Source organism: Sideroxyarcus sp. TK5, assembly GCF_054601595.1.
Genome location: NZ_BAAHSJ010000003.1, coordinates 341,357 through 397,329, shown reverse-complemented (window position 1 = coordinate 397,329; position 55,973 = coordinate 341,357). Strand labels below are relative to the sequence as shown.

57 protein-coding genes (2 of these 57 running past the window's edge) are annotated in these 55,973 nt (G+C 60.5%); 33 read left to right on the top strand and 24 right to left on the bottom strand.

Annotated features, from left to right (window positions below):
- The 8 genes in view from hisD to ACYPYQ_RS07760 are tightly spaced (at most 51 nt apart) and all read right to left on the bottom strand, a layout consistent with a single transcriptional unit that may run on beyond the window.
- Positions 1–63, bottom strand: partial view of a histidinol dehydrogenase gene (gene hisD / locus ACYPYQ_RS07795; protein ID WP_459722400.1) — the 5' portion only. 1,236 nt of this gene lie to the left of the window's left edge; the window shows 63 of its 1,299 coding nt (coding positions 1–63); the start codon lies at positions 61–63; the stop codon falls past the left edge of the window.
- Complete coding sequence (gene hisG / locus ACYPYQ_RS07790) at positions 60–695, bottom strand: ATP phosphoribosyltransferase (RefSeq protein ID WP_459722397.1); 636 nt, start codon at positions 693–695, stop codon at positions 60–62. The genes hisD and hisG overlap by 4 nt, the downstream gene beginning before the upstream one ends.
- A gap of 51 nt (positions 696–746) precedes the next feature.
- On the bottom strand, positions 747–1,997 hold the full coding sequence (gene murA / locus ACYPYQ_RS07785) for a UDP-N-acetylglucosamine 1-carboxyvinyltransferase (protein ID WP_459722394.1): 1,251 nt from the start codon (positions 1,995–1,997) through the stop codon (positions 747–749).
- 6 nt (positions 1,998–2,003) lie between these two features.
- Positions 2,004–2,294, bottom strand: a complete 291-nt coding sequence (locus ACYPYQ_RS07780) for an STAS domain-containing protein (RefSeq protein ID WP_459722391.1) — start codon at positions 2,292–2,294, stop codon at positions 2,004–2,006.
- Between the two features lie 3 nt (positions 2,295–2,297).
- Positions 2,298–2,909 carry an MlaC/ttg2D family ABC transporter substrate-binding protein gene (locus ACYPYQ_RS07775; protein WP_459722388.1) on the bottom strand — a complete coding sequence of 204 codons (612 nt, stop codon included), beginning with the start codon at positions 2,907–2,909 and terminating at the stop codon, positions 2,298–2,300.
- 24 nt (positions 2,910–2,933) lie between these two features.
- Positions 2,934–3,395, bottom strand: coding sequence for an outer membrane lipid asymmetry maintenance protein MlaD (gene mlaD / locus ACYPYQ_RS07770; RefSeq protein ID WP_459722384.1), 462 nt, complete (start codon positions 3,393–3,395; stop codon positions 2,934–2,936).
- 2 nt (positions 3,396–3,397) lie between these two features.
- A complete protein-coding gene (gene mlaE / locus ACYPYQ_RS07765) occupies positions 3,398–4,186 on the bottom strand; it encodes a lipid asymmetry maintenance ABC transporter permease subunit MlaE (protein WP_459722381.1) in 789 nt (262 codons plus the stop codon).
- Complete coding sequence (locus tag ACYPYQ_RS07760) at positions 4,186–4,992, bottom strand: ABC transporter ATP-binding protein (protein WP_459722379.1); 807 nt, start codon at positions 4,990–4,992, stop codon at positions 4,186–4,188. The genes mlaE and ACYPYQ_RS07760 overlap by 1 nt, the downstream gene beginning before the upstream one ends.
- A gap of 160 nt (positions 4,993–5,152) precedes the next feature.
- Here ACYPYQ_RS07760 and ACYPYQ_RS07755 point away from each other — a divergent pair, with 160 nt between their 5' ends.
- The 11 genes from ACYPYQ_RS07755 to ACYPYQ_RS07705 all read left to right on the top strand — a co-directional run bounded on the left by ACYPYQ_RS07755 (position 5,153) and on the right by ACYPYQ_RS07705 (position 18,799).
- Positions 5,153–6,580 carry a sigma-54-dependent transcriptional regulator gene (locus tag ACYPYQ_RS07755; protein WP_459722376.1) on the top strand — a complete coding sequence of 476 codons (1,428 nt, stop codon included), beginning with the start codon at positions 5,153–5,155 and terminating at the stop codon, positions 6,578–6,580.
- Positions 6,581–6,589: 9 nt separating this feature from the next.
- The gene (locus ACYPYQ_RS07750; RefSeq protein ID WP_459722373.1) at positions 6,590–8,047 is read left to right on the top strand and encodes an ExeA family protein; all 1,458 of its coding nucleotides are present in this window, start codon (positions 6,590–6,592) and stop codon (positions 8,045–8,047) included.
- Positions 8,048–8,222: 175 nt separating this feature from the next.
- Positions 8,223–9,872, top strand: a complete 1,650-nt coding sequence (mshL, locus tag ACYPYQ_RS07745; protein WP_459722370.1) for a pilus (MSHA type) biogenesis protein MshL — start codon at positions 8,223–8,225, stop codon at positions 9,870–9,872.
- Entirely contained in the window at positions 9,869–10,969 is a 1,101-nt protein-coding gene (locus tag ACYPYQ_RS07740) for a tetratricopeptide repeat protein (RefSeq protein ID WP_459722367.1), read from the top strand. Before mshL ends, ACYPYQ_RS07740 begins: the two co-directional genes overlap by 4 nt.
- An 8-nt stretch (positions 10,970–10,977) precedes the next feature.
- Positions 10,978–12,684, top strand: coding sequence for a GspE/PulE family protein (locus ACYPYQ_RS07735; RefSeq protein WP_459722363.1), 1,707 nt, complete (start codon positions 10,978–10,980; stop codon positions 12,682–12,684).
- A gap of 6 nt (positions 12,685–12,690) precedes the next feature.
- Positions 12,691–13,893, top strand: coding sequence for a type II secretion system F family protein (locus ACYPYQ_RS07730; RefSeq protein WP_459722360.1), 1,203 nt, complete (start codon positions 12,691–12,693; stop codon positions 13,891–13,893).
- A gap of 2 nt (positions 13,894–13,895) precedes the next feature.
- The gene (locus ACYPYQ_RS07725; RefSeq protein WP_459722356.1) at positions 13,896–15,371 is read left to right on the top strand and encodes a hypothetical protein; all 1,476 of its coding nucleotides are present in this window, start codon (positions 13,896–13,898) and stop codon (positions 15,369–15,371) included.
- Positions 15,368–15,967, top strand: a complete 600-nt coding sequence (locus ACYPYQ_RS07720) for a hypothetical protein (RefSeq protein ID WP_459722353.1) — start codon at positions 15,368–15,370, stop codon at positions 15,965–15,967. Before ACYPYQ_RS07725 ends, ACYPYQ_RS07720 begins: the two co-directional genes overlap by 4 nt.
- Positions 15,964–16,323 carry a hypothetical protein gene (locus ACYPYQ_RS07715; RefSeq protein ID WP_459722351.1) on the top strand — a complete coding sequence of 120 codons (360 nt, stop codon included), beginning with the start codon at positions 15,964–15,966 and terminating at the stop codon, positions 16,321–16,323. Before ACYPYQ_RS07720 ends, ACYPYQ_RS07715 begins: the two co-directional genes overlap by 4 nt.
- Positions 16,324–16,334: 11 nt before the next feature.
- Positions 16,335–18,044, top strand: coding sequence for a hypothetical protein (locus ACYPYQ_RS07710; protein WP_459722347.1), 1,710 nt, complete (start codon positions 16,335–16,337; stop codon positions 18,042–18,044).
- Complete coding sequence (locus tag ACYPYQ_RS07705; protein ID WP_459722345.1) at positions 18,041–18,799, top strand: type II secretion system protein; 759 nt, start codon at positions 18,041–18,043, stop codon at positions 18,797–18,799. The genes ACYPYQ_RS07710 and ACYPYQ_RS07705 overlap by 4 nt, the downstream gene beginning before the upstream one ends.
- Here ACYPYQ_RS07705 and cysS read toward each other — a convergent pair.
- The 3 genes from cysS to ACYPYQ_RS07690 form a co-directional block, all read right to left on the bottom strand.
- Positions 18,796–20,175: a cysteine--tRNA ligase gene (gene cysS / locus ACYPYQ_RS07700; protein ID WP_459722342.1), complete on the bottom strand. Its 1,380-nt coding sequence runs from the start codon at positions 20,173–20,175 to the stop codon at positions 18,796–18,798. The genes ACYPYQ_RS07705 and cysS overlap by 4 nt on opposite strands.
- Positions 20,176–20,323: 148 nt before the next feature.
- Positions 20,324–20,614, bottom strand: a complete 291-nt coding sequence (locus tag ACYPYQ_RS07695) for a GIY-YIG nuclease family protein (protein ID WP_459722340.1) — start codon at positions 20,612–20,614, stop codon at positions 20,324–20,326.
- A gap of 135 nt (positions 20,615–20,749) precedes the next feature.
- Complete coding sequence (locus ACYPYQ_RS07690; RefSeq protein WP_459722337.1) at positions 20,750–22,426, bottom strand: glutamine--tRNA ligase/YqeY domain fusion protein; 1,677 nt, start codon at positions 22,424–22,426, stop codon at positions 20,750–20,752.
- A 175-nt stretch (positions 22,427–22,601) separates the two neighbouring features.
- On the opposite strand from ACYPYQ_RS07690, the gene ACYPYQ_RS07685 reads away from it, so the two are divergent.
- The 4 genes from ACYPYQ_RS07685 to ACYPYQ_RS07670 all read left to right on the top strand — a co-directional run bounded on the left by ACYPYQ_RS07685 (position 22,602) and on the right by ACYPYQ_RS07670 (position 26,233).
- Complete coding sequence (locus ACYPYQ_RS07685) at positions 22,602–23,693, top strand: L,D-transpeptidase Cds6 family protein (protein WP_459722334.1); 1,092 nt, start codon at positions 22,602–22,604, stop codon at positions 23,691–23,693.
- A gap of 96 nt (positions 23,694–23,789) precedes the next feature.
- Positions 23,790–24,863, top strand: coding sequence for a L,D-transpeptidase family protein (locus ACYPYQ_RS07680; RefSeq protein WP_459722331.1), 1,074 nt, complete (start codon positions 23,790–23,792; stop codon positions 24,861–24,863).
- Between the two features lie 95 nt (positions 24,864–24,958).
- Positions 24,959–25,447 (top strand): peptidylprolyl isomerase, encoded by a 489-nt coding sequence (locus ACYPYQ_RS07675; protein WP_459722328.1) that lies wholly within the window; start codon positions 24,959–24,961, stop codon positions 25,445–25,447.
- A 60-nt stretch (positions 25,448–25,507) separates the two neighbouring features.
- Positions 25,508–26,233, top strand: coding sequence for a UDP-2,3-diacylglucosamine diphosphatase (locus ACYPYQ_RS07670; RefSeq protein WP_459722325.1), 726 nt, complete (start codon positions 25,508–25,510; stop codon positions 26,231–26,233).
- Positions 26,234–26,394: 161 nt separating this feature from the next.
- Here the strand turns inward: ACYPYQ_RS07670 and ACYPYQ_RS07665 are convergent, their stop codons facing one another.
- Together ACYPYQ_RS07665 and ACYPYQ_RS07660 are read right to left on the bottom strand one after the other, a co-directional pair.
- Positions 26,395–27,633 carry a hypothetical protein gene (locus tag ACYPYQ_RS07665; protein ID WP_459722323.1) on the bottom strand — a complete coding sequence of 413 codons (1,239 nt, stop codon included), beginning with the start codon at positions 27,631–27,633 and terminating at the stop codon, positions 26,395–26,397.
- 153 nt (positions 27,634–27,786) lie between these two features.
- Positions 27,787–29,469 carry a sensor histidine kinase gene (locus ACYPYQ_RS07660; RefSeq protein WP_459722320.1) on the bottom strand — a complete coding sequence of 561 codons (1,683 nt, stop codon included), beginning with the start codon at positions 29,467–29,469 and terminating at the stop codon, positions 27,787–27,789.
- Positions 29,470–29,718: 249 nt separating this feature from the next.
- Here ACYPYQ_RS07660 and ACYPYQ_RS07655 point away from each other — a divergent pair, with 249 nt between their 5' ends.
- The gene (locus ACYPYQ_RS07655; RefSeq protein ID WP_459722317.1) at positions 29,719–30,357 is read left to right on the top strand and encodes a prepilin-type N-terminal cleavage/methylation domain-containing protein; all 639 of its coding nucleotides are present in this window, start codon (positions 29,719–29,721) and stop codon (positions 30,355–30,357) included.
- 224 nt (positions 30,358–30,581) lie between these two features.
- Positions 30,582–31,214: a type II secretion system protein gene (locus tag ACYPYQ_RS07650; protein ID WP_459722314.1), complete on the top strand. Its 633-nt coding sequence runs from the start codon at positions 30,582–30,584 to the stop codon at positions 31,212–31,214.
- A gap of 18 nt (positions 31,215–31,232) precedes the next feature.
- Here the strand turns inward: ACYPYQ_RS07650 and ACYPYQ_RS07645 are convergent, their stop codons facing one another.
- Positions 31,233–33,203 (bottom strand): monovalent cation:proton antiporter-2 (CPA2) family protein, encoded by a 1,971-nt coding sequence (locus ACYPYQ_RS07645; RefSeq protein WP_459722312.1) that lies wholly within the window; start codon positions 33,201–33,203, stop codon positions 31,233–31,235.
- Positions 33,204–33,300: 97 nt separating this feature from the next.
- On the opposite strand from ACYPYQ_RS07645, the gene ACYPYQ_RS07640 reads away from it, so the two are divergent.
- From ACYPYQ_RS07640 to ACYPYQ_RS07580, 13 genes are read left to right on the top strand one after another with little or no spacing between them, the layout of a single operon-like run.
- A complete protein-coding gene (locus ACYPYQ_RS07640) occupies positions 33,301–34,287 on the top strand; it encodes a KpsF/GutQ family sugar-phosphate isomerase (RefSeq protein WP_459722308.1) in 987 nt (328 codons plus the stop codon).
- Positions 34,287–34,811: a KdsC family phosphatase gene (locus ACYPYQ_RS07635; RefSeq protein ID WP_459722305.1), complete on the top strand. Its 525-nt coding sequence runs from the start codon at positions 34,287–34,289 to the stop codon at positions 34,809–34,811. Before ACYPYQ_RS07640 ends, ACYPYQ_RS07635 begins: the two co-directional genes overlap by 1 nt.
- Positions 34,808–35,392, top strand: coding sequence for an LPS export ABC transporter periplasmic protein LptC (lptC, locus tag ACYPYQ_RS07630; protein ID WP_459722302.1), 585 nt, complete (start codon positions 34,808–34,810; stop codon positions 35,390–35,392). Before ACYPYQ_RS07635 ends, lptC begins: the two co-directional genes overlap by 4 nt.
- Positions 35,376–35,969, top strand: coding sequence for a lipopolysaccharide transport periplasmic protein LptA (lptA, locus tag ACYPYQ_RS07625; RefSeq protein WP_459722299.1), 594 nt, complete (start codon positions 35,376–35,378; stop codon positions 35,967–35,969). Before lptC ends, lptA begins: the two co-directional genes overlap by 17 nt.
- Before the next feature lies 1 nt (position 35,970).
- Positions 35,971–36,693 carry an LPS export ABC transporter ATP-binding protein gene (gene lptB / locus ACYPYQ_RS07620; protein WP_459722297.1) on the top strand — a complete coding sequence of 241 codons (723 nt, stop codon included), beginning with the start codon at positions 35,971–35,973 and terminating at the stop codon, positions 36,691–36,693.
- 29 nt (positions 36,694–36,722) lie between these two features.
- Positions 36,723–38,147, top strand: coding sequence for an RNA polymerase factor sigma-54 (locus tag ACYPYQ_RS07615; protein ID WP_459722294.1), 1,425 nt, complete (start codon positions 36,723–36,725; stop codon positions 38,145–38,147).
- A 17-nt stretch (positions 38,148–38,164) separates the two neighbouring features.
- Positions 38,165–38,488: a ribosome hibernation-promoting factor, HPF/YfiA family gene (gene hpf, locus ACYPYQ_RS07610; protein ID WP_459722290.1), complete on the top strand. Its 324-nt coding sequence runs from the start codon at positions 38,165–38,167 to the stop codon at positions 38,486–38,488.
- A gap of 51 nt (positions 38,489–38,539) precedes the next feature.
- Positions 38,540–38,995 (top strand): PTS IIA-like nitrogen regulatory protein PtsN, encoded by a 456-nt coding sequence (gene ptsN / locus ACYPYQ_RS07605; protein ID WP_459722287.1) that lies wholly within the window; start codon positions 38,540–38,542, stop codon positions 38,993–38,995.
- Between the two features lie 6 nt (positions 38,996–39,001).
- On the top strand, positions 39,002–39,934 hold the full coding sequence (hprK, locus tag ACYPYQ_RS07600) for an HPr(Ser) kinase/phosphatase (RefSeq protein ID WP_459722284.1): 933 nt from the start codon (positions 39,002–39,004) through the stop codon (positions 39,932–39,934).
- A 3-nt stretch (positions 39,935–39,937) separates the two neighbouring features.
- Positions 39,938–40,774 carry an RNase adapter RapZ gene (gene rapZ, locus ACYPYQ_RS07595; protein WP_459722282.1) on the top strand — a complete coding sequence of 279 codons (837 nt, stop codon included), beginning with the start codon at positions 39,938–39,940 and terminating at the stop codon, positions 40,772–40,774.
- A complete protein-coding gene (locus tag ACYPYQ_RS07590; protein WP_459722279.1) occupies positions 40,761–41,156 on the top strand; it encodes a NusG domain II-containing protein in 396 nt (131 codons plus the stop codon). Before rapZ ends, ACYPYQ_RS07590 begins: the two co-directional genes overlap by 14 nt.
- Positions 41,137–41,676 carry a Gx transporter family protein gene (locus tag ACYPYQ_RS07585; RefSeq protein ID WP_459722276.1) on the top strand — a complete coding sequence of 180 codons (540 nt, stop codon included), beginning with the start codon at positions 41,137–41,139 and terminating at the stop codon, positions 41,674–41,676. Before ACYPYQ_RS07590 ends, ACYPYQ_RS07585 begins: the two co-directional genes overlap by 20 nt.
- Positions 41,673–42,272 (top strand): flavin prenyltransferase UbiX, encoded by a 600-nt coding sequence (locus tag ACYPYQ_RS07580; RefSeq protein WP_459722273.1) that lies wholly within the window; start codon positions 41,673–41,675, stop codon positions 42,270–42,272. The genes ACYPYQ_RS07585 and ACYPYQ_RS07580 overlap by 4 nt, the downstream gene beginning before the upstream one ends.
- A gap of 18 nt (positions 42,273–42,290) precedes the next feature.
- Here the strand turns inward: ACYPYQ_RS07580 and ACYPYQ_RS07575 are convergent, their stop codons facing one another.
- The gene (locus ACYPYQ_RS07575; protein WP_459722269.1) at positions 42,291–43,148 is read right to left on the bottom strand and encodes an SDR family oxidoreductase; all 858 of its coding nucleotides are present in this window, start codon (positions 43,146–43,148) and stop codon (positions 42,291–42,293) included.
- 52 nt (positions 43,149–43,200) lie between these two features.
- On the opposite strand from ACYPYQ_RS07575, the gene ACYPYQ_RS07570 reads away from it, so the two are divergent.
- Positions 43,201–44,220, top strand: a complete 1,020-nt coding sequence (locus ACYPYQ_RS07570; protein ID WP_459722267.1) for a CDP-6-deoxy-delta-3,4-glucoseen reductase — start codon at positions 43,201–43,203, stop codon at positions 44,218–44,220.
- Here the strand turns inward: ACYPYQ_RS07570 and ACYPYQ_RS07565 are convergent.
- From ACYPYQ_RS07565 to hemC, 4 genes are read right to left on the bottom strand one after another with little or no spacing between them, the layout of a single operon-like run.
- Entirely contained in the window at positions 44,180–45,373 is a 1,194-nt protein-coding gene (locus tag ACYPYQ_RS07565) for a heme biosynthesis HemY N-terminal domain-containing protein (RefSeq protein ID WP_459722264.1), read from the bottom strand. The two genes, ACYPYQ_RS07570 and ACYPYQ_RS07565, sit on opposite strands and share 41 nt — an antisense overlap.
- On the bottom strand, positions 45,370–46,455 hold the full coding sequence (locus ACYPYQ_RS07560; protein WP_459722262.1) for a uroporphyrinogen-III C-methyltransferase: 1,086 nt from the start codon (positions 46,453–46,455) through the stop codon (positions 45,370–45,372). The genes ACYPYQ_RS07565 and ACYPYQ_RS07560 overlap by 4 nt, the downstream gene beginning before the upstream one ends.
- A gap of 7 nt (positions 46,456–46,462) precedes the next feature.
- Positions 46,463–47,221, bottom strand: coding sequence for a uroporphyrinogen-III synthase (locus ACYPYQ_RS07555; RefSeq protein WP_459722259.1), 759 nt, complete (start codon positions 47,219–47,221; stop codon positions 46,463–46,465).
- Positions 47,214–48,158 carry a hydroxymethylbilane synthase gene (hemC, locus tag ACYPYQ_RS07550; RefSeq protein WP_459722256.1) on the bottom strand — a complete coding sequence of 315 codons (945 nt, stop codon included), beginning with the start codon at positions 48,156–48,158 and terminating at the stop codon, positions 47,214–47,216. Before hemC ends, ACYPYQ_RS07555 begins: the two co-directional genes overlap by 8 nt.
- 83 nt (positions 48,159–48,241) lie before the next feature.
- On the opposite strand from hemC, the gene ppc reads away from it, so the two are divergent.
- Positions 48,242–51,013 carry a phosphoenolpyruvate carboxylase gene (gene ppc, locus ACYPYQ_RS07545; protein ID WP_459722253.1) on the top strand — a complete coding sequence of 924 codons (2,772 nt, stop codon included), beginning with the start codon at positions 48,242–48,244 and terminating at the stop codon, positions 51,011–51,013.
- Positions 51,014–51,067: 54 nt separating this feature from the next.
- Here ppc and ACYPYQ_RS07540 read toward each other — a convergent pair whose 3' ends face one another.
- The 5 genes from ACYPYQ_RS07540 to ACYPYQ_RS07520 all read right to left on the bottom strand — a co-directional run bounded on the left by ACYPYQ_RS07540 (position 51,068) and on the right by ACYPYQ_RS07520 (position 54,995).
- Positions 51,068–51,700, bottom strand: a complete 633-nt coding sequence (locus ACYPYQ_RS07540) for a hypothetical protein (protein WP_459722250.1) — start codon at positions 51,698–51,700, stop codon at positions 51,068–51,070.
- Positions 51,701–51,807: 107 nt separating this feature from the next.
- Positions 51,808–52,428, bottom strand: coding sequence for a hypothetical protein (locus ACYPYQ_RS07535; RefSeq protein WP_459722248.1), 621 nt, complete (start codon positions 52,426–52,428; stop codon positions 51,808–51,810).
- Between the two features lie 11 nt (positions 52,429–52,439).
- On the bottom strand, positions 52,440–53,222 hold the full coding sequence (locus tag ACYPYQ_RS07530; protein WP_459722245.1) for a nucleotide-binding protein: 783 nt from the start codon (positions 53,220–53,222) through the stop codon (positions 52,440–52,442).
- A gap of 1 nt (position 53,223) precedes the next feature.
- The gene (locus tag ACYPYQ_RS07525) at positions 53,224–54,006 is read right to left on the bottom strand and encodes a LytR/AlgR family response regulator transcription factor (RefSeq protein WP_459722243.1); all 783 of its coding nucleotides are present in this window, start codon (positions 54,004–54,006) and stop codon (positions 53,224–53,226) included.
- Positions 54,003–54,995, bottom strand: coding sequence for a sensor histidine kinase (locus ACYPYQ_RS07520; RefSeq protein ID WP_459722239.1), 993 nt, complete (start codon positions 54,993–54,995; stop codon positions 54,003–54,005). Before ACYPYQ_RS07520 ends, ACYPYQ_RS07525 begins: the two co-directional genes overlap by 4 nt.
- A 160-nt stretch (positions 54,996–55,155) precedes the next feature.
- Here ACYPYQ_RS07520 and argH point away from each other — a divergent pair, with 160 nt between their 5' ends.
- Positions 55,156–55,973, top strand: partial view of an argininosuccinate lyase gene (gene argH, locus ACYPYQ_RS07515; protein ID WP_459722236.1) — the 5' portion only. 571 nt of this gene lie beyond the right edge of the window; 818 of the gene's 1,389 nt are visible here — the first part of the coding sequence; the start codon lies at positions 55,156–55,158; its stop codon lies off the right edge, out of view.

The following is a 55,973-nucleotide window of genomic DNA, read 5'->3' as shown; positions in this document are numbered from 1 at the left end:
GAGCAGCGCCTTCAGGCGCGCGTCAAAATCGGCTTGCTGGGTCGAGAGTCGTGTGATGTTCATTTGATCGCTCCGGCAAAAGCATCCAGCATGGGCTGTATGGTCGCGCGCTTGAGTTTCAGCGAGGCCTGGTTCACCACCAGGCGCGAAGAGATGTGCACGATCTCTTCCACCGCGACGAGGTTGTTGGCTTTCAGGGTCGCGCCGCTGCTGACCAGGTCGACGATGGCGTCGGACAGGCCGACAAGCGGCGCCAGCTCCATCGAGCCGTACAGCTTGATCAGATCGACATGCACACCCTTGGTGGCGAAGTGTTCACGCGCGGTCTTCACATATTTGGTCGCCACGCGCAGACGCGCGCCCTGTTTCACTGCGGATTCGTAATCGAAACCATTCTGCACTGCCACCATCATGCGGCACTTGGCGATGTTCAGGTCCAGCGGCTGATACAGCCCTTCGCCGCCGTGCTCGTTCAATACATCCTTGCCCGCCACGCCGAGATCGGCCGCACCGTATTGCACATAGGTCGGCACATCGGAAGCGCGCACGATGATGAGTCGCACATCGTCGCGGTTGGTCGGCAGGATGAGCTTGCGCGAAGATTCCGGATCCTCCAGCGGTTTGATGCCGGCGGCTTCGAGCAGCGGCAGCGTCTCTTCGAAGATGCGACCTTTGGATAAGGCGATGGTGATCATTATTTCAACTTTCTATCGTTGCAAACGGCGCAAGCGCCCGCATTCGGGCGATTATTTTATACGGCGGATGTTAGCTCCGAGCTGCGAGAGCTTGCTTTCAATGTGCTCGTAACCGCGATCCAGATGATAGATGCGGTCGATGACGGTCTCCCCCTGGGCCACCAGCCCTGCGATGACCAGACAGGCGGAAGCGCGCAAGTCGGTGGCCATCACGGTAGCACCTTCCAGATGCGCCACGCCTTTGACGACGGAGGTGTTACCCTCCACGTCGATGTGTGCGCCCAGACGGCGCAGTTCCTGCACATGCATGAAGCGATTCTCGAAAATGGTCTCTACCACCATCGCGCTGCCTTCCGCGATGCAGTTGAGCGCCATGAACTGCGCCTGCATGTCTGTCGGGAATGCCGGATGCGGGGCTGTGCGCACGTTGACCGCCTTGGGGCGACCGCTCATCTCAAGATGGATGCTGTCACCATCTACCGAGATCCTGGCTCCGGCATCGGTGAGCTTTTCCAGCACAGTCTCCAGGATGTCCGCGCGCGTCTCGCGCAGCGTGATGCTGCCGCCGGTCGCGGCAGCGGCCACCAGAAAGGTGCCGCTCTCGATGCGGTCTGGCATGATGCGATGTGTCGCGCCATGCAAAGCATCCACGCCGGTGATGGTGACCGTGTCTGTGCCGTCGCCGCTGATCTGTGCGCCCATCGCACGCAGGCAATCGGCCAGATCGACCACCTCCGGCTCGCGCGCGGCATTCTCCAGCACGGTCACACCATCGGCCAGTGCCGCCGCCATCATCAGGTTCTCGGTGCCGGTGACGCTGACGATGTCGAAGAAGATACGTGCGCCCTTGAGGCGTTTCGCCTTGGCGTGGATATAGCCGTGTTCGATGGCGATCTCCGCCCCCATGGCCTGCAAGCCCTTGATATGCAGATCGACCGGGCGCGAACCGATGGCACAGCCACCGGGCAATGACACTTTGGCTTCACCGAAGCGTGCAACCAGTGGCCCCAGTACCAGGATGGCCGCGCGCATGGTCTTCACCATGTCATAGGGCGCTTCCCAGTTGTCGATCCTGCCGCCGTTGAAAGTGATCTCGTTCGTCGCCGTCTCTGCCGTGACACCCATCTGCTGCAGCAGTTTGCGCATGGTGCCGACGTCGTGCAGGTCGGGCAGGTTGGTCAGGCGCAAGGTGTCTGCAGTCAGCAGGCTGGCACACATGATGGGCAATGCGGCGTTCTTCGCGCCGGAGATACGGACTTCGCCGCGCAATACCGCGCCGCCCTGGATGGCTAGTTTTTGCATATCAGTTCAATGAGTGGAGTTGTTGGTGGTCGCGATGGAAAGCATGGCGGCCACATCATATAGATCGGCGAGACTGCGCAGGCTCTCCGGAATGTTGATGAAACCCAGTTCGCCCGCAAGTTGGCGCGACCAATGCATGAGCACGCCCAGCGCGGCCGAATCGACGGCCGTCACCCCGGCCAGATCGATGACCGCCACATTGCGACCGGCGGGAATCTGCGTGAACGCAACCTCCCTCGCTGTCTCCAACGTGAGCGGCCCGGACACCAGCATGCGATCACCCTCGAACTGTATCAATCCCTATCCCTTGCTTTCTGCCGCGGCATTCCGGTTCTTCTCGGACAGTGTCCTGATCAGTCCGTCTATACCAACCAGCTTGATCTCGTCGGCGAACGATCCGCGGTAGCTGGTAACCAGACTGATCCCCTCTACCGTCACATCGAAAGCCTTCCAGTGGCCATCGCTCCGCTTCATCTCGTAATCCACCGTCACCACACGCCCGTCCGGCACGCGTATCACGGAACGCACGGTCGATTCATCCTCGGCCAGCATCCTGGCCGATTTGACCTCGACCTCGGGATCGGGATAGGTGCTGAACACCTTGGTGTATGTCCGTACCAGCATGGTGCGGAATTCCCTGACCAGCGCCTCCTTCTGCTCCGGCGTCGCCGCCCGCCACGGACGTCCGACGGCCAGTTGCGTCATGCGCTTGAAATCGAAGTGAGGCAGGATCTTTGCATCGACCAAGGCCAGCAAACGCGGTTGATCCGACACGATCGTCTTGTCCTGCTTCACGATCGTCAGCACCTCGCGCACGGTCGCGATGATCAGCCCGTCCGGCGTCGCCTTGTCCTGCGCGAAAACGGGCAAGCTCAATATAGTCGTCAGCACCAGCATCAACAGTCTATTCATGTCTCTTCCTTGAATACTCGCGGATCACTGTTTTTCGTCCGCCTGACTGAACAGGAACTTCCCGATCAGATCTTCCAGCACCATCGCCGACTGCGTCTTCCTGAACACACCGCCATCCTCCAGCACTTCCTCGTCGCCACCGGGGATCAAGCCGATGTATTGCTCGCCCAGCAGGCCCGAGGTCAGTATGTTGGCAAAGGTGTCCTTGGGGAACTGGTAACGCTTGTCGACGCTGATCGTCACCTTGGCTTCGTAACGGTCGGTATCCAGCGTGATGCTGCTCACCCGCCCCACCAGCACCCCGGCACTGCGCACCGAAGCGGCCGGTTTCAAGCCGCCGACATTGGTGAAATATGCCGACAACTGGTAGGTCTCCGACACGTTATAGGTACTCAAGTTTCCGACCTTCAGCGCCAGCACCACCAGGGCGGCGATACCTGCCACCACGAAAGCCCCCACCCACAGATCCAATGTCGTACGTTGCATCGTCAAACTCCCCTGAACATGAATGCGGTCAAGATGAAATCGAGCATCAAGATCGCCAAAGATGATTCCACCACCGTGCGTGTGGTCGCGCCCGATACGCCTTCCGCCGTCGGCGGCGCATCGAAACCTTCGAACAGGGCGATCACCGTGACCGCCACGCCGAACACGAAACTCTTGATCACGCCGTTGATGATGTCATCGCGAAAATCCACCGAGGACTGCATCTGCGACCAGAACGACCCCTCGTCCACACCTATCATCACCACGCCGACCACATAGCCGCCGAACACCCCCATCGCCGAGAACAAGGCGGCCAGCAACGGCATGGAGAACACGCCGGCCCAGAAACGCGGTGCGATGACGCGTGCCACGGGACTCACTGCCATCATCTCCATCGCCGCGATCTGCTCGGTCGCCTTCATCAAGCCTATCTCGGCCGTCATCGCCGAACCGGCGCGACTGGCGAACAGCAGCGCCGCCAGCACCGGCCCCAACTCGCGCACCAGCGACAGTGCGACCAGCGACCCCAGCGCGGATTCCGAACCATAGCGCTTCAGCGTCTCGAACCCCTGCAAGCCCAGCACCATGCCCACGAACAGGCCCGCCACGCCGATGATGATGAGCGACATCACGCCGCTGGCGAACATCTCTTTCACGATGAGCTGGAATCGCCGGAAACTGACACCGGACTGCATCAGCGTCAGCGCAAGGAAGCGCGACGCGACGCCGAGCCGCCACACCGAATCCACGACACGATGCCCGACTCCTCGAACACTCTTGATCAACGGCATCAGTCAGTCACTCCCATGTCCTGCGCGTAGGTGGTTGCCGCCGGGTAGTGGAAAGGCAACGGCCCGTCCATCTCGCCGTGCACGAACTGGTGCACGAACGGGTCGTCCGACGCGCGTATCTCGTCCGGCGTACCTTCTGCGCGGATCACGCCATCCGAGATGAAATACACATAATCCACGATCTTCAGCGACTCCTGCACATCGTGCGTCACCACCACCGAAGTGGTACCCAACGCGTCATTGAGCCTGCGGATCAACTGCCCGACCACCGACAGCGAAATGGGATCGAGTCCGGCGAACGGCTCGTCATACAGGATCAACATCGGATCCAGCGCAATGGTCCGTGCCAGCGCGACACGGCGCGCCATGCCGCCGGAAAGTTCAGCCGGCATCAAGTGATGGGTGCCGCGCAAGCCGACCGCGTGCAACTTCATCATCACCAGATCATGGATGATCTCTTCCGGCAGATCGGTGTGTTCGCGCATCTGGAAGGCGACATTGTCGAACACCGACATATCGGTGAACAAAGCGCCGAACTGGAACAGCACGCCCATCTTGCGGCGCATCTCGTACAGCCCTTTGTCATCCAGGTCATGGATGACCTTGCCGTCGATACGCACCTCGCCCCGCGTCGGGCGCAACGCGCCGCCGATCAGTCTGAACAGCGTGGTCTTGCCGCAACCGCTACCACCCATCACGGCGATCACCTTGCCCTTGCCGAAGGACATGTTGATACCTTTCAGCACCGGTCGCTGGTCGTACGAGAAGTTCACATCCCGTATTTCAACTAACGCTTGTTCAGACACAAAGTAACCTCGACTGATGGACAGGCGCGCATTCTACCACCTCGCCTGTTCAGTTTCGCCATGCCCGGCTGTCCGCCATACTTACCGCAGGGGTCGGCTTGAGCTCGACCCGATTACTGGCTATCCTGCACGCGTCATCCAACCACCGCATACCAAACCATTGACTACCGACGTCCGCCCCAGCCTGCTTCTCGTCGATGACGACCCGCTCATACGCGAATCACTGCATATGGCGCTCTCGGACGAATTCGACATCCATCTGGCCGAGGATAGATCGCAAGCGGTACAACTGGTACGCGAACTGGCCGAGCCGCCGCAACTGGCCCTGGTCGACCTGGGGCTACCGCCCACGCCTCACCGCCCGCAGGAAGGGTTCCGCCTGATCGCCGAGCTGCTGGCCCATGCGCCGGACATCAAGATCATCACCCTATCCGGGCAAAGCGACGAGGGTAACGCACGCCATGCCCGCGCGCTGGGCGCATTCGAGTTCGTTGCGAAACCCAGCAAGCCCGAGACCTTGCGCGCCGAACTACGCGCGGCCCTTATTGCCCAGCACAGCGAACGCAGAAGCGCCGCCTACAATGAACAGCAGCTCGGCATCATCGGCGACAGCCTGCCGATCCGCACCATGCGCGATCAGATCCGACTCTACGCGAACACCCCCTATCCGGTACTGATCCAGGGTGAATCCGGCAGCGGAAAGGAATTGGTGGCGGCCGCACTGCAACGCCTCAGCCGCGACCCCAGTGCCCCCTTCATCGCCATCAACTGTGCCGCCATCGCCCCCAACCTGCTCGAATCCACCCTGTTCGGCCACGCCAAAGGGGCTTTCACCGGTGCAACGACCGCCCAAGTCGGATTCTTTGAAAAGGCAGCCGACGGCACCCTGTTCCTGGACGAGATCGGCGAACTGCCCCAGGAACTGCAGGCAAAACTGCTGCGCGTACTAGAGAACGGCGAGTACCAGCGCGTAGGCGAGACCGCCACCCGCAAAAGCAATGCGCGCATCGTCGCGGCGACCAACCTGGTTCTGGCGCAAGCCGTGCGCAGCAATGATTTCCGTAGCGACCTGTTCCATCGCCTGAGCGTATTCACGATCAACGTTCCCTCGTTGCGTACGCTGGGCGAGGACAAGATGTTGCTGCTCGATCATTTCCGGCGCATCTATGCCCAACAGATGCAATGCCCCCCCTTCACGCTGGATGAATCCGCCGAGGCGAGCTGGAACAGCTATAGCTTCCCCGGCAACACCCGCGAACTGCGCAACATCGTGATCCGCCTGGTCACCAAACACCCCGGCGCGCGACTCACCGCCAGACAGCTGGAGAGCGAATTCGACCTGCACCCGGAACTGTCCGCTGGGCAAACGCCTCCGACCGAAACCGGCGCGCATGCGCGCTTGCAGCAAGGCGGCTTCAATCTGGACGATCTGCTGATGGGCTATACTCAAACCTATATCGATGCCGCCATGGAACTGGCGCACGGCAATGTGAGCGAAGCGGCCAAACTGCTCGGCATCGCGCGCACCACCCTGTACAGTCGCATGGACGCATTGCAAAAACACAGATCGCAGCAACGCAACCAATAAGGGGAAAAGATGTATCTGGAGCACTTCGGCCTCAACGAGCCGCCGTTCAAGATCACGCCGGTCACGGATTTCTTCTTCTCGGGTGCCAATCGCGGCGAGATACTCGATGCACTGGTGTACGCCATCACCGACGGCGAGGGCATCATCAAGATCAGCGGCGAGGTCGGCAGCGGCAAGACCATGCTGTGCCGCATGCTGCTGGACAAGCTCCCCACCAACATCAAGGCGATCTACCTCGCCAACCCCAGCATGTCCCGCGACGAGCTGCTGTATGCCATCGCAGACCGGTTGCAACTCGACCTGGAAGGCAAACGCGTCAACGTCATCCTGCAGACGCTGCAGAACCATCTGGAAGCGATGTACGAGCGCGGCGAACGCGTCGTGGTACTGGTTGATGAAGCGCACGCCATGCCGCTGGAGACACTGGAGGAACTGCGCCTGCTCTACAACCTGCAGGTCGGTAAACACAAACTGCTGCAGATCGTGCTGTTCGGCCAGCCCGAGCTGGACGAGAAACTGGCGCAGACCAACATGCGCCAGCTGAAGGACCGCATCGTCCACCACTTCACCATTCTGCCGCTGTCCCCCAAGATCGTGCATGCCTACCTGATGTTCCGCATGCGTGCAGCCGGATACAAAGGGCCGGACATCTTCTCGGCCAATGCCGAGAAACTGATCGGCAAAGCCTCGCAAGGCCTGATGCGCAGAGTCAACATCCTGGCAGACAAATCCCTGCTTGCCGCCTTTGTGGAGAACACCCACAAGATCGAAGAGCGCCATGTACAGGCTGCCTTGCGCGACAGCGAAATGACCCCGATGCGTAACTGGAGCGGCCGCCGATATGCGGCCGTGCTGGGCGGATTGCTGCTGTTCGCCGCCACGCTTGCCGGATCGATCTGGTTCCTGAACCAGGAGCGCCCGACAGAAGCAGCGCAAACCAGACTTGCCGAACACGCCCCCATGGCAGGCCCGGCAAATGCCGAAGCGGCCGCAATGACCATGCCAGCCGCCTCGGCCGTCTCCGATACTGCGCCGGCGGCAGCAGATGCCATTGCCACCGCCAGCAGCGTCGCCGCCCCCGATATGGTGGAGACGCGGCCTGCCATCAAACTCAAGCAACTGCCCGGCATCCCGGCCAACAGCCTTCTGCTGCAACGACTGGAAGCCACCGAAGCCATGCTGAATACGGCACCTCAGGGCAGCACCAGCATCCAGCTGTTCTATACCGAGAATGTGCAGCCGGCACGCATGGAAGGATTCCTGCGCAGAGCCCGCAACTTGGGCAAGCTGGAGGAAATATTCATCATTCCCATCGAGCTCAAGGGACAGGACGCCTTCCGCGTGCTGTACGGCAGCTACCCCAGTAGCGGCAAGGCTCGCGCGGCCATTCCTGAACTCCCCGCACGTTACCTGGAGGCTTTTGCACCGACCCTTCACTTACTGGAAAGCTATCAAAACCCCCTTTAAGCTGATGAAACAAAAAAATATATAGGCCATCAGGGTTGTTGCGAGACATGGGTTTTTAGGTTACCTTGCAGCTAAACCTAAGGGGGAAAAGGGAATGAGGTCCAGTCACGCATTGCTTTGCGCTACCGGTGTATTGCTAGCCGCCTGTAGTACCAAGCCACTCAAGCAGTCCGACATGCACATCCAGCAAACCCCGGACACCGTCGCCCGCAGCAGCGGCACCATTCCCCAAACCAGCAAGCAAGCCATCGTACTCCCCCCCCCGAAAACTGCCGCAAAGGTAGAGACCTACAGCGTCGTCGTCACCAACCTGCCTGCCCGCGAGATCCTGTTCGCGCTGGCACGCGATGCGAATATCAACATCGACATCCACGGCGGCATCGATGGTGTGGTCACACTCAATGCCATCAACCAGACTTTGCCGCAGATCCTCGACCGCATCTCCAAGCAAGTCGACATGCGCTACGAATTGAAGGACGGCCTGCTGGTCGTGATGCCGGACGCGCCGTTCCTCAAAAGCTACAAGATCGATTACGTGAACATGGCGCGTGATGCCGATGGCGGCATCTCCAACACCACCCAGGTTGGCGGCTCTTCGACCGGGACCGGAGGAGGAGGCGCGAACAACTCGCAACTCTCGATCAAGAACTCGTCCAAGAACCACTTCTGGGAGACTCTGGTCAAGAACATCACCGATATCCTGCGCGAAACCGACAAGATACTGCCCCAGGGCTCCAGCGAAGTGGTCGTGCAACAGCAAAAAACCGAGAGCAAAAAGAACGAGGCCGAATCTGCGAGTCCGGATAACACAGCGGTCATTGAGGGCGAAGGCTCCACAGTGACACGCCGCAGCACATTCCGTGAAGCGGCCTCCGTCATTCCCAGCCCGGAAGCCGGCATCATCACCGTGCGCGCCACGGGCAAGCAGCACGAGAAGATCCAGGAGTTCATCACGCAGGTGATGCGCAGTGCACGCCGCCAAGTCCTGATCGAAGCGACCATCGCTGAAGTGCGTTTGAACAGCAATTACCAGCAAGGTATCAACTGGTCCGCCATCGCCGCTGGTGCCAAAGGCTTCACGCTGACCCAACTCGGCTCGGCCGGATTGCCCGCCACCAGTACCGGCAACATGTTCACCCTGCGCTACAACAATGCCACTTCGAAGTTCGGCAATCTGAGCGGTGCAGTATCCCTGCTCGACTCCTTCGGCGACGTGAAGGTCCTCTCCAGCCCAAAGCTGAGTGTCATGAACAACCAGACCGCGATGCTGCGGGTAGTCGACAATCTGGTGTATTTCACCATCAAGGCTGACACCACGACCAACCAGACCACCACCACTACGACTTACACCACCACCCCCATCACGGTGCCGACCGGCTTCACCATGAGCGTGACACCACAGATCAACGACAGCGATACCGTGCTGCTCAATCTGCGCCCGTCGATCACCCGCTTGCTGGGTTATGTGAACGATCCCAATCCGGCACTGGCTGCAGCCGGTGTCACCAGCCGCATCCCGCAATTGCAGACGCGTGAGATGGAATCGATGCTGAAGATCGAGAACAACCAGATCGCAGTACTCGGCGGCCTGATGCAGGATGAGATCAACAACCTGACCGATGGCATCCCCTTGCTGGAAAGCATCCCCTTCGCCGGCAACGCCTTCCGCAATCGCAACGACACCAAGATCAAGACCGAACTGGTGATCTTCCTGCGCCCTGTGGTGATCAAGGATGGCAGCCTCGAAGGCGACTTCTCCGCATTCAGGGACAGCCTGCCGAATGGCGATTTCCTCAAGCCCGAGAGTGAAAAGGAAACACGATGAGCCTGCTACTCGACGCGATGAAGAAATCAGGCGGCAATGAGCGGGGCACCGGCCTGACACTGGAGGACCATCCCCATCAGTCGACGATGAATGCAGCGCCCGAGAGCACACCGGTCGAAACCTCACGTGCTGCCGGGCAGACCCTGTTCGCGGCCAAGAAGAAGAAAGAGCCGCCGCGCCGCCGCTGGAAACTGGGCCTGGTGCCCACCACCTTTCTGATCTGCAGCACAATCGGTGCAGGCTACGGCTACTACGTCTGGACAGAGATCAACCCGCCCGTCAGACGCCCGGTCGCACGGCCTCTCCCTGCCGCGACCGCACCTGTCACACCGCTCCCTGCACCGCCGCGCCTGGTCGCGTCCATTGCGCCCGAGCCGACAGCAGCCCCCGTACAACAACCTGCACAGACTGCCGCCGCCGCCCCGCCTGCCGCAGAAACCGTCGAGACGAAACCTGCCAAACCCGCCCCCCAGCGCGCAACGACTCGCGCGCCACGCCGCCTGACCATCCAGCGGCAACCGAAGGTGGACACCATCACCCCGACCCTGCAGGACGCGTGGCAAGCCTATCAGCGCGGCGACCATGTCGCCGCGGCACAGGGCTACCATGCCGTGCTGGCACAGGACGCGCGCAATCGCGATGCTTTGCTCGGTCTCGGTGCAGTGGCGCAGCAGCAGGGCCAGGACCAGACCGCTCAGCATTATTTCCGTCAGGTACTGTTGCTAGATCCGCGCGACCCGGTCGCTTTGGGTGCGATGTCCGCTTACGGCACGGACGAGGCCGACACCGAGGTGCGCCTGAAACAGATGTTGTCCGAACAGCCGCAAGCCGCCGCCCTGCATTACGCACTGGGCAACACCTATGCCGACCAGTCGCGCTGGGCCGAGGCGCAACAAGCCTATTTCAGCGCACGCGCGCTGGAGCCGGGTAATGCACTGTTCACCTTCAACTTGGCGGTCAGCCTGGATCACCTCGGCCAAAGCAGGCTGGCAGCCGACCATTACCGCCAGGCGTTGGACTTGGACAGTAGCAATAGTGCGGGCTTCGACCATGTACAGGCACAGCGTCGTCTGAATGAACTGACCTCCTCCCGCTAGGAACGACGATGGCCGCACCGCAACAACAGTTCCAGCAGCCGATCGGACAATTGCTCATCGCCAAGGGCGTCATCAGCGAAGACCAGCTGCGCATCGCCACTCAGGAACAGAGCAAGTCGCCCCAACCGCTGGGACGCTTGCTGGTCCGTCTCGGCTTCCTGTCTGAGGCGACCATCCGCGACGTGCTGTCGGAGAATCTTGGACAGGAGAGCGTCGACCTGGCCAATGTGGTGGTCGATTCCGCCGCCGTAACCATGATCCCCAAGGAAGTCGCGCGGCGCTACCAGTTGGTGCCGATCTCGGTCGATGCGGGCCAGAAGAACCTGACGCTCGCCATCGCCGACCCGGACAACATCATCGCGCTGGATCAGGTTCGCGCGCTGCTGAAGGACGAATACCGGCTGATCACACTGCTGGCCAGCGAATCCGACATCCTGCGCGCGATCGACCAGTATTACGGTTTTGAGCTGTCCATCGACGGCATCCTGCACGAGATCGAACCGGGCGAACTGGAACACCAGAGCCTGCAGCAGGGTGTCAACGAATTCAGCCAGCCGGTGGTGCGCCTGATCGACGCGCTGCTGACGGAGGCGGTGCAGCAGAACGCCTCAGACATCCACTTCGAGCCCGAGAACAGCTTCCTGCGCATCCGCTATCGCGTTGATGGTGTGCTGCGCCAGGTGCGCAGTCTGCACAAGAGCTTCTGGCCCGCCATGGTGGTGCGTCTGAAAGTGATGAGCGGCATGAACATCGCCGAGACGCGCGCGCCACAGGACGGACGCATCTCGTTGCGACTGTCGGGGCGTCCCATCGATTTCCGCGTCGCGTCGCACCCCACCCAGTATGGCGAGAACCTGGTACTGCGTATCCTCGATCGCCAGAAAGGCATCGTGCCGATCAACCAGCTCGGGCTGGACGACACCGCGCTCTCGACACTGCTTTCCATCATCTCCAAGCCGGAAGGCATCGTGCTGGTCACCGGCCCGACCGGTTCCGGCAAGACCACCACGCTCTATTCCATCCTCAATCATGTGAACACCGAGTCGGTGAACATCATGACCCTGGAAGACCCGGTGGAATATCCGATCCCGCTGATCCGCCAGAGCTCGGTGAACGAGGCCGCCAAGCTCGACTTCGTCAGCGGCATCCGCTCCCTGATGCGCCAGGACCCGGACATCATCCTGGTCGGCGAGGTGCGCGACCACCCGACCGCCGAAATGGCGTTCCGTGCCGCGATGACCGGCCACCAGGTGTATTCCACGCTGCACACCAACTCTGCCGTGGGCGCGATACCGCGCCTGCTGGACATCGGCATCCTGCCCGACATCCTGGCCGGCAACATCATCGGCATCGTGGCGCAGCGCCTGATCCGTATCCTGTGCCGGCATTGCAAATATCCGTACCAGCCGGATCTGGCCGAACGCAAACTGCTCGGCCTGCACCACAACGAAGAGGTCACGCTCTACCGCGCCGCCGGTTGCGATATCTGCCGTCACCAGGGCTACACCGGACGCCAGGCCATCATGGAGATCCTCAAGATGGATTCAGAGATAGACGATCTGGTCGCGCGGCGCGCCAGTATCCGCGACATCAAGCATGCCGCGCTGGATGCCGGATTCCGCCCGCTGGCGCAGGACGGCATCCGGCGTATCCTGCAAGGCGTCACCTCCGTGGCGGAAGTCTCGCGTGTGGTCGACCTCACGGACCGGCGCTAGCGACCCATGGCACTCTATCTCTACAAGGCAATCGACAGCGACGGCAAGAGTGCCAAAGGCCTGCAGGATGCCGCCAATCTGATCGACCTGGAGATGCGCCTGAAACGCGCCGGCCTGGACCTGATCAGCGCGAAGGAAGAGGAGCATGCCGCCTCCTTTGGCTCGACCCGGATCAAGCGCAGCGATCTCATCACTTTCTTCTTCAACCTTGAACAACTTTCGCGTGCCGGCGTGCCGCTACTGGAATGCCTCGCCGATCTGCGCGACACCATGGAAGAACCTTCTTTCCGGGAGATCATCGCCAGCATGGTGGAATCCATCGAGAGCGGGAAGAAGTTATCTCAGGCGATGGCCGAGCATCCCAACGCTTTCGACAAGATCACCTCCAACCTGACCAAGGCCGGAGAGGACAGCGGCAGACTGGTAGATGTGTTCAAACACCTCATGGAATCGCTGAAGTGGCAGGACGAGATGGCCTCGCAGACCAAGACCATGATGATCTACCCGGCCTTCGTCGGCACCATCGTGCTGGCCATCACCTTCTTCCTGATGATCTACCTGGTGCCGCAACTGGTGGGATTCATCAAGGGCATGGGGCAGGAGATCCCCATCCAGACGCGCATCCTGCTGGCCACATCCGATGTCTTCGTAAATTATTGGTACGTGATCCTGCTCACCCCGTTCGTGCTGTTCGGCGGCTTCAAGCTGGCGCTACTGGTCAATCCCAAGCTGCAATACCATGTGGACAACCTCAAGCTGAACATATGGCCCACAGGCCCCATCCTGCGCAAGATCATCCTCGCCCGCTTCGCCAACACCTTCGCCATGATGTACAGTTCCGGCATCACCATCCTGGACTGCATCGCCAACTCGCGCGACCTGGTGGACAACCAGGTCATCGCGCAGAGCCTGCAGAATGTCATGAGCGAGATCGAAGCCGGCAAGAACCTGACGCAAAGCTTCCAGAAGACGGGCATCTTCCCGCCGCTGGTGGTGCGCATGCTGAAGGTGGGCGAGGCCACCGGCCAGCTCGACCAGGCGCTGCTCAACGTCAGCTATTTCTATGACCGCGACGTGAAGGATGCGATCAAGAAAGTGCAGGTCATGATCGAACCGGCCATGACACTGATCCTCGGTGCGCTACTCGGCTGGGTGATGCTATCCGTCCTCTCGCCCATCTACGACCTCATCGGCAAGGTACAGCTCTGACCATGGCACGCACCCTGTTATTCCTCAGTGCAGAGAACTTCCAGGCCTACCTGTGGAACGGCAACGGCCTGACCCTCGCGCATGAGTTCCACAACGACGCAGATGGCCGTGAGCAGTTCTCCGCCTTCGTCGAACAGCACCGCAACCCCACCTACCTGCTGGTCGACATCATCGAGGAGGATTTCCACCTTGAGACCATCCCGCACCTGATCGGCCCCAACCGCACTGCGCTGATCGGCCGCAAGTTCGAACAGTATTACCGCAGCACGCCTTTCCGTCAGGCGACGCTGCTCAAGAGACAGGACGAAGGCCGGCGCGACGACGAATACCTGTTCTCGGCCCTGACCAATCCGCAGCGCATCACCCCTTGGCTGGATGCCCTGCTGGAGAACCATGTCCCGCTCGCAGGCATCTATTCCATCCCCAACATCAGCGCGCCGCTGCTGAAGGATATCCAGTCCGAGCACATCCTGCTGCTGACCTGGGAACGCAATGCCGGTTTGCGCCAGACCTATTTCCACAACAAGCGGCTGCATTTCTCCCGTCTGATCCCGATCAACGAGAGCGGCACACTGATCGAAGCCATCATCTCGGAGACACCGCGCACGCAGCAATACCTGAAGAGCCTTTCACTGCCGCCGCCCGGCGAGGTGCTGGAAGTCTATATCCTCTGTCATGCGAACGAGATCTCGCAGTTGAACGACCGCATCTCCAGTGATGGCGACCTGCATTACAACTTCCTGGACATCACCGAATTCGCACGGCGGCACAAATGCAAACAGGAGATGACGGACTCGGACAGTACGCCACTACTCCTGAATCTGCTCGCAACGAAAGCACCGTCCGCCCACTACGCAAATTCGCATCACACGCATTTCTTCATGCTGTGGCAGCTGCGTTTCGTGCTGTTCGGGCTATCCATCTTCATCGTGTTGCTGGGCCTGCTGTGGAGTGGCATGGCTTTCTGGCAAAGCGAGCAGTTCGCTGCCGAGACGACCCCGCTACGGCAACAGACGGCGCAGATCCAAACGCAGGCACAGGCGATCCAGCGCAATTTCGCCAACACTTCCGTGCCCGCCGCCGACATGAAGACAGCCGTGCTGTTGGCACGCAGCCTGAGCCAGTATTCACACCCGCCACAAGAGATCATCTATGAGTTGAGCGCGGTGCTCGAATCCTTCCCGCGCGTCACCCTGAACGAACTCTCGTGGAAAGCCAGCCCGGAAGATGCCGCCCCCTCCGCCTACCCCGCCCAAGTCATTACATTTGACGGCACGCTGGTCGGATTCGGCAACGACCACCGCGGCGCACTGGCTTATCTGGAACGATTCGAACAGGCATTGATCCAGCACGGCTACTCCGTCAGCGCCACTGCGCTGCCGCTGGACATCACCTCGAAAGGCAGTATCAGCGGCCAGACTGCCAGTACCTCGCAGGGGCAATTCACCCTCAAGATCGTATGGAGGACACCGTCATGAGTTTTTCAACAGACGACCTCGGCGAGATCAAGTGGAGTTTGCTCGCCTGCCTGCTCAGCGTGGGCATTGCCGTAGGAATGATCCAGTACAGTGCCACCCTCCAGCAGCAATCGCTGAAAGAACTGCAGCAGGCCCAGCGCCAGCTCAGCACTGCGCGCGACCAACTCCTCACCGCGCAGAACGATCAGGAGAACATGTCTTCCTACCAGTTGGAATATGACGCATTGGTCGCGCAAAAAGTCATCGGCAACGAACAGCGCCTGGATTGGATCGAAGGTCTGGAAAAGCTGCGCAGACAGAACCTGTTGCCCGACGTCAAATACACCATCGGCCCGCAAACCGCCTACACGCCCAACCCGCCGTTGAATGCAGGCAACTTCGCACTCAGCCTCAGCCCCATGTCGATGGAGCTGGCTCTGCTGCATGAAGGCCAGCTCCTGGACTTCTTTGAAGCACTCAGCCGCCAGATGCCCGGCTGGTTCCTGCTCGACAACTGCGCCCTCTCCCACGCAGACAGCACACAGAATGGTGGCGTGAAACTGAATGCACGATGCACAGGAGGCTGGTTCACCATGAAGAACCGGAACGCACCATGAGCATACGTTTGCCATTCATCCTGCTGGCGCTCACCGCCACCACGGCAGCACAAGCTACCGAACTGGGCCGACTGTTCTTCACCCAGAATGAACGTGCGCAACTGGAACGGCAGCACGTTCTGAGTGCTGATGATGCGGGCAACGACAGCCATTCACTCGTCGTCAACGGCATGATCCAGCGCGATGGCGGCAAACGCATCATCTGGATAAACGGCGAACAGCAAGCAGCCGGTACAGCCGACGCCCGCGCACCGGCCACCGTACCGGTGATCCTGCCGGGCAAGACCGAATCGGTTAAAGTGAAGGTCGGACAGCGACTGCTACTGGACTCCCCCGAGGCCCCCCCCGCAGAGTGAAGGATCGCGCGATGCCTTCCCATCAATCGCAGACCTCCGGCAGAAAACTTCAGCATGGCGGTGCCCTGCTGGTCATGCTGGTCATACTGGTGATGGGTATCACGACCGTATTCATCACATCACTTAGCAGCACGGCCATTCAGAACCGCCGCAACCATTCCAGCGCCGAATCCTTGGCCAGGGCAAAGGAAGCGCTGATCGGCTATGCATTGACCTACGGCGACACCCATACCGCAGCTCACGGCTACCTCCCGTGCCCTGACTTAAGCGGTAGCAACGGAGAGGGAAGCAGCCCGGGAAGTTGCGGGAGCTCTGGTGTGCATCAGCTCGGTCGCCTGCCTTGGCGTACACTTGATCTCCCAGCTCTTTTTGATGGATCCGGCGAATGCCTTTGGTATGCAGTTTCAGGAAAATACAAGAACAACCCAGCTTCATCCACCACAATGAATTGGGACAATACCGGCGATCTCACGATCTATGCCGATAACGGCAATACCATCGAAGCGAATGAAGTAGTCGCTGCGATCATAGCTCCTGGCAAACCGTTAAGCGGCAACAGCGATCGTGCGGGCAGCTCAGCCCCGACATGTGGCGGCAACTACACGGCGGCAGCCTATCTAGAGAATGACACGGCCCACGGCGTGAACAACGCCGACGGAACACAAGGCAAGTTCATCCTTCCGCACGAACACCGTGACAGCAATGGCAACGTGACACTGGAGACCAACGACCAGATCCTGTTCATCACCCGCCAGGACTTATGGAACGCCATCCAGAAGCGCATCGCCCGGCAGGCCAAGAAGTGCCTCGACGATTATGCGGCCGATGCCTCCAACCCCGATCACAAATACCCGTGGGCTGTACAACTAAGTGACACAACAGCCTCGCCCAATCGTACCGGGACGCTGGATGTACGTTTCGGCCGCTTTCCTGACTCACCCAATACCGGCACCGCAGGAGGGGGATCCTGCCCGGCCAGCGGAAGCAACTTGACCACGCTCAGCTCGGCGCAAATCTCAACCTTGAACAGTTACATCAATCAAGTGAGTACTGCTCTGACCAACTACAAGAACAGCCCTTCGTCAACGACACGCAACAACTTGCAAGATGCAGGAGATAACCTGTGGGATCTGGTTAAGGACTCTCCTTACAACTTGCCCGTCGGCGATGCGATCCGCTCCTCACTTGGCTATTACATAAAAGATCAATGTTCCGATCCATGCTACAGCAGCATTCCAACCTTCGAAGACAGGCTGGCAGATGCGATCAGCGAGTTCAATGGCTGTACTGGCAGCGGAGGTACGGATAGTTCGATGCCTAGCAGCTGGACCAGCATCAGCTCCTGCAATGACCTTGTCACATCGGCATCATGGCCAGCATGGCGCGACTTGCTGTTCATTCAAATCGCTGATGGTTACCAGCCCGGCGCGGCGGGTAGCTGCACCACCGGATCGACCTGCCTAAGCATCAGTGGCACTGGCCATACCAATGCCGGATCTGGCAGTTACCATGCGGTCGTGGTTGCCGCTTCAAAGTCCATGTCCGGACAAGATCGCAGCGTCACTTCCACCCTTTCGAATTTCCTCGAGGGAGCCAATAAAACAGGCAAGACAAGCCCCCCAACCACGACCACATTTGAAACGTACCGCCCGACTGACACCAGCTACAGCACTGTCAATGATTTGGCATTGTGTATCGATGGAAAGAACAATTGCCCATGATTCGAGCTACCTCCCGTACCTATCGCCCTTCAACTCTCAGTGGTTTTACACTGGTCGAAATGGCCATGGTGCTGGCCATCGTGACACTTCTGCTCGCAGGGTTGGTGCCTACCATCTCCGGTCAACTCGAACAGCGTCGATCAGCTGAAACCAGGAATCAACTCAATGAGATTCAGCAGGCTTTGATAGGTTTTGCCATCATCAAGGGGCGCTTGCCCTGCCCCGCCACATCCAGCAGCAATGGACTGGAGAACCCCTCTACCGGGGGTGCTTGCACAAACTTTAACGACGGGTACGTGCCGGGGGCGACTCTTGGAATGAATTCGCTCAACGAACAAGGACTGGTACTTGATGCTTGGGATAATCCCATTCGCTATGTCGTCACGTCATGGGACAGTACCGTCACCGATGTGTATACCTCGGCTGACGGTTTGGCCACGGTTGGGCTTTCGTCACTCAGTCCCAACCTGCTAGTCTGCAATACAGCCACCGGCATTACAGGCAGTGCCTGCGCTTCCGGCGAGGCTTTGACTGCCGATCCAGGCGTTCCCGTCGTTATCTTCTCTACCGGGAAAAACGGGGCAAACGGAGGTGGCGGGGCAGACGAAAGCGAAAATCTGGATGGTGACAGATTTTTCGTCAGTCATACGCCTACTGCCACATCCTCTGCAAATGGTGAGTTTGATGACCTGATGGTGTGGATATCGAACCAGGTTCTGCTGAATCGAATGGTGAGCGCAGGCAAGCTACCTTAAGCTCTGCGCCAACTTGTTCCCTGGGCCGTATCTTCCAGCACGATGCCCGCTTCCAACAACGCTTTCCGGATACGGTCCGCTTCGGCGAAGTCTTTGGCCTTCTTGGCGGCGATGCGGGCCTCGATCTGAGCATCGATCGCCGCATCGTCCATTCCGCCCTCACCAGCCCCGCCTTGCAGGAATGCCTGCGCATCGCGCTCCAACAGACCGAGCACTCCGCCCAATGCTTTGAGTTGCGCCGCTGTCTGCGCTGACTGGTTGCGGTTCACTTCGTTGGCGAGGTCGAACAGCACGGCAATGGCTTCGGGGGTGTTGAGGTCGTCGTCCATCGCGGCTTTGAAGCGTTGGGCGTGCGCCTCGTTCCAGTCCACCGCACCCGCACCAACGGGCACCGACTTCAAAGCGGTATAGAGTCGCGTCAGCGCGCCCTTGGCATCGTCCAGATGATGATCGGAATAGTTCAACGGGCTGCGATAGTGCGCGCGCAGGATGAAGAAGCGCACCACTTCGGCGTCGTATTTCTTCAGCACCTCGCGGATGGTGAAGAAGTTGCCCAGGCTCTTGGACATCTTCTCGTTGTCCACACGCACGAAGCCGTTGTGCATCCAGTAGTTCACGTACCGGCAACCATGCGCGCCTTCGCTCTGTGCGATCTCGTTCTCGTGATGCGGGAACTGCAAGTCGGCACCGCCGCCGTGGATGTCGAAATGCTTGCCGAGCAATTCGGAGCCCATCGCGGAACATTCGATATGCCAGCCGGGGCGGCCCTTGCCCCACTTCGAATCCCACTTCACCTCGTCCGCTTCGCTGTCCTTGGCGTGCTTCCACAGAACGAAGTCCAGCGGGTCGTTCTTGTCGGAAGCAACCTCCACGCGCTCACCGGCACGCAGGTCTTCCAGCGATTTGCCGGAGAGCTTGCCGTAGCCGTCGAACTTGCGCACGGCGTAGTTCACGTCGCCATCCGCCGCCTTGTAGGCAAGGCCGTTATTTTCCAGTTGCTCGATCATGGACAGCATCTGCGGCACGAACTGGGTGGCGCGCGGCTCATGGTCGGGGCGCTGCACGCCGAGCGCATCGGCATCTTCGTGCATGGCGTCGATGAAGCGCTGGGTCAGCGCGTGGATGGATTCCTTGTTCTCCGCCGCGCGTTTGATGATCTTGTCGTCGATGTCGGTGATGTTGCGTACGTAGGTGACGTCGTAGCCTGAAGCCTTTAGCCAACGCTGCACCATATCGAACACCACCATCACGCGGGCGTGGCCGAGGTGGCAGTAGTCGTACACCGTCATGCCGCACACGTACATGCGGACCTTGTTGGGTTCGATAGGCTTGAATTCCTGCTTGTCGCGGGCGAGGGTGTTGTAGATCTTCAGCATTTCTCTTCCTGTGCCGTCATACCGGCGCAGGCCGGAATCCAGCGGAGTTATTCAATGTGCAGTTGGTATTGTCTCCGCGTTGCGGAGAGTCATTTTCTAACTGGATACCGGCCTTCGCCGGTATGACGACTCGCTGCCGACATCACGCCTAACATATCGAGTCGTACAAATCCTTCCAGTCGGGATTATTCTCTTCGATCAATTTCAACTTCCATGCCCGCTGCCATTCTTTTAACGTCTTCTCGCGCTGGATAGCGGACTCCATGGTTTCATGCACTTCGTACCAGACCAATTGTTCTACACCGTACTGCTTGGTGAAGCCATCAACCACGTGATTCTTGTGTTCCCATATCCGTTTGACCAGATCGGAGGTGACTCCGATATACAAAGTGCCGTTGCGTTTGCTGGCGAGCAAATAAACACACGGCAACTTATTCATCGCATCGCCTTCGGTTTTTTCGTCATACCGGCGCAGGCCGGTATCCAGTTGATTAAACAGCCCGTGCGAAGCACGGACAAAACCAAAGCATTTTTGATTAAATCCGCTGGATACCGGCCTTCGCCGGTATGACGGCTACCCCTGCTCCTTCGCCCAGGAATCCCTCAAAGTCACCGTGCGGTTGAACACCAGCTTGCCGCCCGGCTGGTGCTCGCGGCGGTCGGTGACGAAGTAGCCAAGGCGCTCGAACTGGTAGCGCGTTTCCGGCGCGGCGTCTTTCACGCAGGCTTCGACCCAGCCTTGCACCACTTCCAGCGAATGCGGGTTGAGGTGGGTGAGGAAATCCACGTCCTTGTCGCCATCCGGCTCGGGCACGGTGAACAATCGGTCGTACAGGCGGATCTCGGCAGGCAGTGCATGTTCGCGCGACAGGAAGTGGATGACGCCCTTCACCTTGCGCCCTTCCGGGTTCTTGCCCAGCGTGTCGTGGTCGATGCTGCACTTGAGCTCGATAATTTTCCCAGAAGCATCCTTCACCGCCTCGTCGCAGCGCATCACATAGCTGTGGCGCAGGCGGATCTCGCCGCCGAGGGTGAGGCGCTTCCATCCCGGCGGCGGCACTTCGGCGAAATCGTCAGCCTCGATCAACAAATCCTTCGAGAACGGCACGACGCGTTTGCCCAGTTCGGGCTGGTTGGGGTGGAAATCCGCTTCGCGCGTCTGCGCACCCTCGGCATTGGTGATCGTGACCTTGAGCGGGTTGATGATCGCCATCACGCGCGGGGCGCGGGCTTCCAGGTCTTCGCGGATCGCGCCTTCCATCACCGCCATGTCTACGATGTTCTCGCTCTTGGAGACGCCGATGCGTTTGGCGAACTCGCGGATGCCTTCGGGCGTGTAGCCGCGGCGGCGCATGCCGCTGATGGTGGGCATGCGCGGGTCGTCCCAGCCGCTCACCTTCTTCTCGTTCACCAGTTGCAGCAGCTTGCGCTTGCTGGTGATGGTGTAGTGCAGCTCCAGGCGCGAAAACTCGTACTGGCGCGGATGGCAGGGGATGGTGATGTTGTCCAGCACCCAGTCGTACAGCGGGCGGTGATCCTCGAACTCCAGCGTGCAGATGGAATGGGTGATGCCTTCCAGCGCGTCGGAGATGCAGTGGGTGTAGTCGTACATCGGGTAGATGCACCACTTGTCGCCGGTGCGGATGTGGTGCGCGCGGCGGATGCGATAGATGACGGGGTCGCGCATGTTGATGTTGGGCGAGGCCATGTCGATCCTGGCGCGCAGCACCATCGCGCCGTCGGCGAATTCGCCGTTCTTCATGCGCGTGAACAGGTCGAGGTTCTCGGCCACCGGGCGGTCGCGGTTCGGGCTGTTCTTGCCCGGCTCTTTCAGCGTGCCGCGATATTCGCGCATCTGCTCCGGCGTCAGGTCGTCCACATAGGCGAGTCCCTTGTTGATCAGCTCCACCGCGTAGTCGTACAGCGCATCGAAATAGTCCGACGCCCAGCGCACTTCACCGTTCCACTGGAAGCCCAGCCAGCGCACGTCGTCCTGGATGGATTGCGCGTATTCCTCGCTCTCCTTCTCCGGGTTGGTGTCGTCGAAGCGCAGGTTGCATAGACCGTTATAGTCCTTCGCCAAACCGAAGTTCAGGCAGATGGATTTGGCATGGCCGACGTGCAGGTAGCCGTTCGGCTCGGGCGGGAAACGGGTGACGATGCTCGTGTGTTTGCCGGAAGCCAGGTCGCCGTCGATGATCGTGCGGATGAAATTGGAAACGGGTGTCGGGGCGGATGTGTCGCTGCTCATGTCGGTGCCAATATCGCGTTGCTATGAAGGTGCGTGATTCTACCCGAAACCGGCGAATGCCCGCTCCACACTTCCCCCCGCAGGCAATCAGTGTATGCGCCTCGCTTCTTTGGTAGAATCGCGTGCGTTTGGCGCACTCGGCCGGCAACATAACCCACTCAAGAACAAGACCAAAATGGATACATTGAAACGACTCACAACCGCTGTCGCACTATGCATGATGCTGGCATTCAGCCTCGGCAGCCATGCCGACGAGATCCAGGATGCCAACAAGCTCTTCAAACAAGGACAGCTGACGCAAGCCCTGGACAAGGTCAACGGCTATCTGGCGAACAAGCCCAAGGATGCGCAGGCCCGCTTCCTCAAAGGACTCATCGTCAACGAGCAGGGCGACGCCTTGGGTGCCATCGCCATCTTCACCGAATTGACCAACGACTATCCGGAATTGCCGGAGCCCTATAACAACCTCGCCGTGCTGTACGCCGGGCTGGGGCAGTATGAGAAAGCAAAAGTCGCACTGGAGATGGCGATCCGCACCCACCCGAGCTATGCCACCGCACACGAGAATCTGGGCGACATCTACGCCAAGATGGCCAGTCAGGCCTATGACCGCGCACTGCAACTGGACAAGAACAATGCAGGGACCAAGACCAAGCTCGCCCTGATCCGCGACCTGTTCGGCAAGGGCTCGCAAAACGCTGCGCCTGCCACCCCCGCACTGACGGCCACCGCCACAGCACAGCCGGCCGCTCCCGCGCAACCCGTTGTTGTTGCTGCGGCAGCCGCACCGGCCCAACCCAAAGCGGCACCAGTCGAACCAGTTGCGAAGCCGGCTGTCACGGCAGCACCGGTCGTGGCCGTGGCACCAGCCGTCAAGGCCGCACCTGCCCCTGCCGCCAAGCCTGTGACGCCCCCCGCACCTGATGTCCGCGCCGAGGTCATGCAAGCGACGCGCGATTGGGCAGCGGCCTGGTCTGCCAAGAATGTGAAACGCTATCTTGCTTTTTATGCCCCGGAATTCAAGACACCCAATGGAGAGACTCGCAAGGCGTGGGAAGATCTTCGCCAGGATCGCATCAGCAAGCCGAAATCGATCAAGGTCGTGATCGATAACGTCAAGGTCGAGATCATCGACGGCAGTCACGCCAGCATCAGCTTCCTCCAGACTTACAACGCCAGCCACTTCAAGAGCGTGAACAACAAGACCCTGAGCTGGCTCAAGACATCTTCCGGCTGGCAGATCACCGAAGAGCGCAGCGACAACTGATAGATGAATACCCGGTTCAAACCCCTTCTGTTGCTACTGCCCTGCTTCGTGCTCACAGCCCAAGCGGAGCCCGACTCGCGCGACTTGGAGCAACAGTTGGCCAGAAGCTTGCAGGCCGTCGGTGAAAATCGTCTGGATGTCGCGCTGAACGAGGTCGATTCGCTGCTCAGGATCAACCCGAATTTCAAACTCGCCCAACTGGTGAAAGGCGACCTCCTGCTGGCCCGATCCCGTTCCATCAGCGATTTCGGCGATGCGCCCAACGCCCCGCGCGACCTGGTCCAAGATCTGCGGGAAGAGGCACAAGTGCGTCTGCACCGCGCGCAACAACAGCACCCTGTGGCCGTACCGCGTTATCTCTGGAAGCTCAATCCCAAGCAGCGTCACGTGGTGGTGGTCGATACCAGCAAATCCACGCTCTATCTTTATGAGAACGTGGCGGGAGAGCCGCGCTATGTGACCGACTTCTACATCAGCATGGGCAAAAAAGGGCCTGACAAAGTCGTCGAAGGCGACCAGAGGACTCCGCTCGGCGTCTATTTCGTGGACAGCTACATTCCCCGCCAGAAACTGGCCGACCTGTACGGCTCCGGTGCCTATCCGATCAGTTACCCGAACGAATGGGACAAGCGTCAGGGCCGCAACGGTCACGGCATCTGGCTGCATGGCACGCCCTCGGACACCTATAGCCGTCCGCCGCGCGCCAGCAACGGCTGTGTCGTGCTGTCGAATGCCGATCTGGACCGGCTGGGACGAGACATCCAGGTCGGTACCACGCCGGTCATCATCACCCACGGCATCGATTGGCAGGGCGAGTCCGACGATAAGGAGCGCGCAGCCTTGATGCGCTCGATCGAACAGTGGCGCAGCGACTGGGAAAGCCGCGACACCGAGCGCTACCTGTCGCACTACGCAGATGATTTCAACGCCGGCATCACCACGCTCAGCGACTTCGCCGCGCATAAGCGGCTGGTCAACAGCGGCAAAGACTGGATCAAGGTGAAGATCGAGAACCTGAGCCTCTTCCCCTATCCCACCCAGCAGGATCTGGTCGTGGTGGACTTCGAGCAGCATTACGACAGCAACAACCTCAGCAACCGCATGCACAAGCGCCAGTACTGGCAGAAGCGCGATGGTCGCTGGCAGATCGTCTATGAAGGAGCCGCCTGACCATGGAACTCGTACGCATCACTCTCGCATTCTTGCTGGCCGGACTTTGCATCCTGCCCGCACAAGCCGCATCACCAACCAAAGGAAAATTGAAAATGGTCAAACTCGAAACCAACCACGGCACCATCACCCTGCAACTGGACGCAGAAAAAGCGCCGAGCACCACAAAGAACTTCCTTGATTATGTGAACGCCGGTTTCTACACCAACGTGATCTTCCATCGCGTCATCCCCAACTTCATGATCCAGGGCGGCGGCTTCGAGCCCGGTATGAAGCAGAAGAAGACCAACGACCCGATCAAGAACGAAGCCGCCAACGGCCTGAAGAACGACAAATACACCATCGCCATGGCGCGCACCGGCGACCCGCATTCCGCCAGCGCCCAGTTCTTCATCAACGTGCGCGACAACGGCTTCCTCGACTATCCCGGCCAGGACGGCTGGGGCTATTGCGTGTTCGGCAAAGTGGTCGAAGGCATGGACGTCGTTGATGCCATCGCCAAGGTCAAGACCGGCAGCAGCGGTTTCCACCAGGACGTGCCGAAGGAAGACGTCGTCATCATCAAGGCGGAAGTCGTTCAATAAGGTTTCAGGATACGGGATACAGTGAGACCATCGTGCCCCTCCTGAATCCCGTATCCTGAAATGCCTCACACCCTCTTCATTTCCGACCTGCACCTGAGCGAGTCGCATCCGCACACTGCAGAGTTTTTCCTGCGGTTCGTTCAGGATGTCGCCCCCAAGGCCGAATCGCTATACATACTAGGCGACCTGTTTGAATACTGGGCCGGCGACGACGATCTGGACGCCCCCTTCCATCGCCAGATATGTGGAGCGCTCTCCAATCTTGCCGCAGGACGAACACATATCTTCATCATGCATGGCAACCGCGACTTCCTGATGGAAGAAGCACTCGCCGCCGCCTGCAAAGCGCAACTGCTGCCCGATCCGACGCTCATAGACCTTTACGGACAGCCCACCCTCCTGACCCACGGCGACATCCTGTGTACAGGAGATAGTGCTTACCAACAATTCCGATCTACAGTACGCAGTTCGGAATGGCGATCTCAATTCCTCTCGCAACCATTGAAGCAGCGTAAAGCGCAGATAGAACAACTGCGCACGCAAAGCGAACGATCAAAGCGCGAGAAAGCCATGGACATCATGGACGCAAGCAACGAAGCTGTATACGCACTGCTACGCCACCACGGCTATCCGCGCCTCATACACGGCCACACCCACCGTCCGGCGAAACACCTGCATCATTTGGATAATCACACCTGCGAACGCTGGGTGCTGGGGGATTGGGATACACAGGCCAATGCTTTGCTAGTTGATGACACCACTGTTCAACAGCTGAAGTTCACCTAACCATCTCTCGCTAACCAGCCAGAGTCGCAGCACGCGGTCGATTTGAGGTATACACAATTCTTGGCACAAAAAAACAGGGGAGACCGAAGTCTCCCCTGTTTCATTGGTGCTTGTGCCTGGTTTGGATCCCGGCGAACCGGAATCCTTACGTCAGCTCAAACTTACCAAGCGGTTTCCAGCAGGAACGATGTCTGACGCGTGCCGTTGGCTTGCGCAGTATCGTACTTGGTGCCGCTGTAGGTGCTGTGAGTGATCTGCAAAGCCAGATTCTGGAGGATGTCATAAGTTGCAGCCAGAGTCAGAGCATTGTCTGTTTTACCAGAAGCCTTACCGTTACGGTAGGCCGCGCCCAGATGCAGGGTGTGCGGGATCACGGTCACGTCTGCGCCAACTGTGAATGCCTTCTTGTCATCAGTTGTGCTGGCGTTGTATGCGTTAGCTTTGGTAGCAGTAGACTTAGGTGTGTTGGCATAAGTCGCATAGAAACCTGCTTCCATGTCAGCCAATTGACCATGAGCCTGTGCGCTCAAGCCAGTTGCCTTGTACTCATTACCATCAACGAAGGTACCAACTGTCGCATCGGCAGTCTTGGTAGTTCCCGAGATGAATTCAGCAGTGATCACAGTATCCCAACCTGCGATGTTCGGCGTAGCGCCCACGTGCAGCATGTTCAGCGACAGAGCTGCGTCAGTCATCGGGAAATTCGGTGTCCAACGAGTCAGAGAAACGTAACCCATGTCAGCCTTGCCCAGGAAGGTCAGACCGGAAGCTGCACCAGTTGCCACACCAACGTAACGGTGAGCAGAGATATCAGCGTGGTGTTCGTTCCAACGCACGGCGCGGTTCAGACCTGTGCTGGACTCGGTGTAGCCATAGAACGGACCCAGAGCGTCAGTCAGGAACGGGATCACGGACAGCTTCATGCCACCCATATCCGTAACCATCGGAATACGGAAACCAACGAGGTCATCCATGCTGTGCTCGATCATGGTGCCGACCTTCAGGTGCTCAGACTCACCCAGACGACCGCCGAAGAACAGACCGAACTCGTCCGGAACCATCCACTTGCCGTCGTTGGTTGTGATCAGGTCGCCTGCAGCGTTGTTATACACCTTGGTTGCGCCACCGGTCATGCGATATTGCGCCTTCAGCAGGATACCTGCGTTCAGCGTAGCGGGGATGGACAGGTGATCGCCTTCGATCTTCTCTTGTGCGCCCATCATGGTGAAGCCGTCAGCCTTGAAGGCGCGACCGAAACCACTCAGAACGGGGAAGTGTTGTGCGTGGCAAGCAGAGCAGGCCATGCCGGTTTGACGTGCGAATGCCGGAACGGCAGCTGCTTCCGGTGCGAAGGCTGCAGCAGCCAGAACGCCAGCCAGAGAGAGAGCGACTTTCTTCATTGATATTTCTCCTCGTTGATTTGGAAATTACCCTTTTGATGGCCGGGGGCTTCTACCCCGCAACCATGGGGACGCACAATAAAGAAAACGTGAAGGGAGTGTCAAAGCTTTGTTGCGTCGTGTTGCAATATTGCAACACCCCGTTGTATGCCCTTACGTATCGGGCGAAAGCTCAAAGGTCACTTGGCCCGCCGTATTCTCTCGCAGCTGCATTTTGTACCGGTTCTGCCTGGCCCATCTTGATGCTTGATACAAGCCGACGCCCAATCCATCTTCCGAGGACACCACGGTCCGCAACAGCTTTTGCGCATATCCCGCCGGTATCGCACTGCCGTCGTCGCTCACGCGCAGCGAGCGCGACCCGGCATCCAGACTGACGCGGACATGCAATCCCGGCTCGCGCAGACGCTTGTTCAGGGCGTTCTCGATCAGGTTGTCTGCCACGCAGTCGAACATGGCGGCTGGTATCATCCCCACCGCCCTCACGCTTGCCCCCTCCAACTTCCACTCGATGCCGCGGTGTGCATAGCGCCGACATAATTCATCCCACCAAGCCAGCAGCTCGACTTCCCGAGACTCTGCCTCCGGGGCTGGTGCCTTGAGCTTCCCCAGCAAGGTTTCGATGCGCTGCGACAGCACTGGCAATTGCTGCTGCAGGATGGGTTGCGCCTTTGTTGGCTCGCTCTGCGCGATGGATGCCAGTGCGAACAACGATTGCAGCATATTCTTTAGGTCATGCGTCAGTCGCGCACCCGTCTCATAGATGGCCTGCTGGCGTGTCATTTCGCGCAGCCGCTGTTCGCGCCGCTTGGCTTGGTAGAAATAACCCAGCACCTGCACCAATAGCCGCATATGCAATAGCACGGTCGGCGCGACAGCCTGCCTGGTGAACAGAGTGATCGCCAGATCTTCATCGACCAACTCGACCCGGTGCGGACTGGCATTGCCAAGCGTCCCGTGCCCTTCGGCCGATACCCAGGACATGCCGGTGACCCAGGGCATCTCGATCATGTGCTCGGTCGCACTTTCCAGGAATTCGCCCGGGCCGAGATCACGCTGCGCATCTGCGGCCAATTGCTTTAGCCACACTTCCAATGGCGTGCCAATGGAAAGCACATAGCGAGAAAAACTGCTCTGAAGCCCGAACGGACCGAACTCGGTATGCCAAAGCGCCCCGAGGACGAATAAAGCGACCGCGATCAGGAACAAGGTACGCAGCAACGCATCCAGATACCCGACCTGATTCAAGGTCATGAACGCCAGCGTGCCCAGCACCAGCACCGTCAGCAAGGTGAACAAGAGCAGTACATAGAAGAAATCGATGGCCTGCACCGCATCCGGCTTCTCGCGCTCGACCGGGATGACCGCCATCACTGCCAGCATCAAGGGCAACGCCACATTCATCAGATTGCGCGTCACCTCATCGAAGGCGGGCAAGGTGAACAAGTGAGGCGCGATATGCAACAGCAGCAAAGCCAGCAGATACGCCATGACCAGCAGATGATAGATACGCTGCCAGCGCGCATAGAAAGAGAAGGCGCGCGCGCCCACCAAAGCAAACAACCCGCCGACCCAGAAAGCCAATATCCACCAGTTCAGCCATGCCAGCGCAGCCAGACTCACACCGAGGATGAACAGCGAGTTACCCCAACTCAAGCGTGTCTCACTGCGCCACAATGGCTGCCAGACGAGGAACAAGCCCAGGTGCGCCAGCAACAGCGGGCGCGCCAGCATATGGTCTATGCCCAGCCAAAAGGTGGTGTGCAGCGATACCAGCATGAGCAGCGATAGCCAACGGCTGGAGCGCACCCATTGCGCAGGATTCAATGTCGTCATCTCGTCACCATGGCGTCGATTGCTCGACAGTATTTATCAACACCAACTCCATCGCTCACTCAATGAGCAGAATATATTTGCCAATTGATTGATTTTTATTTATAAAGCACACCGGATCGCGAATCACCCAGCACTGGCATGCAATTTGCATTATTCAGTCATGCAGGCGGTAGCGATTGCTACCAGGGTTCGGATACGCAGCAGTCTAGCGCATCCAGAAACCGACTATCACCCACTGGAGGAAACACAATGAAGCAAAAGCAATCCGGCTTTACTCTAATCGAAATCGCCATCGTGCTGGTGATCATCGGCCTGTTGCTCGGCGGCGTGCTGAAAGGTCAAGAGCTGATCAATAGCGCCAAGGTGAAGAATCTGGCGACGGACTTCAAGAACGTTCCCATTTACATATATGCCTATCAGGATAAATACCGTGCCCTTCCTGGCGACGACAAAGCAGCGGACACCCACTTGGCAGTTTCCGGCGTTACCGTGACCATCACAAACGGAGACGGCAATGGTGTCATTGGCGGCGCATGGGATGCCTCATCCGGCGAGTCGTTCCAGTTCTGGCAACATATCCGCTTGGCAGGGATCGCACCGGGCACCACCACCACCACTGATAACGCCTACATTCCCACCAACACCATCGGCGGGTCTATCGGCGTCACCAATAGCTCAGCCAACAATCCAATTGTCGGCTTACGTGGTAGCTACATAGTCTGCTCCGCCAGCGTTCCCGGGAAATTCGCAAAGCAACTTGATATCGCGATGGATGACGGGAATACTGCTGCCGGCTCCATGATGACCGCAGCCAGCGGAACTTCTGCGGCAACTGCAACTGCAAACATAGGAGATGACTCCCCATACAATGTATGCATGGGATTCTAATCGCCTCACACCTATAGAAGTCGCGCAAAAAAGCCCGCCCTAATCGGCGGGCTTTTTTACGCCCCTTCCTTGGCCATTTTTCGTCGCCCATCGTCGACATCGCGTCGCCTCTAACACAACAACTGAAGCACTTGCTGCTTCAGTCCTGCAACCGCACGCCCCTATTGCTGGCATGGTTGCTGCTAAAGAGTTCATGTCATTCATCACCGAGGTGCATCAGAGTCATGCAACGCAAACAATCCGGCTTCACTTTGATCGAGATCGCCATCACCATGGCGATCGTCGGCCTGCTCATCACACTGACGATCAAAGGGCGGGAGATGGTGGAGAATTCACGGGCCAAGAGCCTCGCCAACGACTTCCGCGATATCCAGGTGGCGCTGTTCGGTTATCAGGATCGTTTTCGCGCATTGCCGGGTGACGACCCTTCCGCCTCGGCGAACCTTGCACCGAGCGCTTCTTCCATTCACGACGGCAACGGCAATCAGCACATCGAAGGCGATCTGAACACCTATCTGAGCGAATCTTTCTTCCTCTGGCAGCATGTCCGACTGGCGGGGTTCTTGCAGGGGATAACGAACGCCGAAGCGAGCGGTTATGTGCCGCTCAACACATCAGGGGGGAGTCTGGGGGTCGCCGACATCAGCAATGCGCCCATTAACGGCATGAGCGGTGGTTACATCATCTGTTCGGACAACATCTCGGGACGCTTGGTCAAGCAATTGGACATGATGCTGGATGACGGCTTTACGACCAAAGGGGCGATGCTGGTCTCTCACGCGAACACTGGCGGCGACCCGATCCCGTCGAGGAACATCATCGAGCGCGATTTCTATCTGGCCTGTCTGAGCGTCTGAATATCCGCTGGCCCAGCATCAACCTTGCCGCAGTCTTTTCTCGGCAGCCTCCAGCATCATGGTCTGCCCCAGCAACATCAGCACATCGCCCGCGCGCAACAACATATCGTCTGAAGGCTCGCTCCCTAACAGGTTGTGGCGGCGCACGCCGTTGACTTCGATGTTGAGCTCCGAAAATTTCAGATCCCCCAGCCGCATGCCGACCGCCCTGTCCTGCTCTTGCAGCATGACGCTCTGGAAACGCGGCTGGATGCTGTCCGTCTCTTCACCGATCTCATCGCGCGGCGTGCGCAGATAGCCACTGAACATGCTGTAGCGCTTCGCGCGCGCCTCCTGCACGCGGCGCACCACGCGGCTGAGCGGGATGCCGGCCATCAACAAGGCCTGCGAGGCAAGCATGACGCTGCCCTCCAGCACTTCTGCCACCACTTCAGTTGCGCCGGCTTTCTTGAGCACCTCTACATTGCTGTCATCGGACGTGCGCACGATGACCGGCATATCAGGACGATCCTGCTGGATGTGGCGCAATATCCTGAGCGCGGAGTGCTTGTCGTCGTATGTGATGACCAGCGCCTTGGCGCGCATCAACCCCGCCGCCTGCAACACCTCATGCTTGGCGGCATCGCCGTACACGACGCGCTCACCCGATGCGCTGGCTTCATGCACACGGCGTGAATCGAGGTCGAGCGCGATGAAATTCACCTTTTCATTCTTCAGGAACGCAGCCAGCGCCTGCCCGCTGCGCCCGTACCCGCAGATGATCACATGCCGGTTGGTGCTCATGCTCTGGACGGCGATCTGGTGCATCTGCATGGCGCTGTTCATCCATTCTTCCGGTGAGATGCGGCGCACGATGGCCTCGGCATGCTGGATCAGGAACGGTGCGATCATCATGGAGACCAGCATGGCCGCCAGCACGTTCTGCATCACGTCATGCGGCAGGAGATTGGCACCGCCGGTAAGGGTCAGCAGCACGAAACCGAATTCGCCCGCCTGTGCCAGCCCGAGGCCGGTACGCAAGGCAGGGCCCCAGTCCCCGGAGAACGCACGCACCAGCAGTGCCACCACCAATGCCTTGAACGGTACCAGGATCAGCAACAGCAACAGTATCCACGCCCAGCCGTCGATCAGCGCCTGCATGTCCAGCATCATGCCGATGGTGACGAAGAACAGACCGAGCAGCACATCACGGAACGGTTTGATGTCCTCTTCCACCTGGTAGCGGTATTCCGTCTCAGAGATCAGCATGCCCGCGACGAAGGCACCCAGCGCCATGGACAGGCCGCTCAGTTCGGTGACCCAGGCCAGACCGAGGGTGAACAACAGCACGTTCAGCATGAACAGTTCGGAAGATTTCTGGCGCGCGACCAGATGGAACCATGGCCGCAACAAACGCTGGCCGAAAGTGAGCAACGCGGTCAGCACCAGGATCGCCTTCAATGCCGCGTAGGCCAGCGTGGACGAGAGATTGCCATCCTGCGACGCCAGCGCCGGTATCAGGATGATGAGCGGCACCACGGCCAGATCCTGGAACAGCAGCACGCCCATGATCTTCTGGCCGTGCGGCGTGTTCAGCTCGGCACGTTCCACCAGCATCTTGCTGACGATGGCCGTGGAGGACATGGCCATGATGCCGCCCAGCGCCAGCCCCGCCGCCCAGCCCAGATCGAAGAACAGCGACGTAAGCATGACCAGCAACATGGTGGCGACCACCTGCGCAGTGCCCAGGCCGAACACCAGCCGCTGCATGGCGCGCAAGCGGGCAAGGCTGAATTCCAGACCGATGCTGAACATCAGGAACACCACGCCGAATTCGGCGAGATGGCGCGTCTCCGGCGCATCGGGGATCCAGCCCAGCGCATGCGGGCCGATCAGCACGCCGACGATGAGATAGCCCAGCATGGCAGGCAGGTGCAGCGAGCGGAACAGCACCACCACCAGCACGGCGACGGCGAGCAGAATGAGCAGGAGTTGCAACGAATCGTTCATGCGGCTGATGATGCCCTAACTTTTGCAAGTTTCAAAATCGTTCTCGGCCTGGATAGCGGCAAAGACACGACTGGGTTGTTCACCTATAATTCGCGCCATGAACAAACCGACTCCCGCCGCCCCGCACGCGCTCGAACTCGCGCGCCGCGTACTGACCATAGAAGCCGATGCCCTCAAAGCGCTGGCTGACCGGGTCGACTCGAACTTCCTCGATGCCATCAATCTGATCCTCGCCTGCAAAGGCAGGGTGATCGTGAGCGGCATGGGCAAGTCCGGGCATATCGCACGCAAGATCGCGGCCACCTTCTCCAGCACCGGCACACCGGCCTATTTCGTCCATCCGGGTGAGGCCAGCCACGGCGACCTCGGCATGGTGACGCAGGATGATGTGTTCATCGGCATCTCCTACTCGGGCGAGAGCGAGGAGTTGCTGACCATCGTCCCGGTGCTGAAGCGCCAGGGGGCGAAGCTCATCAGCCTGACCGGCAATCCCAAGTCCAGTCTTGCGCTGGAGGCGGATGTACACCTGAACGGCGCGGTGGCGCAGGAGGCCTGTCCCATGGGACTGGCCCCGACCGCCAGCACCACGGCAGCCCTCGCACTGGGCGATGCGCTGGCTGTCGCACTGCTGGATGCCAAGGGCTTTGGCGAAGCGGATTTCGCCCGCTCCCACCCCGGCGGCAGTCTGGGGCGACGCCTGCTCACCCATGTGCGCGACATCATGCACAGCCATGCCAGCATCCCCATGGTGCCGGAAGACGCGACACTGGCTCAGGCGGTGCTGGAGATCTCCCGCAAGGGTCTGGGCATGACCGGCATCGTCGATAAAAACCATAAGCTGCTGGGCATCTATACCGACGGCGATCTGCGCCGAACACTGGAAAAGAAGCTGGATTTCAACACCACCCCGGTCAGCGCGGTGATGTCGAAGACGCCGCGCACGGTCGGCCCCGACGCGCTCGCCGTTGAAGCGGTGCAGATGATGGAGCAGTACAACATCACCCAGTTGCTGGTGGTCGATGCGAACAAGAAAGTACTGGGCGCGCTGAACATGCACGACCTGCTGAAAGCGAAAGTCATCTGATGTCACTGACAGACCGAATCAAACCGCTGCGCCTGATCGCCTTCGATGTGGATGGCGTGCTGACCGACGGCGGGCTTTTCCTTTCCGATTCCGGCGAGGAGTTCAAACGCTTCAACTCACTCGACGGGCACGGCATGAAGATGCTCAAGGCCAGCGGCGTGGAGCTAGCCATCATCACCGGGCGGACCTCGCGCTGTGTCGAGCTGCGCGCGAAGAATCTGGGCATCACCCGGCTCTATCAGGGTGTGGAGGACAAATATGCCGCCATGCAGTCTCTGCTGGCAGACTTGAGGATACCCCCCGCAGCAGCCGCGTTCATGGGCGACGACGTGATCGACCTGCCGGTGATGCGCAACGTCGGCGTGTCGTTCAGTGTCCCCGATGCGCCGCAATGCGTGCGTGACCGCGCCGATTATGTGAGCCAGCGTGCCGGCGGCCACGGTGCCGTGCGCGAGATCTGCGAACTGGTCATGTCGGCACAGGGCACGCTCGAGGCACAACTCGCGCCCTTCCTGGATCGATGAGCCAGCTCTCTTTCGTCAATCGCTTGCGTGTCTGGCTGCCACTGCTGCCCGTCCTGGCGCTGCTGCTCGGCAGTTACTGGCTGAACCTGCAAGTCCAGCCCGTGGAGCCGGCCACCGGTGCCCAGCGCCACGATGTCGATTTCGTGGTCTACGGGTTGCGCTCGACCGCGCTGAACACGGAAGGGCAGCCCCGCTTCACACTGCTCACGGAAAAGATGTGGCACTACCCGGATGATGACACGACCCACATGAAAACCCCCAGCCTGACCAGCTTCTTCAAGGACCATGCCCCCACCCGGATCGACGCGCAAAGCGGCATGCTCAGCAGCAAAGGCGAAGAGGTAAAGCTGCATGAGGATGTCCACATATTCAGACCGGGGAGATCGCCGGCACAGGACCAGCACTTCAATACCGAATATCTGCGCGTACTGCCGGACGATGGCTGGGCGGAGACGAATTTCCCGGTGTTGATGTTCGACCGTTACAACACCATCCATGCCGTCGGCATGGAGCTGGACAACGGGGCACGTACCGTGAGATTCCTGCAACAAGTCCGAGCCGTCCATGAAAAGAACGACTAAGCAGCTGCTGCTCATCCCTTTCCTGCTCTGCGCCCCAAGCGTCATGGCGGAACAGGCAGACCGCGACAAACCCGTGCATCTGGAGGCCAATCAGGTACTGATAGACGACGCGCGCCAATTCAAGAGCTTTGAAGGCCGTGTCCAGTTGATACAGGGAACTTTGAACATTCAGGCAGACCGCATAGATGTTCGCGAGGACAAGGACGGCTATCAACACCTCACCGCCATCGGGCATCCGGCCAAATTCCGCCAGCGCTATGAGGGCAGCGAGGAGTATGCGGAAGGCTACGGCGAAAGGATCGAATACGACACCCGTGCCGAGACCGTGGACTTTTACGACCGCGCCCGCGTCAAGCGCGGACAGGACGAAGTCCAGGGGGCGCACATCACCTACAGCACCAAGACGGAAGTGTTCAGCGCGCGCGGCGATGAAGCTTCACAAAAGACCGGCAACGACCGGGTGCGCGCCGTGATACAACCCAAGCGGGACAAATCCCCGGCTGCATCCGCCCCGGCAAGCACACTGACCATACAACCCAGCGAGAACCTGTCCACCCCTGCCTCGCAAAGACACTGACATGAGCGAACTCCGTACCGAATCCCTGAAGAAGACCTACCGTGCCCGTACCGTGGTGCAGGATGCCTCGCTGCATGTCAGCAGCGGCGAGGTGGTCGGTCTGCTGGGCCCGAACGGCGCGGGCAAGACCACCACCTTCTACATGATCGTCGGCCTGGTCGCCGCCGACGGCGGAGAGATCACCATAGACGGCGAAAAGGTCACCCATCTGCCCATCCACAGGCGCGCACGGCTGGGTCTTGCCTATCTGCCGCAGGAGGCTTCCATCTTCCGCCGCATGACCGTCAGCCAGAACATCGAGGCGGTGCTCGAGCTGCATGATTATTCCCCGGAAGAGCAGTCGCAGCGTCTCGAAGCGCTGCTGAACGACCTGCACATCACCCACATCCGCAACAACCCGGCGATCAGCCTCTCCGGCGGCGAGCGGCGGCGCGTCGAGATCGCGCGCGCGCTGGCCACCGACCCGCGCTTCATCCTGCTGGACGAGCCCTTCGCCGGCGTCGACCCCATCGCCGTGCTGGACATCCAGAAGATCATCCGCTTCCTCAAGGAGCGCGATATCGGCGTGCTGATCACCGACCACAACGTGCGCGAGACGCTGGGCATCTGCGACCGCGCCTACATCATCAATGCCGGCTCGGTGATGGCGGAAGGCACGCCGGAGGAAATCATCTATAATGAGGGCGTGAGGAAGGTGTATCTGGGCGAGAACTTCAAGCTATAAGAAGCGCCGCCCCTCACCAGACACCCAAGATGAAACCCGCTCTCCAACTCCGTCAATCCCAACAGCTCCTGCTCACACCGCAGTTGCAGCAAGCGATCAAGCTGTTGCAGCTCTCCACATTGGAGATCAATCAGGAAGCCGCGCGCCTGCTGGACGAGAACCCGTTGCTGGAACGGATAGACGACACCGCCAACCAGACCTACAGCGGCAGTAATGACACTGGCACGCAGGTGACTGAACGCACGGAAAGCTCGGCCACCGAGAGCCCGGCCAACGACGAGACGCCGGAGTGGGGTGAACAGAACTTCAGCCATGCGGCAAACAGCAGCCCGGATGACGAGGATGACGGTTATCAGGAAGTCGCTTCCGATCGTCCCAACCTGCGCGAGCATCTGCTTTGGCAGCTGAACATGAGCCTGCTGGACGAACGCGACAAGAAGATCATCGGCCTGCTCATCGACGCACTGGACGAGAACGCCTACCTGGCCCAACCCCTGGAAGAGATCGTGGAGATCTTCCCGGAGGAGCTGGATATCACGCTGGACGATCTGGAGACCGCGCTGGTGCAGTTGCAGCATCTGGATGCGCCCGGCATCGGCGCGCGCGACCTGCGCGAATGCCTGACGCTGCAGCTTCAGGCGATCCCCGAAGACGTGCCGGGACGGGATATGGCCTTGCGCATCGTGGGCGAACATCTGGACTTGCTGGCCGCACGCGACTTTTCCAGGCTGAAACGTCTGTTGCGTTGCGATGATGATGCCTTGCGCACCGCGCAGGATCTGATCGTGCATCTGCAACCCAAACCCGGTATGGCATTCGAGCATCGTGCGGCCGACTATGTGGTGCCAGATGTGCTGGTGGAGAAGGTCGGCGGTATCTGGAAGGCACGCCTCAATCCTGAAGCCATGCCGCGCCTGCGTATCAACCAGGTCTATGCCAACATCCTGCAGCAGCGCGGCGATGCCAGCGCGCAGGGCATGGCGACGCAGTTGCAGGAAGCGCGCTGGTTCATCAAGAACCTGCAGCAGCGTTTCGAGACCATCCTGCGCGTGGCACAGGCCATCGCGCAGCGTCAGCGCCAGTTCTTCGAGCACGGCGACATCGCCATGCGGCCGCTGGTGCTGCGCGAGATCGCCGAGCAGCTCGAACTGCACGAATCCACCATCTCGCGCGTGACCACACAGAAGTTCATGCTCACCCCGCGCGGCATCTACGAATTCAAGTATTTCTTTGGCAGCGGTCTGGCCACCGATGCGGGGGGGGCTTGTTCTTCCACCGCCATCCGTGCCCTTATCAAACAGATGGTTAGCGAGGAAGATACTCGCCAACCCCTGTCCGATAGCCGCATGTCTGAAATCCTGGCACAGCAGGGCATTATCGTCGCCCGCCGTACCGTGGCAAAATACCGGGAATCCATGAACATCCTCCCGGTCAACCTTCGTAAATCACTCTAACCATAAAGGAGCAGGCCATGAACCTCAATCTCACAGGACGCCACATGGAGATCACTCCCGCGATCCGCGAACATGTGATCGGCAAACTGGACAAGGTCAAACGCCATTTCGACAATGTGATCGACGTGAACGTCATCCTTTCCGTCGAAAAGCTGCAGCAGAAGGCAGAAGCCACACTCAACATCAGCGGCAAGACGCTGTTTGCCGAGTCCGAGGACAGCAACCTGTACGTCGCCATCGACGCCCTGATCGATTCACTGGATCGCCAGGTGCTGAAGCACAAGGAGAAGTTCGAAGCACGTCGCCACGACGATTCGGGCAAACATCAGGCAGCAGAGTAAACCGGACGAGGCAGCGACACACGCTGCCTCGTTTCAATTTGGTGAATCAGCATGAGTCTAATCAGCAAGATATTGGCCCCCGACTGCGTGATGCTGGACAGCGAATCCTCCAGCAAGAAACGCGTCTTCGAGCACGTGGGCATCCTGTTCGAGAACACGCTGGGCATCGCGCGCAGCCAGGTGTTCGACAGCTTGTTCGCGCGCGAGAAGCTCGGCTCCACCGGACTGGGACAGGGAGTGGCGATCCCGCATGGTCGCGTCAAGGGTCTGCGCGATGCGGCGGCCGCCTTCGTCAAGATGAAGACACCCATCCCGTTCGATGCACCGGACGGCCAGCCGGTGAAATTCATCTTCGTGCTGCTGGTGCCGGAGCGCGCTACCGACCTGCACTTGCAGATACTGGGCGAACTGGCCCAGATGTTCAGCGAACAGGCCTTCCGTGATCGTCTGGAAGCGACCGACGACCCGACCGAGATGCATCAGCTGTTCAACGACTGGAACCCCTGATCCGCCGTGGCCCAGGTCAATATCAGGCAGTTGTTCCGCGACAAACAGGAGCGCCTCGGGCTCACCTGGGTCGCCGGTGACGGCTCCGAGCGCACGCTCGACAGCGAGACCGTCAACGCCTCCAACTGGGGACTGATCGGCCACCTGAACCTGGTGCACCCGAACTGGATCCAGGTGTTGAGCAATACCGAACTGGACTATCTGCATGATCTCTCTCCCGCCGATCTGGCAACGTCGCTCGCAGCCCTTGACCGGCAAAAACCCTCCTGCCTGATCGTCGCCGGCGAGACCGAGATCCCTAAGGGGCTGATCGATTTCGCCAACCGCACCGAGACGCCGCTGTTCCATTCGCCGCTGGGCAGCGTCCACCTGATGTGGATGGTGCGCCACTACATGGTCAAGGCGCTGGCCGATTCCGCTTCGCGCCACGGCGTGTTCCTGGACGTGCTGGGTGTCGGCGTGATGATCACCGGCGACAGCGGAGTCGGCAAGAGCGAGCTGGCACTGGAGCTCATCACGCGGGGCAACGGCTTGGTCGCGGACGATATCGTCGACCTGTTCCGCATCTCGCCCGAGGCACTGGAAGGTCGCTGCCCGGATCTGCTGCGCGACCTGCTGGAGGTGCGCGGGCTGGGTATCCTGAACATCCGCACCATGTTCGGCGAGACGGCCGTGCGCCGCAAGAAGAGCCTGAAACTCATCGTGCATCTGTATCGTCCGCCGCACGACGACCTGAGCAAGCTGGACCGTCTGCCGCAATCCGGCAAGGAAGACATCCTCGGCGTCACCATCAGCAAGGTCGAGATACCGGTGCTGGCTGGCCGCAACCTCGCCGTGCTGGTCGAAGCCGCCGCACGCAACTTCGTTTTGCAGCAGCGCGGCATCGACACCATGCAGGAATTCATCGCGCGGCAGGAACAGCAACTCTCGGGAGACTGAGCCATGCAGCTTATCCTGATCAGCGGCCTTTCCGGCTCGGGCAAGAGCGTCGCCCTCAAGACCCTGGAGGATTCCGGCTTCTATTGCGTGGACAACCTGCCCGCGGAACTGCTGCCCGCACTGATCCAGAACCTGCGCGAAACCGGCAACACCCGCGTCGGTGTCAGCGTCGACGTGCGCAGCGGCGGCAGTGTGCACTCCCTGCCGCAGCACATCGACGCGCTCAAATCGCAGAGGGTGGATGTGCATCTGCTGTTCCTCGATGCGCAGACCGACACGCTGGTAAAACGTTTCTCCGAGACGCGCCGCCTGCATCCGCTGAACGATGGCGTGCGCACGTTGCCGGAATGCGTGGCATACGAACGCGAGTTGCTCACCGAGATCGCCAGCATCGGACACCGTATCGACACCAGCGAACTGGGTGCCAATGCCCTGCGCGCGTGGGTCAAACAGTTCATCGTGCTCGACCGCGCGCGCCTCACTTTGCTGTTCCAGTCGTTCGGCTTCAAGCACGGCATCCCGCTGGATGCCGATCTGGTATTCGACGTGCGCTGCCTGCCCAATCCGCACTACGATCCGGTGCTGCGCCCGTTGACCGGACGCGATGCGCCGGTGATCGATTTCCTGCAGAACACGGCTATGGTCGACAAGATGTACGACGACATCCGCCGTTTCGTGGAAGACTGGTTGCCCAACTACATCGCCGACAACCGCAGCTACCTGACCGTCGCCATCGGCTGCACCGGCGGGCAGCACCGTTCGGTCTATCTGTCCGAGCGTTTGGCCAGGCACTTCCAGTCACAGCAACAGGTGTTGGTGCGCCACCGTGAACTCTCATGAGTTGCACCGCCCCTTCCTGCGCGACCTGAGACCGGGCGACTGGCTCACCCTGCTGGCAGGCGGGCTGTGCATCATCCTGCTCTCCGGCAAGGTGTGGAACGGCGGCCTCGCCGACACCGCCGTCATCCGTAGCGGCGGCAAGATATTCAGCTCGGTCCCGCTCTCGCGCGACCAGCGCATCGAGGTGCCCGGCCCGCTCGGCACCAGCATCATCACCATCGAAAAAGGCAAAGCGCGCATCAGCAGCGACCCCAGCCCAAGGCAGTATTGCGTGCGACAGGGCTGGCTGGAACAGTCCGGAGAGATCGCGATATGCCTGCCGAACGAGGTCAGCGTGGAACTGACGGGCGGGCAGAAAAAATATGACAGCCTCAACTATTAAACTGAGCACCACCGCCGAGGATCACCACCTCGCCAGGATGGCAGCGGTCGCACTCGGCCTGACCGTGCTGGAGAACGCCATCCCATCGCCATTGCCCGGTGTCAAACCGGGGCTGGCCAATATCATCACGCTCATCGTACTGGCCCGTTTCGGCTGGCGCGCAGCGGTGTGGGTGTCGTTGCTGCGCGTGGTCGCCGGCAGCCTGCTGTTCGGGAATTTCCTTGCGCCGGGATTCTTCCTGAGTTTGAGCGGTGCGCTATGCAGTCTGGGCATGCTCGCGCTCTCCGTCCGCTTGCCACAACGGATGTTCGGCCCGGTCACGCACAGCGTACTCGCCTCGCTCGCCCACATCACCGGGCAGATGGCTGTGGTCTATCTGTGGCTCATCCCGCACAGCGGCATCGCCTACCTCATTCCCATCTTCGCCACTGCCGCGTTGGTATTCGGTACCGTGAACGGATTGGTCGCGGCGAGATTCATGGATAATGACGACAGTCATGTTCCGGAAATCAAGTCATGAAGACCATCACGCTCGCCTTCACCGGTGCTTCCGGCTTGCCCTACGGCATGCGCCTGCTCGAATGTCTGCTGCAGGGCGGGCAACGCGTGCATCTTGTTTACTCGCAGGCGGCGCAGATCGTCGCCAAGCAGGAACTGGACTTCACCCTGCCCGGCCGCCCGCAGGATGCGGAGCATCTGTTCAAAGAGCGCTTCGGCAGTTTCAGTGGTGAACTCAAAGTGTTCGGCATCCAGGACTGGTACGCCCCCATGGCCTCCGGCTCCAACCCCGGCGACGGCATGGTGGTCTGCCCCTGCACCATGGGCACGCTGGGCAAGATCGCCGGAGGTATCAGCGACGACCTGATCTGCCGCGCGGCCGATGTGATGCTGAAGGAAAAGCGCACGCTGATACTCGCACCGAGGGAAATGCCATTCTCCGCCATCCATCTGGAGAACATGCTCAAGCTGTCACATGCGGGTGCGGTCATCATGCCACCCAATCCGGGCTTCTATCATCATCCACAGAGCGTGCAAGCGATGGTCGACTTCGTGGTGGCGCGGATACTGGATCACTTGGGGGTGGAGCAGAACTTGATAGCGAAGTGGGGCGAGTGAACGCGCCTAGTCACCGGATCATTTTTTCAGCGCATCCCCGACCGTCGGATAAAGCAATCTCACCTGCAGCTCGCGCTTCATCCTGACGTTACTCAAGCGCCGCGACTCCGCCATGAACGACCACATCGCCGGGGATACCGCCTGCTGCACTTCGGCTCGCGCCAACCTTGGCGGGTGCGGCAAGCCATGCGCATCAGCCACCCGATCGAAGTAATCCCCCATCTTCATCTCGTCGTCATCCACAGCGTGGTATACCCGATTGCTCTTGCCGCGACGCAACACGGCAACGATGATGCGCGCCAGATCGTCGGCGTGGATGTGGTTGCTGTAACCATCTTCAGCGGCCACTATAGCCGCTGTTCCGGCACGCAGCCTTTCCAGCGGCAACCGTTCAGCCGCATAGATACCCGGCACGCGCAGGATGCTGGCGTGCACACCGTTGCGTCGCGCCCACGCGCGCACCTGCCGTTCTGCGCTCACGCGCAACGCTGCCCGCGCACTGCACGGCGCGAGGCGGCGCGTCTCGCTCACAACCTCTCCGCCGCAATCGCCGTACACACCGCTGGTGCTGATGTAGATGAAGTGCTGCGGCAGACTTCCATGCGACAGGGCCGACAGCAAGTGTGCGGTACGCGTGTCGCGGCGTGCACCCGGCAGTGGCGGCGCGAGATGGATCACAATATCCGCCACACCACCGATGCGTGCCAGACACCGCCTGTCATCAAGATCGGCTATGAGCGGCATCGCTCCGCCTGCGCGCCAGGCGGCGCTTTTTTCCGGATCGCGCAGCAGCGCATAGAGCCGGTAACGGTCGCGCAACAGCGGTAGCAGGCGTCGCGCGATATCCCCACAACCGACAAGGAGCAGATTAGTCATTCGGTGATTATGCGTTAAAATCGCGCCCTTTATTCAAACCGGAATGCGCCCCATGAGCTTCAAGACCACGATACAGCCCAGCCAGCACTCTTTCACCGTTGCGGAAGGTGAGACCATTCTGGAGGCCGCGCTCGAGCATGGTCTGGTGTTGCCCTACAGCTGCCGCAACGGCGCATGCGGCGTTTGCAAGGGCAAGGTGCTGGAAGGCAAGGTCGATTTCGGCGATCACCAGTCTTACGCGCTGACCGATGAGGAGAAGGCCGAGGGAATGGCGCTGTTCTGTTGCGCAAAGCCTTTGTCGGATGTGGTGATCGAGAGCCACGAGGTGACGCGCGCGCAGGACATCCCGGTGAAGATGCTGCCCTGCCGCGTGGAGAAGATGGAGAAGCTGGCCGACGACGTGATGGCGCTCTTCCTGAAATTGCCGGCGAACGAGCGTTTGCAGTTCCTCGCCGGCCAGTACATCGACATCCTGCAGAAGGACGACAAACCGCGCAGTTTCTCGCTGGCCAATGCGCCACACGACGACGGCCTGCTGGAGCTGCACGTGCGCTACATCCCCGGCGGCACGTTCACCGAGCATGTGTTCCACACCATGAAAGAACGCGACATCCTGCGCATCAAAGGGCCGTTGGGCACTTTCTTCCTGCGCGAGGATTCAAATAAGCCCATCGTGTTCGTGGCCAGCGGCACCGGCTTCGCGCCGGTCAAAGCCATCATCGAGCATGCGATCAAGATCGGCTTCAAACGCGAGATGCACTTCTACTGGGGCGTACGCAAGGCTGCCGACCTGTACATGCTGGACAAGATCCGCGCATGGGAAGCGCATGGCATCAAGTTCACACCGGTGGTATCGGACGAAGCGTGGGAGGGACGTTCCGGTTTCGTGCATCAGGCGGTCCTGGAGGACTTCACCGACCTGTCCGGCTACGATGTGTATGCCTGCGGCGCGCCGGTGGTGGTGGAAGCGGCGCACAACGACTTCACAGCACAGTGCGGCCTGCCGAACAGCGCCTTCTATTCCGACGCCTTCACTTTCGCGCCGAAGAGCCCGGCTCAGCCAGCTGCGTAGCCAGCTGGTAATACTTGAAGGCATCATCCGGCTTCTGTTGCTTCTCGGCCAGATGCGCCAGAGCCGTATAGGCATCGCGGCTGGGTTGCAGACTGATGCTGGCATCCAGATAGCTCTGCGCCTTGCCCCATAGTTCCTGATGCAGGCACAGCTTGCCCAGTGTCAGCATCAGGCCCGCATCGTCATGGTGTTCCTTCAGCCAGGCTTCCGCCTGTTCGATCTGTGCCACTACGCTACCTTCACGGCAATCGCCGTACAGCGCGACCAGTCCGCTATCCCACTCGGCGTCCAGCGTCTCGGCAAGTATCTTGCGCGACATCGCGCATTCGCCAAGACGCATGAAGGTGCGCGCCGCTTCGGCGGCGATGCGCGGTTGATGCCGGAACTCGGCCGGCATGCCCTTCCACACCGCGCGCAGCGATTTGCCATCCTCCGCGCAGGCACGCAGTTTCTCCAGCCACGCCTGCTGTCGCATCTGCTCGGCCATGGGGCGATGGGATACGTTGCGTTTTTCGAGCTGGTTGGCGACTTCCAGCACCGCATCCCAGTTGCGCGCCTGCTGTTGTGCCTTCAGTTCCAGTGTCAGGGCACCGACATGTTTGCGTTGCGCATTGCCCGGCAGCGCCTTTAGCGCGCCCAGCGCCTTTTGCGGCTGGCGCTGTTCCAGGTCGAACTGTGCCTGAGCCATCAGCCGCAGCGTATCGTCCCCCGGCGATTTTCCCTGCGCGGATCGCAAGTGGGCATCGCGTTTGTCGAATTGGCGCAACTCGTTTGCGGCGCGCGCCGCCAGGATGGCGTTGAGCGCCGTGCTTTCTCCCAGCGCGATCGCGCGCTCGGCCTCTCTTTCCGCCACGGCGTAACGCCCCTCGAAGTAAGCAGTCAATGCAGCCAGCATCGCCGCCCGCCCCTTCTTCTGCGCACGTTCGGCGCGGAAGCGGCGCACGAAATCCGGCAAGGTCAACGCGCCGATCAGCAGGCGCAACGACATATACGCACCGGCCAGAACCAATAGTTGCGCCAGGATGAACATGGTGAGCGAAAGCTCTACGCGCCAGGGTGCATAGACCAGCAACACATAACCGGGATTGCGGGCGAAAACGGCGAATCCGGCCGCCACGGCGAACAATGCCAGCAACCAGAACAGCAACCTCATTTCGCGCTCCGCTCCTGCGCAGCGCGATAGTTGCGCACGGCATCCAGCGTGGGACTGATGTCCGGCACGTCGACAGCGATCGTGGCGGCTGACAGTTTCTTCACCTCACCCAGCACCTGCTGCGTTGCACGTGCCGTGTTGTCGCAATAGCGATCCAGCCATAACCGCACGGTCTTCAGCTCGCGACGGAAGCCGGCCTGGTCGTGCGTCATCATGGCCAGTTTGGCCGTCAGCAAACGCAGTTTCACGTTCTCGCGCATGAAGAAGGACTGTTCGGGAGACAGCAGCGGCAATTCCTGCTGGCGGGTGTCCTCGATGCGTATGAGCTGGCGCAACTCCTGCCACAGCTCATGCCAGAAACGTTGCCACGCATTCCCCTCAGCCGGCTCTGCCGCGACCGTCTTCGCCCTGGCGGGCGGGCGCACATCCTGCGCCAGCGGCAAACCATCCACCGCGATGATGATGCTTTCCAGTTGCCTGCTCAATTCCGGCTGGTCCACCTCCGGCAGCGCTCGAAGATGCTCGATATCGCGCCCGATACGTTTGCGCAATTCAGCCAGGCCGGGCCGGTCCAGACGCTGCAACCGGCTTTCCGCATTCTGCATGGCGATCAATGCCGCCTTGACGTTGGCGGACAGTCGCAACTGCTGGTCCGCCACCAGCAACACCTGTTCGACATCGGCCAGCACGCCGACATCGCGGTTGCTGGAGATGTCCTGATACAGCGCATCCAGCACCGCGCGCTGTGCCTGTGTCTCGGCGAAACGGTTCTCCAGCAGACTCAACTTGCCGCCAAGATCACGCACCTGCTCCTGGCTTTGCGCCAGCAAGGTCTGGTTCGCCTGATTGCTGCCCGACACTTCGGACAGGCGCTGTGCGACCATCTCCTCCAGCTGATTGATGCGCCTGTGTGCATCCAGCCATTGCCAGATGAAGACCACCACCAGCACCGCCAGCGTGAGCTGGGTGAGCGACATGCGCGACACCACCGACACCACGCGCCCCTCGTGCACGGCGCGCGGCGCTTCGGCTGCATTATCCTGCTTGGCGGGGGACGGACTGGAGGATGTCTCTTCGCTCATGCTCGACTCACTTTCTGTGCTGTGCGGCCCATGCTACCAAACCCGCGCACATTCCGTCATCTCCGGCTGCTACGGTGACCACCTGCCGCCAGCCCTGCGACTGCGCGATCGCGGCTATACGCGGATGCGCGACGAACAGGGTCGTGGTGCGCGCCAGCAGCACAGCCGTCTCACCCAGCCCCTGCCACAGGTGCGCCAGCGCCTCGCTGCTGGTCACGGTGATGACGTCCGGCCGCGCGGCCAGCCAGGCTTCCGCGTCCAGCGCCGGCTTGCGGCGCTGGTAGCAGGTCACGTATTCGACCTTCGCGCCGCGCGCCGCCAGCGTCTCGCCCAGCAGTTCGCGGCCGCCGTCGCCGCGCAGGATGGCGATGTCCCAACCCGCCACCTGCTGCAACTCGGGCAAAGCCAACAGGCCTTCGCTATCGAAACGCTCTGCCGGTACGACCACCTGTTCGACTTGCAGTTTGCGTAATGCTTTGGCTGTACCCTGGCCGACAGCAGCGACGCGCACGCCGTCCGCGATGCGATGCAAGGCTGCCATGCCATAGTGCACTGCATTCGGGCTGATGAAGATGAGGAGTCGGCAGTTGGCGGCGCGTTGCACGAATGCCTGCAACGCGGCCTGGTCCGTTGCCGGAGCGACCTCCAGCAAGGGCAGCACGACCGGCTCGGCACCAAGTGCCTGCAAGCTGGCCGCCAACCCGCGCGACTGGTCACGCGGGCGCGTGACGACGATGGACAATCCGGCGAGCGGTCTGTCAGTCATTCAGTGCGGCAAGGATCTCGCCCGCACCCTGCTTGAGCAGGTCTTGCGCCACCCGCTCCCCCAGCGCTTCGGGCTGCGCGATGTCGCCGATGTGTTCGGTGCGCAGCAGCCGCGAGCCGTCCGGAGTGGCGACGAAACCGCGCATGCGCAACTTGCCGCCCTGCACTTCGGCGAAACCACCCAGCGGCACCTGACAGCTGCCGTTCAGGGTGCGGCTCATCGCGCGCTCGGCCAGCACACAGGCAGCGGTATCGGCATGATGCAGCGGGGCCAGCAGGGCCGCCAGGTCGGCACGGCCGGCGCGTGTCTCGATGCCCAAGGCACCCTGCCCCACTGCGGGCAGGCTGTCGTCGCTGGAGATCTCGTTGCGGATGCGCGCTCCCAGCCCCAGACGCTTGAGACCGGCGGCGGCGAGGATGATGGCCGCGTACTGTCCCTCGTCCAGCTTGCGCAGGCGGGTCTGCACATTGCCGCGCAGCGGCTCTATCTTCAGATGCGGGAAACGTGCGCGCAGCTGGCATTCGCGGCGCAGGCTGGAGGTACCGACCACGCTGCCGGGCGGCAGGGATTGCAGGCTGTCGAAATCGTTGGAAACGAATGCATCGCGCGGATCTTCGCGCTCACCGATGCAGGCCAGCATGAAACCTTGCGGGAGGTTCATCGGCACATCTTTCAGGGAATGCACGGCGATGTCGGCGCTGCCGTTCTCCAGCGCCGTCTCCAACTCCTTCACAAACAGGCCCTTGCCGCCGATCTTGGACAAGGTGACGTTCAATATCTGGTCGCCCTGCGTGGTCATGCCGAGAATCTCGACCGTGGTTTGCGGGTATAATGCGCGCAGTCTGTCCCGTATATGTTCGGCCTGCCACATGGCCAGCGCGCTTTCGCGCGAGGCGATCACCAGACGGGATGGAGGAGTGAACGTAGCCTGAATCATTGGTTTTCCTTGCATTTATTTAGCACATGAGCGCGGCGCATTCTATCAGGAGCGCCGCGCTTTTGCGCCGACGACATTAAAAGATGAAGACAAATCTGATCGCAGCATCCACCAGCATCTCCAGCAAAGACGCACCTTTGCGGGAAGACATCCGCTTACTCGGGCGCGTGCTCGGCGACACCCTGCGCGAGCAGGAAGGCGACAAGACCTACGAGCTGATCGAGAGTATCCGCCGCGCGGCGGTGACCTTCCGCAAGACGCAGGATGAGCGCGACGGCGAGAAGCTGGAGCAGATGCTCGATGCCTTGTCCCCGGAGGAGACCCTGCTGGTGGTGCGCGCCTTCAGCTACTTCTCGCAGCTGTCCAATATCGCGGAAGACCTGCACCACAACCGCCGCCGCCGCGTGCACCAGAAGGCCGGCTCCCGCCCGCAGGAAGGCAGCCTGCAGCTGGTGCTGAATCACGCCCACGAGCAAAAGCTGGATGCGGATGCCGTGCGCGCTTTCTTCGACAAGGCCCTGATCTCGCCGGTACTGACCGCACACCCGACCGAAGTGCAGCGCAAGAGCATCCTCAATTGCCAGCTCGTCATCTCGAAGCTGCTGGCGGAGCGCGATCGTCTGGACATGACACCGGAAGAACTGGACGAGAACGAAGAGACCCTGCACCGCTTCGTGCTCATCCTGTGGAGCACGCGTATGCTGCGCACCACCAAGCTGAAGGTGGAGGACGAGGTCAACAACGGCCTGTCGTTCTACGACTACACCTTCCTGCGCGAGATACCCAAGCTGTACGGCAATATCGAAAAGCAGCTGGAGAAGAGCTTCGGCCAGCGCTTCCAGCTGCCCCCCTTCCTGCGCGTCGGCAGCTGGATCGGCGGCGACCGCGACGGCAACCCCTTCGTCACGCACGAGGTGATGCTGGACGCAGCGAAGCGGCATTCCGCCACCGCGCTCGAATACTATCTGTCCGAAACGAATCTGCTCAGCGCACGGCTGAGCCTGTCCGACCGACTGGTCGATATCAGCCCGGAATTGAGTGCGTTCGCCGATCGCTCACCGGACCAGGCAGAGAGCCGCGAGGATGAGCCCTACCGCCGCGCCCTGCTCGCCATCTATGCGCGACTGGTCGCCACCACCGAACACCTCGGGCATCGCGTACACCATCTGCACCCTGTAGCCAAGACGGTGAAGCCTTACATCAAGGCGGAAGAGTTCATCGCCGAGCTCGACATCGTCATCCAGTCGCTGGAGCGCCACGGTGCCTTCTACCTTTCGCGTGGCCGCATGGGCGAACTGCGCCGTGCCGCCGAGGTGTTCGGCTTCCATCTTGCGCCGCTGGACATGCGCCAGCACAGCGGTGTGCACGAACAGGTCGTCAGCGAATTGCTGGCGGCAGCAGGCTGCCCGGACTACGCGAAACAGGATGAAGCGACACGTCGCACCCACCTGCTCGCCGCCTTGCAGGACGGCAAGCAGCTGGCCACCGAAGTGGAAGGCTTCTCGCCCGTCGTACGCGGCGAACTGCAGCTGATGCAGGCCGCCGCCGAGATACACAGCCGCTTCGGCCACAATGCACTGCCCAACTACATCATCTCCAAAGCGGATGCGGTGAGCGACGTGCTGGAAGTCGCGCTCATGCTGCAGCAGAGCGGCCTGCTCAAGGACGGCGAGCTGCAGGTCAACATCATCCCGCTGTTCGAGACCATCGACGACCTGCGCGGCGGTGGAACGATCATGGACGCGCTGTTCTCGCTGCCCTGGTATCGCGAGCTGCTCACGAAGAGCCGCAACAACACGCAGGAAGTCATGCTGGGTTATTCCGACAGCAACAAGGACGGCGGCTATCTGACCGCCAACTGGGAGCTTTACAAAGCCGAGCTGGAACTGGTGGAAGTGTTCAACAAGCACGGCGTCGAATTGCGCCTGTTCCACGGCCGCGGCGGCACAGTCGGGCGCGGCGGCGGCCCCAGCTATCAGGCCATCCTGGCGCAACCGCCGGGCAGCGTGAACGCGCAGATCCGCATCACCGAACAGGGCGAGGTCATCTCCAGCAAGTATTCCGACCCGGAGATCGGCCGCCGCAATCTGGAGATCCTGGTCGCCGCGACCATGGAAGCCACGCTGATGGACTATCCGCACAATGCGGATGGCAACCCCGAGTTCATGCGCATCATGGAAGCCATGAGTCTGGATGCCATCGCCGCCTACCGTAAACTGGTTTACGAGACTCCGGGGTTCACCGAGTTCTTCTTCGCCGCCACCCCCATCCGCGAGATCGCCGAGCTCAACATCGGCAGCCGTCCCTCTTCGCGCAAGGCGATGGCCCGCATCGAGGACCTGCGCGCCATCCCCTGGGTGTTCAGCTGGGGCCTGACGCGCATCATGTTGCCGGGCTGGTTCGGTTTCGGCAGCGCGGTGAAGAAGTTCATCGAACGCGAAGGCCAACCCGGCCTCGACCAGCTGCGCGCCATGAACAGGGACTGGGCGTTCTTCAACGGCCTGCTGTCCAACATGGACATGGTGCTGTCCAAGACCGACATGGGCATCGCCTCGCGCTATGCGGAGCTGGTGCCGGACGAAGCCTTGCGCGACAAGATATTCGGCATGATCGAGCAGGAATGGCAGGACACGGTCGACATGCTGTTCAAGATCACCGGGGCCTCGCACTTGCTGGAGGACAACCCGACCTTTGCGCGCAGCCTGACCACGCGCACCCCCTACATCGACCCGCTCAACCACCTGCAGGTCTCGCTGCTGCACCGTCACCGTAATGGCGATGACGACGAGAAGGTGAAACGCGCGATCCACCTCACCATCAACGGCATCGCCGCCGGGATGCGCAACAGCGGTTAAAACGAAGAAGCCCGCAGATCGCGGGCTTCTTCTCTTTGGACTGGCGAAGGGACGCTAGAACTTGGCGCGCCAGACCACCACCAGCATCATCAGGATCAAGGCCATCAAGCTCTGCTCGATCTGGTTGCGCGCCTGGGCGATCAAGCGCCCGTTGATCAGTTTCTTCTCGTGCTGCATCGCTTCATCGGCCGCTTCGAGCAGCGCCATGAGCGGGCGGTCTATCCCGCGCACTTCCGAATCGGCTTTGCGCGGATCGTAGCCGGACTGCGCATAATTCTCCTTTTCCTTCTTGTACTGCAGATAGTTCTCCTGATGCGCATCGATGAAGGACTGCAGCTTCACATTGACCGCCCTGACATCGCTCTGTTTCAGGCCCGCCTCAGCCGCCCCGGCGACCTTGCGATACTGCTGCTCATAGGCATGCCAGTTCTTGTCCAGACTGGCACGGTCCGCGCTGCGCAACAGCAGGTTCTTCCACTCCTGCACCTCTATCTTGTATTCCGTCTGCAGGTCGTGCGCGACCGCAAACGGATCCTCGATGGCATTCAATCGCCTCTCCAGCTCGTCGGTACTAGTCCAGATCAGATAGAACCACACGAAGAATGCGGCGATCAGACCCAGCTTGGCCAGCGTCCCCCATGAGAAGAGCGAGCGTTGGCGTGCTTCGAAGAACTCTGTAGATACCATCTCAAATCCTTTTCTTTGGTTTTGCGCATAGGTCAACGCGGCGCGATTGACCCCTTATACCCATGAAAGTTCCAGGGGCGAACACCATGCCAGCGCAACCAACCCGCTCAGCCTGCACGCATGCGGCGGGCGGACACGAAGCCGAACACAGCCATCGCGAACAAGGAGACCGCACCGAGCAGACCGACCATCAGGTTGCGGCTGCCCTGCGTCTGGGGTGCGCGCGCAAGCTGTTGCTTGGCATACTCGGAGATCGCCGATTTGACCTGTACGATGCGAGCCTGTAGGCTGCGGTCCACTCCCTGCACCTGTCTGTCCACCTTGCGCCCGCTCGCGCTCTCCGATGATTGCAGCCCCGAGTAGGCTTGCAGGTATTCGCTCAACAGCGATCTGTGTTCCGCGATCAGTCCGTCGATGTCCGCCGTCTCCATGCCTATCTCCAGCATGATGGTGCGTGCTTCCATCAGGGCATGCTGCACAGCGATGCTGGCCTCCTTGAAGCCCTGCTGATGCCTTGCATGCTGCGCGCTGTTCCCCACGCGCAGCAGCATGTCCTTCCATTCCTGCACCTGCCGCCCCAGACCGATGGCAGCATCGTCCAGATGCTCCTCGATCTCCAGCAATTGCACGCTACGTCTGGCGGAAGACACATCGACCTCAAGGAACAATCGAGACAATTGATGACCACCCAGCACCGCCAGCACCACCGCAAGGATGACGAACCTCATCATCCCGCGCCTCATTTCCCGAGCGACGGCTGGAAAGCGGGGAAACGGCCCGTGGCACTCCCCGCACGGAACGCCGCCCACTTGCGCGAGCCTTCCAGGATGGCCTGCTTGTCTTCGGAGCGGACCCCGAACCGGTTGGGGAAATGCCCGTCCAGCCAGCGCACGATGGGCATGAACTCCTGCCGCTCGCGGCCGCTCACCAGTTCATCCAGTTCAAAGATGCCCAGCCCTTCACCGGCCGATAGCAGGTACACCTCGCTGTCTGACAGCGAAGTGAGGAAAGGCATCTTGAGCGAGGCGAGGAAACGCTCAAGTGCGATATAGACGGAACTGCCGCGATTGCGCACGCGATTGGCAACGACCGCCATGCGCGCATTGGCGGTACGCGCGCCACCCACCAGGAACAAGTCCTTGATGAAGTCGGCCGTGGCGCGGATATCGATCGGCGATGGCGCGACCGGGATGACGATGAAGTTGGCCTTGCGCACTAGGTCTTTCAGCAGCAGGCCGCCGGCACCGGCCGGCGCGTCGACGACCAGCACTTCGGTATCCAGCGGTACCCAGCCTTGACGGCTGGACAGATGCGCATTGCCCTTGGCTGGCGCGCCATTGGCTGCATGGATGGCCGGCAGCGTGGCGGGTCTGGCCTGCAGCCAGTGCAAGCTGGAACTTTGCGGGTCGTAATCGATGATGGCGGTGCGGAACCCACGGTTGGCGTAGTAGGCCGCCAGATTGGTGGTCAGTGTGGTCTTGCCCGACCCGCCCTTTGAGTTGATCACCAATATGGTCAGCAATTCATTCTCCCTGCTCCTGTGCATCCCCCAGCGACTTGACGCTGCCCCATTGGCGACGGCTGATCGGCAGCCTCTCCTCCAATCCTTGCAGCTTCACCTGCCAGCCGCTCTCCCCTTCCTCTCCGCCTTTCTCGAAACCGGCGATGGCCGATCTTGCCACCAGGCAGCTGCGATGGATGCGCACAAAGCGCGCGGCATACTCCTTCTCCAGCGCGGTGAGCGCCTCCTCGATCAGGTATTCGTGGTTCGCGGTGCGTACCGTGACGTATTTCATCTCTGCACGCAGATAGATCACATCCTCGATCGGGATCAGGATCACCTTGCCGCGCTCGTGCGCCGACAGATGGCTGCGCGCTTCCGGGATCAGCTCGCGCAGTACTTCGGTGCGGATCGGCACCGCATCGCGCGCGCGCGAGATCGCCTCGAACAGGCGGCCAAGGCGGATGGGCTTGAGCAGATAGTCGATGGCACGCAGCTCGAAAGCCTGGATGGCATACGCATCGTAGGCGGTGGTGAAGATGATGACCGGCGGGTGCTCCAGCTTGTTCAAATGCAGCGCCAGCTCCAGTCCGTCCATCTGCGGCATGCGGATGTCCATCAGCACCACTTCGGCCGGTGTCTCGTTCAACTTGTCGATGGCTTCCTGCCCGTTGCCTGCCTCGCCCACCACTTGCAGTTCGATCTGCGCGCTGCAGTCGACCAGCAGCTCCTTCAGGCGGCTGCGCGCCAGCGGTTCATCGTCCACGATGAACACGGTCAGCGGCAGGATCACGGTATCGTTCATGGCAGCCCTTGTTCACGCAACGGGATCACGATGTGCACATGATAACTGTCATCGTTGCGTTCCACACGGTACTCGGCTTCCACATCGAACAGCAACGCCAGACGCTCGCGGATGTTCGACAGCGCCAGATGATTGCCGTCGGACGGCACCGCCCTGCCCGGCAGCGGATTGCTCACCGACAGATGCAACTGGCCGCTCTTTTCGCGGATGTCGATATCGATGATGCCGCCTGCGGCCAGCGGTTCTATACCGTGATACACCGCATTCTCCAGCAGCGGCTGCAACATCAGCGGCGGTATCAATGCCTGCTGCGGCATGTGCTCGGTCTGCCAGCGCACCTGCAGCCGCTCGCCCATGCGCAGCTGCTCCAGCGCCAGATAACGCTGCGCCAGCGCCACCTCGTCGCGCAATGCGACCAGATCGTGCGCATCGCTCATCGCCATACGGAACAGATCGGCCATATCCTCCAGCGCGGTTTCCGCGCGCTTGGGCTCGGCGCGCACGATGGCCAGCACCGCGTTGATACTGTTGAACAGGAAGTGGGGCCGGATGCGTGCCTGCAACGCCTGCAAGCGCGCCTCCTGCAATGCCGGCGACATCGCCATGGCGCGCCAGCGGAAATAGGCCAGCAGCGCGAACGCGAGCAGTGCCGCCAACAGCATGCGCCGCAGGTCGAGGAAAACAGCAGACTCGTGGACCCCGGAGAACAATTCACCGCCCAAGCGCGAAAAGAACCATGTGATGCATGCCGTCAACACCACGATGGCGAACACTGTCCGCCAGTACGGGAACCTCGCCAGCACATCGTTCAGCGCATACAGGGCCAGCAGCACACTCAGCAGCACCGGCTGCAACAGCGCCGAGTCCAGCAGCATGCGCTGCCATAACTCGCCCACCGTTGCGACCTGGGCGACCGCGCAGGCCAGCGCACCCGCGTTGGCCAGCAGCACGATGCGCAACACCGTGCCCAGATTGCGGAAGTCCGGCAACAGTCGGTGTGGAATGTTTTGATTTATACTGCGCGTCCGTTTCATCGCGTAACAATTTATTTGGGTCCTCGCCCCAACCTTCTCCCGGCGGCAGAAGGCGTGAACGCCACGCAACCGCGTGGCACCCTTGGTACGAGCGGGCACCCATTCTGGACAAGACATGGCATCGATGCAAGACAATCAAACCTGGTCGGGACGCTTCAACGAACCGGTGGCTGAACTGGTCAAGCGCTATACCGCTTCCGTCGATTTCGACCAGCGTCTGGCACTGGTCGACATACAGGGTTCGCTGGCGCACGCACAGATGCTGGCCGAGAACAGGATCATCAGCGAACAGGACCTGCAGGACATCCGCCGCGGTCTGGCGCAGATCGAGAACGAAGTGATCGCCGGTGACTTCCTGTGGTCGCTCGATCTGGAAGACGTGCACCTCAACATCGAGAAGCGGCTCACCACGCTGGTGGGCGATGCCGGCAAACGCCTGCACACCGGTCGCTCGCGCAATGACCAGGTCGCCACCGATATCCGCCTCTATCTGCGCAACGAGATCGACAATATCGTCGGCCTGCTGAAGGACCTGCAATCCGCGCTGCTCGATCTGGCGCAGCACCACACGCATACCGTGATGCCCGGCTTCACCCATCTGCAGGTCGCGCAGCCGGTCAGCTTCGCCCATCACCTGCTGGCCTATTTCGAGATGTGCCAGCGCGACAAGGAGCGTTTCACCGATGCCCGTCGCCGCGTCAACCGCCTGCCCTTGGGCGCGGCCGCGCTGGCCGGCACCAGTTATCCGATCAAGCGCGAGCGCGTGGCCGAACTGCTGGGCTTCGAGGCCGTATGCCAGAACTCGCTGGACGCCGTGTCCGACCGCGACTTCGCCATCGAATTCACCGCCGCCGCCGCACTGGTGATGACGCATCTTTCGCGCCTGTCGGAAGAGTTGATCCTGTGGATGAGCCCGCGTTTCGGCTTCATCGA

Excerpts from the sequence above, each read along its gene's own strand:
- hemC (WP_459722256.1), bottom strand. The coding sequence starts at position 48,158 with ATGATTCAGGCTACGTTCACTCCTCCATCCCGTCTGGTGATCGCCTCG.
- ACYPYQ_RS07555 (WP_459722259.1), bottom strand. The coding sequence starts at position 47,221 with ATGACTGACAGACCGCTCGCCGGATTGTCCATCGTCGTCACGCGCCCG.
- ACYPYQ_RS07690 (WP_459722337.1), bottom strand. The coding sequence starts at position 22,426 with ATGAGCAGCGACACATCCGCCCCGACACCCGTTTCCAATTTCATCCGC.
- ACYPYQ_RS07730 (WP_459722360.1), top strand. The coding sequence starts at position 12,691 with ATGGCACTCTATCTCTACAAGGCAATCGACAGCGACGGCAAGAGTGCC.
- rapZ (WP_459722282.1), top strand. The coding sequence starts at position 39,938 with ATGCAGCTTATCCTGATCAGCGGCCTTTCCGGCTCGGGCAAGAGCGTC.
- mshL (WP_459722370.1), top strand. The coding sequence starts at position 8,223 with ATGCACATCCAGCAAACCCCGGACACCGTCGCCCGCAGCAGCGGCACC.
- ACYPYQ_RS07705 (WP_459722345.1), top strand. The coding sequence starts at position 18,041 with ATGATTCGAGCTACCTCCCGTACCTATCGCCCTTCAACTCTCAGTGGT.
- ACYPYQ_RS07675 (WP_459722328.1), top strand. The coding sequence starts at position 24,959 with ATGGTCAAACTCGAAACCAACCACGGCACCATCACCCTGCAACTGGAC.
- ACYPYQ_RS07665 (WP_459722323.1), bottom strand. The coding sequence starts at position 27,633 with ATGAAGAAAGTCGCTCTCTCTCTGGCTGGCGTTCTGGCTGCTGCAGCC.
- ppc (WP_459722253.1), top strand. The coding sequence starts at position 48,242 with ATGAAGACAAATCTGATCGCAGCATCCACCAGCATCTCCAGCAAAGAC.
- mlaD (WP_459722384.1), bottom strand. The coding sequence starts at position 3,395 with ATGCAACGTACGACATTGGATCTGTGGGTGGGGGCTTTCGTGGTGGCA.
- ACYPYQ_RS07695 (WP_459722340.1), bottom strand. The coding sequence starts at position 20,614 with ATGAATAAGTTGCCGTGTGTTTATTTGCTCGCCAGCAAACGCAACGGC.
- lptC (WP_459722302.1), top strand. The coding sequence starts at position 34,808 with ATGAGCCAGCTCTCTTTCGTCAATCGCTTGCGTGTCTGGCTGCCACTG.
- ACYPYQ_RS07685 (WP_459722334.1), top strand. The coding sequence starts at position 22,602 with ATGGATACATTGAAACGACTCACAACCGCTGTCGCACTATGCATGATG.
- ACYPYQ_RS07635 (WP_459722305.1), top strand. The coding sequence starts at position 34,287 with ATGTCACTGACAGACCGAATCAAACCGCTGCGCCTGATCGCCTTCGAT.
- ACYPYQ_RS07775 (WP_459722388.1), bottom strand. The coding sequence starts at position 2,909 with ATGAATAGACTGTTGATGCTGGTGCTGACGACTATATTGAGCTTGCCC.
- ACYPYQ_RS07560 (WP_459722262.1), bottom strand. The coding sequence starts at position 46,455 with ATGAGCGAAGAGACATCCTCCAGTCCGTCCCCCGCCAAGCAGGATAAT.
- hpf (WP_459722290.1), top strand. The coding sequence starts at position 38,165 with ATGAACCTCAATCTCACAGGACGCCACATGGAGATCACTCCCGCGATC.
- ptsN (WP_459722287.1), top strand. The coding sequence starts at position 38,540 with ATGAGTCTAATCAGCAAGATATTGGCCCCCGACTGCGTGATGCTGGAC.
- ACYPYQ_RS07575 (WP_459722269.1), bottom strand. The coding sequence starts at position 43,148 with ATGACTAATCTGCTCCTTGTCGGTTGTGGGGATATCGCGCGACGCCTG.
- ACYPYQ_RS07725 (WP_459722356.1), top strand. The coding sequence starts at position 13,896 with ATGGCACGCACCCTGTTATTCCTCAGTGCAGAGAACTTCCAGGCCTAC.
- ACYPYQ_RS07720 (WP_459722353.1), top strand. The coding sequence starts at position 15,368 with ATGAGTTTTTCAACAGACGACCTCGGCGAGATCAAGTGGAGTTTGCTC.
- ACYPYQ_RS07710 (WP_459722347.1), top strand. The coding sequence starts at position 16,335 with ATGCCTTCCCATCAATCGCAGACCTCCGGCAGAAAACTTCAGCATGGC.
- ACYPYQ_RS07615 (WP_459722294.1), top strand. The coding sequence starts at position 36,723 with ATGAAACCCGCTCTCCAACTCCGTCAATCCCAACAGCTCCTGCTCACA.
- ACYPYQ_RS07750 (WP_459722373.1), top strand. The coding sequence starts at position 6,590 with ATGTATCTGGAGCACTTCGGCCTCAACGAGCCGCCGTTCAAGATCACG.
- ACYPYQ_RS07655 (WP_459722317.1), top strand. The coding sequence starts at position 29,719 with ATGAAGCAAAAGCAATCCGGCTTTACTCTAATCGAAATCGCCATCGTG.
- ACYPYQ_RS07535 (WP_459722248.1), bottom strand. The coding sequence starts at position 52,428 with ATGAGGTTCGTCATCCTTGCGGTGGTGCTGGCGGTGCTGGGTGGTCAT.
- ACYPYQ_RS07715 (WP_459722351.1), top strand. The coding sequence starts at position 15,964 with ATGAGCATACGTTTGCCATTCATCCTGCTGGCGCTCACCGCCACCACG.
- ACYPYQ_RS07565 (WP_459722264.1), bottom strand. The coding sequence starts at position 45,373 with ATGAGGTTGCTGTTCTGGTTGCTGGCATTGTTCGCCGTGGCGGCCGGA.
- ACYPYQ_RS07570 (WP_459722267.1), top strand. The coding sequence starts at position 43,201 with ATGAGCTTCAAGACCACGATACAGCCCAGCCAGCACTCTTTCACCGTT.
- ACYPYQ_RS07645 (WP_459722312.1), bottom strand. The coding sequence starts at position 33,203 with ATGAACGATTCGTTGCAACTCCTGCTCATTCTGCTCGCCGTCGCCGTG.
- lptA (WP_459722299.1), top strand. The coding sequence starts at position 35,376 with ATGAAAAGAACGACTAAGCAGCTGCTGCTCATCCCTTTCCTGCTCTGC.
- ACYPYQ_RS07740 (WP_459722367.1), top strand. The coding sequence starts at position 9,869 with ATGAGCCTGCTACTCGACGCGATGAAGAAATCAGGCGGCAATGAGCGG.
- ACYPYQ_RS07585 (WP_459722276.1), top strand. The coding sequence starts at position 41,137 with ATGACAGCCTCAACTATTAAACTGAGCACCACCGCCGAGGATCACCAC.
- mlaE (WP_459722381.1), bottom strand. The coding sequence starts at position 4,186 with ATGCCGTTGATCAAGAGTGTTCGAGGAGTCGGGCATCGTGTCGTGGAT.
- hisG (WP_459722397.1), bottom strand. The coding sequence starts at position 695 with ATGATCACCATCGCCTTATCCAAAGGTCGCATCTTCGAAGAGACGCTG.
- ACYPYQ_RS07735 (WP_459722363.1), top strand. The coding sequence starts at position 10,978 with ATGGCCGCACCGCAACAACAGTTCCAGCAGCCGATCGGACAATTGCTC.
- cysS (WP_459722342.1), bottom strand. The coding sequence starts at position 20,175 with ATGCTGAAGATCTACAACACCCTCGCCCGCGACAAGCAGGAATTCAAG.
- ACYPYQ_RS07660 (WP_459722320.1), bottom strand. The coding sequence starts at position 29,469 with ATGACGACATTGAATCCTGCGCAATGGGTGCGCTCCAGCCGTTGGCTA.
- ACYPYQ_RS07670 (WP_459722325.1), top strand. The coding sequence starts at position 25,508 with ATGCCTCACACCCTCTTCATTTCCGACCTGCACCTGAGCGAGTCGCAT.
- lptB (WP_459722297.1), top strand. The coding sequence starts at position 35,971 with ATGAGCGAACTCCGTACCGAATCCCTGAAGAAGACCTACCGTGCCCGT.
- ACYPYQ_RS07580 (WP_459722273.1), top strand. The coding sequence starts at position 41,673 with ATGAAGACCATCACGCTCGCCTTCACCGGTGCTTCCGGCTTGCCCTAC.
- ACYPYQ_RS07650 (WP_459722314.1), top strand. The coding sequence starts at position 30,582 with ATGCAACGCAAACAATCCGGCTTCACTTTGATCGAGATCGCCATCACC.
- ACYPYQ_RS07540 (WP_459722250.1), bottom strand. The coding sequence starts at position 51,700 with ATGGTATCTACAGAGTTCTTCGAAGCACGCCAACGCTCGCTCTTCTCA.
- ACYPYQ_RS07640 (WP_459722308.1), top strand. The coding sequence starts at position 33,301 with ATGAACAAACCGACTCCCGCCGCCCCGCACGCGCTCGAACTCGCGCGC.
- ACYPYQ_RS07525 (WP_459722243.1), bottom strand. The coding sequence starts at position 54,006 with ATGAACGATACCGTGATCCTGCCGCTGACCGTGTTCATCGTGGACGAT.
- murA (WP_459722394.1), bottom strand. The coding sequence starts at position 1,997 with ATGCAAAAACTAGCCATCCAGGGCGGCGCGGTATTGCGCGGCGAAGTC.